We start from the raw sequence: 57,671 nt of genomic DNA on the forward strand, positions 1-57,671 counted from the left end.
AACGGCCTATCGTCACCCAGGCCTTGGTCAATCAACAGGTTATGACTATACACGTACGAAAAACCCTACACGCGATGTTTTAGAAAGTGGCATTGCTGATTTAGAAGGTGGGACAGCTGGATTTGCTTGTAGTAGCGGTATGGCTGCTGTAGGACTTGTCTTCTCTTTATTTAAAGCGGGAGATGAAATAATCTATCCCGATGACTTATATGGAGGTACATATCGTTTAGCTAAGCAATATGAACAACAATACGATATAAAAGCGCATTTTAATCCATTCAAAGATATCAATGAAGTCACAGCACTAATCAATGATAAAACAAAAGCAATTTTTATTGAAACACCTACAAACCCATTAATGCAAGAAATTTCAATTGAAGATTATGCAGTGCTTGCACATGAACATAATCTATTGTTGATTGTCGATAATACATTTTTAACACCCTACTATCAACGTCCTATCGAGCTTGGTGCTGACATCGTTTTACATAGTGCCACGAAGTATATTGGCGGACACAATGATGTTCTAGCGGGCCTTGTTGTTGCAAAAGGTGAAGAATTAAGTGAACAACTATTTTTACAACATAATGCAAGTGGCGCAACACTTGGTGCCTTTGACTGTTGGTTATTAATTCGCGGTTTAAAAACACTTCATTTACGTATGAAACAGCATACGAAAAATGCCACTGCACTCGTAGAATTTTTAACTGCACAGCCAGAAGTGAAAGATGTCCTTTATGCTGGTCTTGGTGGCATGATTTCATTCCGCCTACAAAAAGCTGAGTGGGTACCAACATTTTTAGAAGGAATTGACCTCATTGCGTTCGCTGAGAGCCTTGGTGGCGTTGAAAGTTTTATCACCTACCCAACAACACAAACACACGCAGATATCCCTGAAGAAGAGCGTAATGCGCGAGGTGTAGATGCTTCACTCTTACGCTTCTCTGTTGGCTTAGAAGATGTCGACGATTTAACAGCAGACCTACAACGCGTTTTCGCAACATTAGAAGGAGTGACAACACATGACTAATCATAATGAAAACTTTGAAACAACTTTAATTACCGCTTCTACACGTGGTGATTACGAGACTAAGACAGGTGCAGTCAACATACCGATTTATGTATCTTCTACATTCGACCAAGAGCACTTTGATAGCTTTGGGCCATTTGACTATAGCCGTTCAGGCAACCCTACTCGTCAAGCACTTGAAAATACAATTGCTGAATTAGAACATGGTACACGTGGCTTCGCGTTTTCATCCGGCATCGCCGCAATCGCTTCTGCCCTGTTAACACTAAATGCAGGCGATCATATTGTTATTACTTCAGAGGTATATGGTGGTACATATCGCTTCGTCACGGAAGTATTACCAAAATACAATATTACACACACATTTGCAGACTTCTCTAACTTAAATGAAGTGGAAGCAGCCATTCAAGACAACACAAAAGTATTATACGCAGAAACACCTGCTAATCCTTTATTAGGCATTACAGATTTATCAGGGGTTATCGCCCTTGCTAAAAAACATCAGTTAAAAACATTTGTTGATAATACATTTATGACACCACTTTATCAAAAGCCGCTTGATTTAGGTGCAGATGTTATTCTTCATAGCGCCACAAAATTCCTTGGTGGACATAGTGATATCATCGCAGGTCTTGCTGTGACAAAAGATGAAGAAATCGGCAATGATATTTATTTCATGCAAAATTCAATGGGTGCCATTTTAGGTGCACAGGATTCCTTTTCACTTATTCAAGGCATCAAGACATTGAATGCTCGCCTAACGCTAGAAAGCGCCTCTGCTGAGAAAATCGCGCATTTCCTTGAGAAAAGTGACTATGTTACAGCGGTTCACTACCCTGGTCTTACGTCACATCCAGGGCATACTACACACTTCAAGCAAGCCACAAGTGCAGGTGCAGTTCTTTCTTTTGAATTACCCTCAAAAGAATTTACAAAAGTATTTGTTGAAAATGTACAAATCCCTATTTTCGCCGTAAGTTTAGGTGGCGTAGAATCCATTCTTTCTTATCCTGTCACAATGAGTCATGCAGCAATACCAAAAGAAGAGCGCGATAAGCGTGGTATTACAGAAGGCTTATTACGCCTCTCTGTCGGCTTAGAAAATGTGGATGATTTAATCCAAGACTTTGAACAAGCATTTGCAAAAGCAGTAGAAGCAACAGCCGTAAAATAAAAATTCATACAAAAAACAGGAACCGCCAAAGCGATTCCTGTTTTTTTATGGAGACAATAGTTATTCAAAATGAGACAAATATTCGCCATATCCTTGTTGTTCTAATTCTGCTTTCGGCACAAAACGTAGTGCTGCTGAATTAATACAATAACGTAAGCCGCCTGATTCTACAGGACCATCCGGAAACACATGTCCTAAATGTGAATCGGCTTCTTTACTACGTACTTCCGTGCGCAGCATACCAAAGCGTGTATCTGTATTTTCAGTTAATGCATCGATTGGTTTTGTAAATGCCGGCCAACCACAACCCGAGTTGAATTTCTCTTTTGATGTAAATAAAGGTTCTCCTGATACAATATCAACATACAAACCTTCCTCAAAATGCTCATCAAATTCATTGCTGTACGGTGGCTCTGTACCTTCTTCTTGTGTTACATGATATTGCATATCTGTCAGCTCTTTTAAACGTTGTTCTTTATTTTTCATAAATATTCCCCCAATGTTGTTGTTGAAATGCGACACGTCCTGAGCCATGTGAATAACGCTCGTAATGCATCGGATTTTTTTTATAATACTGTTGATGATACGCTTCTGCCACATAAAAAGGCTTTGCAGGTAAAATCTTTACAACAATTGGCTGCTGAAATTTTCCAGAAGCTTGTAATGCATCTCTTGAGGCTTCTGCAATTTCTTTTTGTTTATCATCGTGGTAAAAAATAGCCGTTTGATAACTGCCGCCGCGGTCATAAAACTGTCCTCCTGCATCCGTTGGGTCTATTAGCTTCCAATAAAGTTCTACTAATTTTTCATATGGATAAATAGCATCATCAAAAATTATTTGAACTGCTTCATAATGCCCTGTTGTCTCCGAACAAACTTGTTCATACGTTGGATTTTCAACTGTGCCACCTGTATACCCTGAAATAACAGCTTCAATTCCTGGTTGTTCATCAAATGGCTTCACCATACACCAAAAACAACCGCCAGCAAATGTTGCAACTTGTTTTGTCATCGCTCTCTACTCCTTCGATGGAATAATTACTTTCAACTCAATCTCATCATTATTTAAATCAAATTTTGTGGCACGAACATGGGCATCCGTCCCTTTTGAAACAGGCACTTCAATAGCATTCAAATTAATATATGCTTGATTCTCGCTCGGTTGAATCGTAATAAAATCCGGTAGTTTCCCTGAGTCTTTTACTAGTTTCAATGCCGTCTGTGTAGGAATATCTAGACGCCCGATAGCAATACTTGTCTGCTTTAAAATTAAATTACCTTTGTCATCAATTGACGGGTCAAAATCCATTGTCACTGGTAAGGTTGCCCCAAGAACACTCACCTTGCTCGTCAATGTAATATCTTTGTCTACAAACATTTTCATCGGCATTTGTGTATCTGCCGTTGCATCACTAATAAAATGATTCGCTAAGGTTTCAAAATCATCTGCTGTCGCTTTGACTGTCACTTCACTACCATTAATTTGGTTTAAATTCGTTGGAATAGCTTGGTCTTCACTTGAAGATGTCACCATGACAAATAATACAACAAGCGCAATGATAATAAGTGCTAGTAGTGTAAAGAAAGCCAATTTCCATTTATTTTTTATCATCGCTATTTCCCCCCATGTCTAAGTTTCCACTTGATAAAGTATATAAATCTTGCTGTTCGAGTGTCGTTAAAATACGATGTTCCATTAAACGATATCCTTTTGCATTCGGATGGAAGTAATCATTATGATAAACACTATCATCATCCGAGACAAATAAATCATTAATTGGTACAAAAATCGCATAATGATTTTCCTGTTCGATAATCGTACGCATGACATCGTTATATTCCTTCATAATGATATCTGTTTGCCCTACATCATTTGTGTAAACCGTAAATGGATTATACACACCTATTGCAATAATGGGCACTTTCTTATTTTGTTCACGAATTGCTTGGAATATTTTCTCATAGCGCTTTTCGTACGAAGGTAACTCACGGTCAAAGTCTCCTTTATCAAGACTACTCATATGAGACTTTACAATTTTCATAATATCATTGCCGCCAATTGTAAATGTAATAATATCAGCATTCTTTAATGTATCATCTAATTCGCCACTCTCAAGTTGCGCTAATAATTGATCGCTACGACGCCCTTTCTTTGCAGCATTCGTTACAGTAACACTTTTTACTCCATCCCATGTTTGCATTTCTTTTGCAAGACGCCCTACATACCCACCTTGATTTTTCTCATCGCCAATACCCTCAGTCAAGGAATCTCCTAAGGACACATAATGAATTGGCTTATCTTTGATATTCTTTTTATCGCTAAACGGCACCCAGCCACTGTCTTCTAATTGTGATGTAATATCACATGCACTAAGCACGCTAATTGATAGCACCATCACACATATTGCCCAAACCTTTCTCATACCCATCTCCCACTAAAAAAAGTTGCCCCTATGGACAACTTTAATGTTACTACTAATTGCAGCGTTTTTAAACTAATGTGATGTGATTATTCTGCATAATAGCTTAAACCAATCGCACCGACACCTGTATGCGTACTAATGATTGGAGACGTCACATTAAATCGAACATCCTCAAACCCAATTTCATTTTTAAAGAACTCTAATAAGGGCTCTGTTAACGCTAGACTATCTGCGTGTTCTAAACCAATTCCTTTAATTGTTTTACCCGCTGTATCTTCTAAAAATTGCTTTTTCAACAACTTTAATACTTGTTTATGGCTGCGCACTTTTGCGAAGTTTTTTAATGCACCATCTTCTACTATTGCAACCGGCTTAATGTTTAGCAACGCACCAACCATACCCATTCCCTTACCGATACGGCCACCTTTAATTAAATTTTCGAGCGTATCAACGACAAGGTAGAGTTTCGTATTGTCACGAACCGTTTCAACACGAGCAACAATTTCATCTAATGATTTACCTTGTTGAGCCATTTTAGCAGCTTCTAACACTTGGAAACCTAAACCCCAGGATGTAAATTGCGAATCGATTACTTTCACATTAGCGATAGACGATTCACCAGCTGATTCAGCTGAACGTACGGTACCGCTTAATGTATGTGTAAGCGTTAATACCAGAACGTCATCTCCATCTTTTCCTAGTTCATTAAATAATTCTTCAAACACACCCATTGGCGGCTGTGAGCTTTTTGGTAATGCTTTTGCTTGCGACATTTTATCTAAAAATTGTGTAGGTGTTAAGTTTTCACCGTCTTGAAATGATTCTCCATCGATAAAAACTGTTAAAGGTACGACATGAATATCGTATTTTGCAATGTCTTGTTGTGTGATTCCACTTGTGGAATCCGTTACGACATGTACACGTTTCATAATTATTGACACATCCATTTCTACTGCTTGTGAAGCATTTCTGCTCGTCTTCTTTCTGTTATATCGTATTTTACTCGTTTTTGTCATGTGATACATGTGACAAACGTCAATATTTGGATAACAAAATTAGCGTCATAATAGATTTATAAAGAAAAAACAAAAGTAAATTTAACTTTTATAGATAGGAGTGTCATTTAATGGCAACAATTACAACGTTAGATAACCGCAAGAACAATGAGGAAACATGGAATGTCATCACCCACGGTTTAGGATTTATTCTTGCAATACCTGCGCTTATCTTCTTAATTATGCGCTCCGCTTCTACCGGTTCTGCATTATATGTCACAAGCTTCACTATTTTTGGTATTTCAACAATGATCCTCTTTTTAGCTTCAACCGTTTATCATGCATCACCATTGTCGAAAAGACGTCAATTCCGCATCATCGACCACTGCTCTATTTACATTCTAATCGCTGGCACGTACACACCGTTCGCATTAATTGCGATTGGCGGTGGACTAGGCTGGACAATTTTCGGTATTGAATGGGGCCTTGCACTATGTGGTATCGTCTTTAAATTCTTCTTTATCGAACGTTTTAAAGCCGTATCACTTATTTGTTACTTAGGAATGGGCTGGCTTATCATTCTCGCCTTTAAAACCGTTGTTACGCATATTACAATGACCGGATTTTCATACTTATTAGCAGGTGGTTTAATGTATACCATCGGTGCTTTCTTCTTCGCCAATCATAAAATCCCTTATAATCATGCAATCTGGCATGTATTCGTATTAGCAGGCAGTGCCTTTATGCTTGTGACGGTTTTATTTTATGTCTAATCATTAACCGAGCTTGAAATTTCAAGCTCGGTTTTTCTATTTAAGACAATTTTAGTAGCTAGTGCCTTCTATTTCCGTTATCATTAAACACAGAATTTCAGGAGGGATGTTGAGATGAAACAATATTTAGATCTTTGCCGTCATATTTTAGCGGAAGGTCATGATAAAGGTGACCGAACAGGCACAGGTACATACAGTGTTTTCGGTTATCAAATGCGCTTTAACTTACAGGAGGGCTTTCCTCTATTAACAACTAAAAAAACAGCATTTCGTCTGATCGCAACCGAGCTTTTATGGTTTTTAAAAGGCGATACAAATGTCCGTACCTTAATCGCGCAAAACAATCATATTTGGGATGAATGGGCTTTTGAAAAGTGGGTCACTTCTACCGAATATACGGGTCCTGATATGACAGATTTTGGCCATCGTTCTTTAACAGATAACGAATTTAAAGCAGCTTATGATGAACAAATGGCTTTGTTCCAACAACGTATCTTAAACGATGATGCCTTCGCAAAAGCCTATGGAGATTTAGGTCCCGTTTACGGAAAACAATGGCGCTCATGGCCTGATGCAACGGGTGGAACAATTGACCAGTTGCATAATGTCATCGAATCGATTAAACATAATCCAAATTCACGCCGCCATATTGTTAGTGCTTGGAATCCTGCAGAAGTGGAAGATATGGCTCTACCACCTTGTCACACGCTATTCCAATTTTATGTAGCGGACGGCAAGTTATCTTGTCAGCTCTATCAGCGCTCAGCAGATGTGTTTTTAGGTGTCCCATTTAATATCGCAAGCTATGCCCTATTAACTCATTTAATCGCGAAAGAATGTGGCCTTGAAGTAGGCGATTTTGTACACACACTGGGCGATGCTCACTTATATAAAAACCATTTAAATCAAGTAAATGAACAGTTAATTCGTGAACCTCGTACATTACCACAGCTACGAATCATTACAGATAAACAATCGATTTTTGATTATGAGATGAGTGATTTAGTCATCGATGGCTATGATCCTTATCCACGAATAAAAGCACCTATTTCTGTTTAAAAAGGAGCCCTAAAAATGATTTCATTAATTGTTGCACACGATGAAAATCGCGTCATCGGATACAAAAACGACATGCCTTGGCATTTACCTGGTGATTTAGCTTATTTCAAACGCACAACTATGGGAAAACCAATTATCATGGGCCGTAAAACATTTGAATCAATCGGTCGTGCACTTCCTGGTCGTCTTAATATTGTTATTACTAGAAATGAGCACTATACTGCAGATGGTATTACGACCGTTAGTAGCTTACAACAAGCATTAGAACTTGCAGCAACGCAGCATGAGGAAGTAATGGTCATTGGTGGCGGTAAAATTTTTGCTGATGCCTTACCACTTGCAGATCGCCTCTATATTACAGAAATCCACCATCAGTTCCCAGGTGATACGTACTTCCCTGCTTATCCAGGTTGGAATGAAGTTTCTACTTCTGAACCTCAACAAGCAGATGGCTATACTTTTGAATATAAAGTATTTGAAAAATAAACTTTGTTAGCTGACACTAAAAAAGACCTGTTCAAGATATAATCTTTGAACAGGTCTTTTTTTTAGTTAATCGTTATTGTAGTTCACTATTAGATTCATTCGCTGAAGATTTAGACTGCATATATTCTTTTTGTGTCATCACATCATCCACATGCATATTAACTTCTACAACTTCTAGTCCCGTCATATGATAAATTTGTGATTTCACACTCTCTGCTGCTTGTTTGAAAATAACAGGTGCACTTTGACTATATTCTAAAATAACCTTCAAATCAACGGCTGCTTGCTTTTCTCCTACTTCCACACTAACACCATTCGTAAGACCATCTTTTGCGCCTAGTCGATTTGTTAAGCCAGCAGCAAAGCCACCTTTCATATCTAAAATGCCTTGCACTTCACGAGCTGAAATAGCTGCAATTTTTTCAACAACACTGTTATCAAATGTAAGTGAGTGGTGAAATGTACGTTCATTTTCTGTAGCTTGACGATTAATTTCTACTTGCTTATTATATGAATTTGTCATCCGATTGTCCCCCTAACGTAATTTATCAAAAAATGTTAAAAACTGTGCCGTACGGTCTTTCGCGTATCCTATACCAACACCAATTGCACATAACAAAATAATTAATAATGTTTTCCAGAAACCAAGTGTTAAAAATAAAATACCTACTAGTAACATCGTGATAAATCCAATAATACGCCATTTATATTCTTTTAAAAATTGCGCAAAGGAATGCTCTTCGTTCATGACACGACCTCCTTACTAAATAACTCGTTTATTTAATAGCTTTTGATCTAATACATTCACCTTTACATCTCGTACTGGCAATTCTGAAAAATGTTCCGTTGTATCTTTCACATCTTGACGCATTGTTTTTACAAGCGTTTGGATGCTATTCGTTTGTGCGATAAAAACGTCTAATACAATGTCGATATAAGCTGCTTTTTTCTTTTCGTACAAATAAACAGCAATGCTTGGTTGACGAACATCTTGATATTTTCCAACTGTATGTTGAATGTTTTTCTCAATAGCTCGCTTATTAAACGACATATTCCCGTCTGCGTATTTTGATGTCAAATTACGTTTTTTATGCGAGGGTGACAAACCTAAAATAATCATTACAATCGCAACCACAAGTACAACTCCCACTAAACTATATAATGTGAGCTGAAACCAATTATACGAACGTAATTCTTGTTGATACAACATCCAAGAAGGTATATCAACATATAAAAATAGTAAAATGGCTGTTGTAACAAGCAACACAAGTGCAAATAAAAAACTTAAAAGTCGCTTCATACACAATCCCTCCTAATAATTGTCAACATTAAACTTTTCCCTCCTAATGCGTGTTATAATCATTTTTTAATAAAAATCAACTATCCTATGCGTAAAATATAAAAAAGCTAGTGTTGTGTAAATACACAGCACTAGCTTTTTACTAAAAAATACTCGATTTTATTTTCTTTGAAACAAATAAATTGGAGCAGAAGTTACGTCTATATCTGCTACAAATAGGCTTCCTGCATTTGGCTGTTCTGTACGTTGTTGCTCACTTAACCCTTCAGAAGCTGTTGTAATATACAATCGAGTACTTCCTGGTTCAAAGGCACAGCTCGTAACATTTGCAGCTGGCACATCAATTGCATCGATAATTTGTTGTGTTTCAGGATCAATACAAACGACACGCGAACCGCCCCATAAAGCTACCCACAATTGATTGGTTGCATCAATCGTCATACCGTCTGGACTCCCGATTTCATTACTAAAATCATAAATAACACGACCATTTGAAAGTGTTGTTGTTTGTTCATCAAATGGATACGCCATAATTTTTTGCGTCGGTGTATCGATTGCATACATCGTATCCCCCGTATTATTCCAAGCAAGTCCATTTGAAATCGTCAAGCCCGTTAGCGCAACATTTATATCGCCGCTCTTATCAACAACATATAATTTTGCATTAGGTGTCTCCTCATCTTCATTCATTGTTCCAATCCATAGTCGCCCATAAGGATCAATACCACCATCATTAAAACGCATCGTTTCACTTAAATCCTCAAACTGAACAAACATTTCTTTTTCACCTGTTTTTGTATCAACAAACCAAATCGTATCTCGGGTTGTAACAAGTAGTGACGATGTATCCGTATTCGCGACAAAGGTCACATCCTCTTTAAATGGCAATTTCGAACTTTCCTGTGTTGCAGGTGTATAACGGTACAAATAATTATTTTTAATATCAACAAAACGTAAACACATCTCTGACGCATCCCAAACAGGGCCTTCTAATAATCGTCCTTTATATGGTTCAACAAGTCGTGCATTCATCATATACAGTCCCTCCAACATCCATTTTTTGTTATTATAGCGGATTTCATACAGTAAAAGAAATTGTTATGTGCCACAATATGTTACATATGGGTTTTGCATAGTAGGAGGTGTACGGAAATGTTGATGCGTTTCTTTGACTTCATAGGGATTTTGCAATGCCTCAACTAGCATTTCAACGGCATCCATATTGCCAGCTTCAGCGTCTTGAATGGCCGCTTCCACATAATAATTACGTGCAATAATCGCTGGATTAACACGTCGCATGCATTGCTGCGCCGCTTCTACTGTTGTTCCTTCTATTTCTAATCGTTTCTCCCATTGCTTTTGCCACTCTGCTAATCCTGTAATGGCTTTTCCTTCCGATAAAGCGCGGAATGTCTCTGTAAAATCCGCTTGGTTCGCTTCCATCCAACTTAATAATTGTTCTGCTAAATTACGATCTTCCATGCGAGCAGTAGCCAAGCCCAACTTGTCACGCATACCTGCTAGCCAGGCATCTCCAAATACTTGTGGGTACGTCATTAATACTTCTTCTAACGCTGCAATTGCTACCTCTTCATTGTCATCAATCAACGGTAATAACGTCTCAGCAAAACGTGTTAAATTCCATCCACCAATTGCCGGTTGCTGACTGTAACGATAACGCCCCTGTTGATCAATTGAACTGAAAAATTGATCCGCATGAAACACATCTAAAAATGCACATGGTCCATAATCAATTGTCTCACCACTAATCGTCATATTATCTGTATTCATAACGCCATGTACAAATCCGACAAGTTGCCACTGCGCAATTAATTGTGCTTGTCGACGCATCACTGCACGAAAGAACCCAATATAGTCTCCTTTTTCAAGAGAAGCATAATGACGTGCCATCGCATAATCTGCTAACTCACGTACAGCATGCTCATCAACCATATGACGTGCATATTGAAAAGTCCCAACACGTAAATGGCTCGCAGCGATACGCGTTAACACCGCACCTTGCTGTACTTCTTCACGATAAACCGGTAACCCCGTCGTCGTCACAGCTAAACTACGCGTTGTAGGAATGCGCAATCCATTCATGGCTTCTGAAATAATATATTCTCGTACCATAGGACCAATACCGGCACGGCCATCACCGCCACGAGAATAGGGCGTACGACCGCTTCCTTTTAATTGCACATCAACACGTTTATTTTGATGAACATGCTCCCCTATTAACATAGCACGCCCATCACCAAGCATTGTAAAATTACCAAACTGATGCCCTGCATATGCTTGAGTAATATAATCACGTGGCTGTGCACCTGCAAATAGCGCTGTATTTGCATATTCATCTTCTACATCCAATTCCTCTGCTAAGCGTTTATTCCATAATATAATCTGTGACTCTTTTACTCGATTTTCACTTACCTCACGAAAAAAAGTCGGCGGTAATGCCGTATACGTTGTTTCAAAGTTGAATGACATCTCATCATTCCTTTCTACCTGATTACTCCTACCATAGCATAAAAAAGCAATATAACCTCTTAGAAGGCATTACAAAGATATTCACTATCCATTGAATTGATTGAATACACGCTACATTTGAATGTTAAATTATATTTATTGATAAAAATCCAATAAAGCATCAAATTTCTAGTTAGTATATAATTAAATAAATAATAAAAAGAGGTGATGAAATGTTCTATTTTTTCATTGGTATTGTCATTTTTATTATGCTACTTAGTATAATCGTCCATTCATCAAAAACGGCATCACAAAAACGGAAAAATGAGCGTTTTGAAAAAATTATCACAACGACACACTATACATCTGACCTCGATTTACTTACACATGCTACGGCTCAAAATACATTTTTCATCGAAAGAATGATGCAAGTCCAACACGCTTACGCTCAACAACTTCATCAGCCCTCCAAAGCTCGATTTATGAGCGAAGACAGCGCGCGTTTACCTAGCCAGAAACTTCTTAAATCAAATGATAAAAATCAAGAATTCTCACTATTAGAAGCTGAATTTCAGCGTTTCCTCTTTTTAAGTACTTTATTTAAAAATGTGCCTATGTTCAGTCAACACGTAGACGAACTATGGCATACAACAATTATGTTCACCAATCAATACCAAACATTTAGCGAAACATTATTAGGACCACATCAATTAATTCATCACGCACCTAATATAGAGCCAACAAGTAATCCAAAAGAGCGCGCTTTTTTTGACCTCATTTACAGTTCTTTTTTTGCCATTAATGATTACAGTCATCTAACATGGGGCAGTTTCTTCAGCTATACAATCGACAAACAAGTATTAATCGACTTTGGACAGCAGCGCGCATTTTCTACTGAAGAATTACTTCGTCTACAACAACAGTATTTACGTGATGAATTATCATTAGAACAAGTACGTTATGTAGCAGAACGTTTACAACAAATTATTTATCCTGCTTGGAATGAAGCTTCTTCTGACATAAAAAATCACCAAAAAATCGTTGATACAGCTTTTTCATATAATCCTCTAACTGCCAAAAATAGTAATAGTTACAATATGAATGGTGTGTTATTTTTCGTATTACTCGCATCATTGCTAACAGAAGAAGAGCTTGTGCAAACTGCCTTGCAATCACTTGGCTTAATGAAAGTAACTGCAACAGCTAGCGGAACCGATAGTTCTTATATTGCACCTACTGATTATTACGATAATGATACTAATCACCATGATACAATTCACCATTCAAATCACGACAGTAATCATCATTCATGTGGTTCTAGTTGTGGTAGTGACGGTGGCTCTAGCTGTGGGTCGGGCTGTAGCTCTTCATAATGTTTACGAAAAAACGCTTCCAAATAAAACATCTTATTTGGAGGCGTTTTTCTATACTATTCTAGTATTAATAAATATTAAAATATCCATAACCTCTTTTTCTTTGCATGAAGCCGATATACACGCTTGTATGTACGCATAAGCTCATCTTTTCGTTCATCTACTTTATAATAGCTACCTTTAAAATCTGCAAGCTTTTTTACGATTGAGTCCATCGCTGGTGCAAGGTCTGGATTACTTATGCAAATTGCTCGCACACCAGCATCCCAATTTGTAACATTTCGACCAACCATATTTTCAATTAATGCTAAACGTTGATCTTCTTGAAGATCAGAAGGTAATTGCTCCATTACTGCAACAAGTCGCTCCGCATTTTCTCTTTGTGGTGCTGTACTTTCTAACATTTTCCGAATAATATCTCGATGATTTTTCCAAATAAGCAAGTCATCATCAAAAAAATGATTAAATCGTTCTTCAATTAATTGTTGTCGCCATTCTTCAATAATTGTTGAACTAATTGCGAGACGTTGAAAAGCTGCGTAATCAAGAACTGCTTCTCGTCCCATTACTAATTCATCGCCACCATAAGCCATATAAAATTTTTTTGCTTCTTCTATTGTCATGAAAATACCTCCCCTTACAGTAACTATTTACAACAATTCCCCTTCTAAAACCTTTCTACTCGTAAATAGTTAACAAGTTAGCGTGACAAACTGAACTTTATACCTAGAAATAGAAAAAAATGCAACGCAAGTCCAAAAAGAGAGCGCTAATCAAGTTGATTAGCGCCTTCTTTTTTATTATGATAACCATTTTGGCGGTGTATTTTTACTCCAATAAATTTCTCCTAACTCATAATGCGATACAAAATTATCCTCGTATGTATGGTAGTGAAAATTGTAGTAAAACCCTTCAAATGGTCTATTTTCTGTTCTTACATGGAATCGAATCATATCCTCACGTGTCTCACGATTGTAAATATTGAAAATTTTCTCAGAATAATTACCACTTGGATTTTCAGTAATAGCTAAGTTTGATAGTTCTTGCTCACCAACGCGCGCGACTGTGAAATCAATTGCTTCTTGCATTTTCGGAAAAATTAATTCATCAAAATCCTGTTGAATTTTAGGACCAACCTTTGCACCAAATTTTGTATAGGCTTGCTCTTTTGCCTCTTTCATAAAATCAATTGGTTCATATATTTGTTCCACTATTGGCTGCTCATCTGCATAAGCAACGAGTGTCGTAGTCGTTTCATTTTGATGTTCTATTAATGTTTTGTGTTGCGAATTTCCATCAAATACATTTTCCCAGAATGCGTGCGATGGTGTAATTAAGCCCAGTGTAACGACTGCTACAGCCGAGACCATGGCTTTTTGAAACCATTTTTTCATACTTAATTCACCTGCTTTGAAAAGAGTCTTAATTATCTTACGTTTTATTCAACTAGAAAGTTTCACATAAAATAAAAAAAGTAATAGCTATTTTGAGCTACTACTTTTTTATTCACTAAAAATAATTTTTTAAAACGTTGTTCACTTAAAAATAAATTATTTTTCAAAGATACCATAATGAAATTTTGTATTAGGTCTCTTCAACTGCTTAAAATGATATTTTTCAAATAATGGTGAACGAAAATGCGCTTTTAATACAACGCGTTTCTTGGCTACACGTAGCGCCTCATACATCCATTCATCATCTAATGAAATATGAATACCCGCTTCACGCAGAGGTGTGAAATTTTTTGATTCTTCAATGGTTTTTTCAAACATAGGATCTAAATATACGACATCCATTGTGTTAGATGGCAATTGACGTAAATAATCTACAGCTATAGAAGATATGACTTCAATTTGCCGCATGCTTGCTAATTCTAATAGCTTTTCCTCTACATAATTATACTCCTGTAACCCTTGTTGCATCATAAATGCAATCACCGGATTTCCTTCACAGCCAATAATACGGCCTTGTTCCCCCACTTGGATACTCGCCAACATACTATCTGTTGCCATGCCTAATGTACAATCTAATAACGTATCGCCTTTTTCTAACTGTACCGCTTCTAAAAACGTATCTTTTTCTCCACGCGCGAGACGTTTTGCACGGAATGCAGCCGATGATGGATGAAAGAAAAAAGGCTCTTTTTGACCAAAAGCATAATATTCATAGCGCATTTTCCCTGCAACTAAAATATTCGCTTGTTCTTGCTCCATTATTTTTTGCATCGAGCGCTTACGACGATCTACAAATGGAATTGCCAATGTAGATGATGCAAAAAGAGCGCGCTGACGAGAAAGATCGTCAGGGCGCCCGCCAGTTGTTACAACTGTTTTCACTAATTATTCAACGATTTTCTCTAATACGTCCATTACATGGTCACGTACAGATTCCATCATTTGTCCTTCAATTTGTTCGCGTGGGATAAAGTATGCAAGATTCCCATCTTTCCAGAAAGCAATCGATGGTGATGAAGGGGGTACTTCTTCAAAGAATGAACGCATTTGTGCTGTTGCTTCTTTATCTTGTCCTGCAAAAACTGTCACTAAATGTTGTGGTTTCTTTTCTACAGTTTGTACCGCTTCAATAACTGCTGGACGAGCAAGACCTGCTGCACAGCCACATACTGAATTAATCACAATGACAGAAGTCCCTTTTGATTCCTGCATATGTTCTGCTACATCGCCTGCATTCATTAATTGTGTAAATCCTGCATTCACTAGTTCTTCGCGCATTGGTTGTACAATACCGCGCATATATTCATCATAAGCATTCATAATTCTAGCCTCTTTCATATTGGGTCGTAACCCTTGTATTTATTGACTTTCTACTTTCTCATTGTAGCGTTCATTGCGTGAGATTTCATCCTTTTTTACTCCGAATGTTAGATTTATGTTAGATAGATGTTAGATCGCTACACTTAGAAACATTGTTAAATCAATGTTTCTAAGTGTCGTTTGAAGTTTCTGTTTAAATATGTGAGATTTTTTGACTGAATATCGAGTTTTACAGAACAAAACACGTTAGAACTCTATATTTTTATAAGGTAAATGCAATCACGCATGATTTCCCTTATTAAAAGTATTAGCAGAAAGGCATCGTCCACACAGATATTAAAGAATATTCTGGGAGAAAAGACAACTTATAAAATTTCTATAATCATTAACATAACTGCATTTATTTGAATTAACCTATAAAAAGACATTCATACATTTATCTATATATGTAAAAATAGAATAATGTTTTTATATCTTTACAATCAATTAAACAACATAAACTGCTGCCATTGAGTAGTCTTTTTATTTCTACTTAAAAACCTTAAATATTTATAATGGTAAATTTGATATTTTCCTATTTCAAAATTTATAAAATATCAAATTATTCTTTTTTAACACATTATAATATACTGATATAGAAAGATTAAATTTATTGAAAACATTTAATGAAGTCCATGAGAAACCAACAGTTCCACAGCATTGGAAAATTGGATGGAGTTTAAAAGCTTTAAAAGTAGCTTACAACAGTTTTCCAAAATCGATTAAAAATAAATTTGGTTCTCAAGCTAAATTTTTAGCAGTGGTTGAAGCTTTTGAACATTTTACTGGAGATATTCAAGCTAAAATCATTAAAGAATTAACAGCACAAGGATTTAGTAAAACTCAAGCAACTATTGTGGCGAAAACTATCACATTTTTAGCTTTTTAATTAACTGTATACTAAATTATATAGGAGGAATAAAATGCTGGTAAATATCATAGGAATCAACTCAATTTTACTTTTATTAGTTATGATTATCTTAAATATGTCTCTAAGCAAGATTATCACTGTATTATTCGTTAGTTCGGTACTTTTATTTCTAGTACGAGTATTTGTAGAAGGCAGTAAATTATCAAGTGCTTTTACAGAATCTTTCGGGATTCTAAGTATTGTAGGATTCATTTGTGTAATTATTCATTTTTTAAAGCGAAAAAAACTTCAACTAATTAATAATCTGTATTAAAAAGCCCCTGTATCTTCTACATTATTATGAAAGATAAGGGGCTTTGTTTTATACTTTTTCTACATTTTCCTTCTTAGCTGTTACATATGTTTTAGATTTGGTTTTTAAACGGTATACGTTGCCTACTTTAATGATTTCTGTGACAGTAAATGCTGTACCCACTTTAAGCGTCTGAATACGCTTAGATTCATTGAATTTAACGCTATCGTATTCGCCACATTCTTTAATAACACGATACAATCCCTTAGGCGCATTTGATTTGTAATACTTCTCTGTATTTGTGTTGCCAGCCGGTGTGACGGTAGTTGAACCAATCACTTTCAGCCCTAAATATTCCGCAATGCCATCTGCAATAGCGTAGCCTTGCGATGCTAACCACGCTGAATTGCGCATATATTTAATATCAATTGTCGAATCCATAAAGCCACCTTCTGTTAAAATAGCCGGCATTGAAGTATCACGTAACACTTGGTAATTCGCATGTTTTGCACCACGATTTTGTAGTCCAGTAGCCTTTACTCAACGTTTATGCACGATGTTCGCAAGTTTGGTTGCTTTTGTTGCAGACGCTGAAAGACTAAATGTTTCTGTACCGTCCCATTTATTAGACCATATATTTGTGTCCGCATTGTGATGGCACGATAGACATTGGCACCCCAGTTGTTTGCTCGCTTTGCACGTGTTCATAAAGCAACATCTGTACGGCCTGTTGCATCATCTATGTGCAATGTTTGAATATCATATTGATGGAATGATGAAAGAAAGATACGCAAGCCTATCAATTAATGCGAGTAACTATTCAAAATATTTGATGGGTACGCGCCTGTCGTTGATTATTTAAAAACAGCGACACGTCGCATTCGTGAAAAAATTTCACTGACAAAACAGCTGCACACGTATATGCTACGTTACACACATATTAGTTTTTTGGATGAAGCTAGTGTAGATTTGCCTTATGAATCGTGTTGGCCATAAATTATCAAAGTTATACTATTTTTTTGATACTGCTTTTCAAAAATTTATTTATAAGAAAAACGACTTTTTTCGACATTTTTATTTTATATATTTTTGTTATTTCCCGAATTTTAAATGCTTTCTTAAAATTCTCCCAGGAATTTAATATACATAATTATGAACACTAAATTATCTTTATCCTTTAATATGCAGATAAAAAATACCATTTATTCCTTATAAATATAAATTTATTGAAAAAAGAGTACTATATTTCACTTTATAATAATTTTTATGTAACAGACGTTTAAAGCTTATTTTTAGGCGTTTTAAGCGTCTTTTCGACACTAATTCATACAAATTGTCGATTCTTGTCTTATGTACGGTAAAAAGGCTTAAAAAGCTCTTTTAAAAAAATAAAAATCCGCGAATGAAAATCATCCGCGAATTTTTATTTTTTACCATTGGAATAACTTCTTACGAACAAGTGAATCAAAGTGGCGATAAAGTAGCGATACACTTTCTACCAACTCTTCAATTTCTGCATTAGAATAATTCCATGCGTTTTCACCATCATCCATAATAACGAGCATTTGATTTATGTACAATTCATAAATTGCTATAGCATCTGCAAAACAATCAATTTCTGATTGTTGAGCGACTTCTTTATCTTTCATGCTATCAAATACGTTTAATGCTTTTTGAAGTTCCTCTGTCACAGCTTGGCGATCACCAATTTTAACTGTTGGTGTTGGAACTTCTCGTAAGCTAGAAAAACGTTTAATACGTTTATTTTTTCTATGTTTCTCTAATAATTCTTTTGTAGAATGCATCTCAATTCCCCCAACAAAAATGTGTTCAGTTGTCTAGTCTTTCATGTTTGTACCCTACAATATCATAGTTTTTTAGTATAATGCAACCAGTATCAAAAAAATTCAGTGTTCATCATTAGAATTCCAACTTTAGATATATCGTTCACAAATTTATACAAAATATTTTTTATATTTAAGTAAAATTAACTGTCTTTTATCCTTTTTATTCAAAAAAACACTCAAAAAAAAGAGTTAATTACTTTATTAACGTAATGTTTTTTTATAAACACTGAAATAAGCTCATTTCTAAATTAATCTATTTTACCTACAAAAATTTTATTAAATTAACGTTTTTTATTTTAAAAGTTACTTATTCTTTATAAAAAAACCCTACTAAATAAACATTTATACACGTTTTCATTCGATTTTATTCTATAATTCAACTTCTTTTGATATATAAATTTAACTAGTCATCCAATCTCATCTCTTATTCGAATTTACAAATTAAAAAAGCCATGCAAAATGCATGACAGTTAACCCGCAATACGGTAATGATTATACCAATTTAAAAAATCAAAACGTTTAATTACATTAAGCACGCATGGCGTTTGTTCTAAACGTTCTAATTTACGATGTTCACTTGCAAATTCTTCTTCCACCCTCATTGTCATATATGGTAATTTACTTTGTGATTTACGTGAGCGCAAATTTTCTGAACGAGCCCCTGCAAATACATATTGCAAATCGTATTGCGCAAAAGCTGTATACAATATTTGTTCTTTCGCTAAGAAATTATAACCTTTTCCCCAATAAGGTTCTCCAATCCATGTGCTCATATGACATGTCTTTGTCACTTCATCAATATTTTTTAATGTGATAACGCCTATTAATTGATGTTGTTCATCTCGAATCATACGTGAATAAAAATGACCTTCCATTTCTTCAAGTTGCATCGTACGTATGAACTGAATCATGGCTTGAGGTGTACAATCTTCAGATTTTAGTGCTAATGCACACCGTACAGATGGTGTAGCAATCATAGATGCTAGTTCTGCAGCATATGAAATATCATGCGGTTGTAAAAAAACTTTAATCATTGAAGTTCCCCCCTACTCTACATTGGAGAGCTTCCCGATGACCTGCTTCGCCAGCTTATGATCCTCCTCTAAATTTAGAATATCTTTCGCGAGACGTAGTGCTTCCTGTTGTGAAACGAGTGTAAGCGATTCTGTATATAAAAATAATAAATCTTCTAACGGACCTATTTCCTGATAGCTTGTAATTTCAATTGCTTTACGTGCATGGTACGCTGCCGAAACGTACGCACCTTCTATAAAACTAAGACTGCTTGTCAGTAATTTATAAGCAATTCCATGCAATTTCCAAGATTCCAATTCGATAAGTAGTAAGTTGATGAATGTATAATTGGCGATAGATTCATTTTCATACGCCAAATATAACATTTGCTTTTCTAATTCATCATATGAAATTGTTTGTGCTATATGAAATGCTTGTTCAAAATCGCCCTTTATCAAATAATCCTCTAAATCACTATTCATCGGTATACTCCTTTTTTGTAATTCTATGTCTATCATACAAAAAATGTGATGTTTCTTTCAATTCTTTCCCCTTACTATTTTCCCTATTCAAAAAAAATAAAACACACCCTATAATCATTTTATTTTTCGGTACTTCTTGTAATAATAGGCATTAAAACCTACTCACATTTATAATCGTTACTTTGATTTTAGTATTTTTTCTTAAGGAAGTTTAAAAAAGAGCATTTCTGTCTATAAATTACTATGATATTAGAAGGGGATGATTGTCATGAAGGATAAAAACACAGCATTTTTTTATATAGGAATTATGTTTTCTTTATTTTTAACGTTAGTGTTTGCACCGATTACAAGCTTGTTCATTCAAATTCTTTTATTTTTAGCCACTCTATTAATGGCTTATAATGCTTACTATATGTATAAACGCGCAGCTTATATAAAGTCCGATTCGCCATTTGAGGACTTTTTCACTTCTAAATAAAAGTAAATGTAGCAGCTTATACTACATATTCGTTTTACTTCATGTTGCATCATACTAAAATAGCGACAATCCAACTAAACGGATTGTCGCTATTTTAGTATGATGCACAAATTAGGATTTATAGTTCATTATAAGAAAGGTGTACAATACCTGTCACAGTATTATTTTTTTCATTAATATAGTCTTCAATCTCCATTTCTACAGAATATGATACATGGATACCGCATTCACAAAATGTCGCTGGAATATCGCCAACAAGTAGTTCTCCGTTCATTGTTAGATATATTTTTGAAGTTAGTATTTTTTCTTTTTTGCAGGCACATGTTCCGCAAATCATTTTTCCACCTCGTTGCATACTTCCAATATTACATTATTATAGACCTGAATTTATTCCTCTGTCAATCAAAGCCTAATTAACTATTCATTCAAAATATAAAATTATTTATATTCATTTTCCAAAAAATAAAAAAGGTATTATTTACTCATAAAAAAGAGTTATCATACTAAGATGATAACTCTACTCTTTACTAATAGATGCTGTTATTTTTTATTATTTTGACGCATTTCGGTCATTTGACGCCACATAGAGCCTTTTGCATCTTCGCCTTGCGTAATACGCTCGATTGCCATTTTAATTTGTAGTTTTACCTCAAATTCTTTGTCATTACTGGCTTCTTCTAACGCAGGTAGCGAAGCTTCTGTACCTGTTTCATATAAGAACATCGCTGCACGCCAACGAACTAATTTATTTTTATCTGTTAATGCTTCTTGCATCGCTGGTTCGAACTCTACAAAACTTAAATCACTCATGCAATCACCAGCTGTACGACGAACTGAGGCGGATTTGTCTTTCAATGCTTCAATTAAATAAGGTACAACAATTGTATTTTCAATCATACCAAAATAAACGGTTGCAAGACGGCGAATCGACATTTTTTCATCTCTTAAAGCAGCTTCTAATAACGGAATATCATCTAGTTCTGGATCAGGAATCTGATCAAGTAATTGAAAACGTTTTTCCCAATCATCTACTTGGAATTCCTCTAATGAGATTTTACGTTTTCTCGTTGGAACTGTACGATTTTCTCGGCTCGCTGTAACAAGTTCCTCGATGCGATTATCTGGAAATGCAGCTTCTAGCTCTTGTACTAACGAAATACCTACCTCTTCTTTGTCGCCATAACGAACACCGTAATCAACCCATTTACGTTGCATAATATAGTTTTCGTCATCTTTCATCGCTTCTGAAAAGGCATCAACAAAACGTTTAGATAAGCCAAAACGTTTTTCTTCCATATTATCAAAGACTTTTACTTGTAATGGGATACCATTAAACATTTGAACATGTACGTAGGCTTCACCAAAATGATCTACTGAGCCATTTGTAGAGGTAGCTTCTGCTTCTTCACCAAAAACTTGGCGAACAGCTATTAAAATGGTTTCCCAATCAAATTTACCAATACGTTCTACAGCTAGAAAATCAGCTACATGATAAATGCCCTTTACGCCGTCGATTTTCATAATTTCCTGAATAATCTCAGGTGCTGTTTCAACAGTGGTCTTATTGTAATTATGCGCTGTGCCAAATGGTAACTCTTGGTCTAAAATAACTTTCATTGTATTTGGACTTGGTGTCGGTTCAATTGATTTGATATGCATTCAAAAATCCCCCTTTTATCCATTTACTATATCATTTAGATAATCATAACGTTCACTTAAATGCTCATACTGCTCGTTTAGTTCTTCTAATTCAATCGTTAAACGTTGTAATAAAGTGAAATCTGAACCTGCTTTTGAAATTTGCTCTTCGTGTTCCATAATATCATTTTCAACGTTTTCAATATTTTTTTCAATGTCTTTCCATTCTTTTTGTTCTTTAAAGCTAAGTTTTTTCTTTTCTGTTTTAAGTTGTTTTTCTTTTACTTTTTCAACTTTTTCTTCTTTTGGGGCGTGTTGTTTTTCAGCATGTTTTTTTGCTAAAAAATCGGTATAAACATCTAATGATTCTTCTAATCCGCCTTGACCATCTAACACCCATAATTTTTTAGCAATACGGTCTAGGAAAAATCGGTCATGCGAAATCGTCACAACAACGCCTGCAAAATGCTCAATAAAATCTTCAAGAACCGATAATGTCTCGATATCTAAGTCATTTGTAGGTTCATCTAGTAAAAGTACATTCGGCTGTTCCATTAATAATTTTAATAAGTGGAGTCGTTTTTTCTCGCCACCAGATAATTTCCCAATTTGTGCGCCATGTGAGTGCATTGGGAATAAAAATCGTTCAAGCATTGCTGCTGCTGAAAAATGCTCGCCATTTGCATCTTTAATATCATTGGCCGTTTCACGAATGTATTCAATCATACGTTGATTGGAATCCATCTCTGGTAAATGCTGCGTAAAGTGTGCGACCTTAACCGTCGAACCAACTTCAATTTCACCACTGTCAGGAAGGATTTCTCCAGCTAACATTTTTAATAATGTCGATTTCCCCGCACCATTTGGTCCAATAATCCCAATATGATCACCTTGTTGTAATAAGAAATCAAATGATTGAATTAAATGCTTCTCACCAAAGCCTTTTGTCACTTGTTGTCCTTCAATTACTTTTTTACCAAGACGTGTTGTCGCAAGGTTCATTTCTAAATCCGTTTTTGAATTATCTTTTTGTAGTGTGTCTGATAATTGTTCAAAGCGTTGAATACGTGCCTTTTGTTTTGTAGAACGTGCCTGTGCGCCACGTCGAATCCATTTTAATTCCGAACGATAACGATTTCGATTTTTTGCATCTGTCGCAGCGTCCATTTCTTCACGAATCGCTTTTGCTTCTAAATATGCACCATAATTACCACTATGTTTATATAATGTTTGATTCGCTAATTCAAAAATTTGTGTTGATGTACTATCCAAGAAGTAACGATCATGCGTAATAATAATTGCAGCACCTTTCAAACGATTAATCATATCCGTTAGCCATTCTGTTGATTCTACATCTAAATGGTTTGTTGGTTCATCAAATAAATATAAATCTGCTGGTTCAATTAATGTTTTCGCCAGTGCAACACGTTTTTGTTGTCCACCTGATAATGTGCCTACTAATGCTTCGTAATCGCTAATACCGAGTTTCGTTAAGGCTGTTTTTGCAAGCGCATTAATATCCCAGCCATTTTCTGCATCCATACGTTGCTGAAGTTTAAATAATTGTTGTTGTATACGCTCATTCATCGGGTCAGCATTTAACGCTACTAGTGCTTCTTCATAGGCTTTATTTAATGTAATAACCGGTGAATCTCCTGTAAATACCGCTTGTAGCACGGTTAACTTTGTATCAAATACTGGATTTTGTGGGAGGTATGCAATACGATAATTTTTAGGATGGTCAATATCAATAGCGTCTGTTTCTAATTCCCCTGCTAAGATAGCCATCAATGTCGATTTCCCTGTGCCGTTAATACCAATTAACCCTGCACGTTCTCCTTCGACCAATGTTAAATCAATATTATTAAACAGCGTTTTATCCCCTACTGTTTTTGTGAAATTTGATACGATTAAGTGACTCATATTTTACCTTCTCTTTCTGCGCTCAATTGTTGTAAAAACTGTACCATAAATTTATGGCGTTGTGACGCTAATTTTTTACCATATGCTGTCGTCATTAAATCTTTTAACTTTAATAGTTTCTCGTGAAAATGCGTCACAACAGCGCTATCTTTTGCACGATATGCTTCCTCAGATTCATATGTATGCGTCTCTTCATCATCATCATTATAAATCAAACTTCCATGCGCACCACCGAATATAAAAGCACGTGCAATACCAATTGCCCCTAATGCATCTAATCGGTCAGCATCGCGAACAATTTTCATTTCAATAGTCGTTGCTTCTAGCTCATATCCACCACGATAAGAAACCGCCGCAATTGTTTCTTTAACTTGTTGCTGTTCATCATCTGATAATAATAGTTGCGCCAAAATAGTTGCTTCTATGTCTTTAGATGTTGCATATTTTGCATCACTGACATCATGTAATAAAACCGCTAATTCAATAATTTTTTCATTAGCAGTTGGTTCTGTTTCTGCAATTGCACGAGCAGTCGCTAACACCCGCTGTATATGTTCAAAATCATGACTCGCATCAAATGAAGCATACACTTCTTTTACAAGTTTGCTACATTGTTCAGTAGTTGTCATCTTCTCACCTCATCTCTACCATTATACATGGAAACTGTTTAAAATAGAGTATGATTACATATAGCTAAAGTATCTTTGCTTTATATATATATTCATTCATAAAAAAAGCAATCGTCTCATAATAAGACGATTGCTTCTATTTGTTATTTAGAATAAACCGACAGCATTGCCGTCTTCATCAATGTCCATACGAAGAGCAGCTGGTTCTTTTGGTAATCCAGGCATTGTCATAATGTCACCGGTTAAACAAACGAGGAATTTAGCGCCAAGTTTTGGAATAACTTCACGTACTGTAATCGTAAATCCTTCTGGGCGACCTAATAATTTAGGTTGATCTGTTAACGAATATTGTGTTTTTGCCATACAAATCGGCAAGTTACTCCATCCAAAACGTTCAATGTCCGCTAATTGTTTTTTAGCTGTTTCTGCAAATGTAACATTGGCACCACCATAGACTTTTTGAACGATAGCACGCACTTTATTTTCAACACTGTCTTCTAAATCATAAATTGGTTTGAAGTGATTATCTGTTGCAAGAACATCTAATACAGCTTGTGCTAAGTCAAGACCACCTTCACCACCTTGTTCCCAAACATTTGTTAACGCGATTTTCACACCGTTTTCTGTACCCCAGTTTAAAATAACATCTAGCTCTTCTTGTGTATCTGTAATAAAACGATTTAACGCTACAATCGGTTCAACGCCAAATGCACGAACAGTTTCCACATGTTTCGCTAAATTTTGCATACCCGCTGTAATGGCTTCAGGGTTCGCTACTTTTAATTCTTTTTTATCGACACCACCATGCATTTTCAGCGCACGTGCCGTCGCAACAATAACCACAGCATTTGGTTTAAATCCAGCTTGTACTGCCTTAATATCCATGAATTTTTCAGCGCCTAAATCGGCACCAAAGCCCGCTTCTGTTACAACAACATCCGCCAATTTACGTGCTGTTTGTGTTGCTTGTACCGAGTTACAGCCGTGCGCAATATTAGCAAATGGACCACCATGAATAATAGCAGGTGTGCCTTCTAATGTTTGAACTAAATTTGGTTTAAAAGCATCTTTTAATAATAAAGTTAATGCTCCTTCTACTTTCAAATCGCGAACAAAAACAGGTTCTCTTTCATATGTGTAACCAATAACAATCTCACCTAAACGTTTTTTCAAATCTACATAGTCTGTAGCTAGACAGAAAATCGCCATAATCTCTGAAGCAACCGTAATATCAAAACCATCTTCACGTGGAACACCCTGTGCAGGACCACCCAAACCAACAATCACATTTCGTAATGAACGATCATTCATATCTAATACACGTTTCCAAAGAATGCGACGAGGATCAATATTCAATTCATTTCCACGATGGATATGATTATCAATTAATGCTGCAAGCGCATTATTTGCTGTTGTAATGGCATGTAAATCTCCTGTGAAATGCAAGTTAATTTCATCCATTGGTACAACTTGTGCGTAACCGCCACCTGTTGCGCCACCTTTAATTCCCATAACCGGCCCTAAAGATGGTTCACGCAAAGCAACTACTACTTTTTGGTTTAGTTGATGCAATGCATCTGCAAGTCCTACAGTTACTGTAGATTTTCCTTCGCCAGCTGGTGTTGGATTGATTGCTGTAACTAATACAACTTTTGCATCTGCAGTTTGATTTTTTAATTGTGTCACATCGATTTTCGCTTTATATTTCCCATATAACTCAAGCGCATCTTCTGGAATTCCAGCCGCCTTAGCGATATCACCGATGGGTTGCATTGTTGCTTTATTAGCAATCTCTAAATCAGATAGTGGTGTAGTAACATTTGACATGTATAATCCCTCTTTCTTTCATCTGAATGTTTCGAAACTTTCTAGCCTTACATTACTACAAAATACCTTTCACTTCAATGGAATCGCCGTATGACGCTATTAATTGACAAAAAAAAGAAATTCATGCTATAGTCGTTTCATTAGAGGAATGTCCTTTAATCGAAATTTGGCGACATATGGAGGGAACGCTCATGCACCAAGGTACGGTAAAATGGTTCGATACAGTGAAGGGTTACGGCTTTATTGAGTGTGATCAAGGAGATGACATCTTTGTTCATTTCACAGGAATTGTAGCGGAAGGCTTTCGTACATTAGAAGATGGGCAACGTGTTCAATTCGATGTTGTTGAAGGAAACCGTGGCAGTCAAGCGGCTAATGTAATTGTCATTTAATTTCATACAATATAAAAAGGACGAATCTGATTGATTCGTCCTTTTGTTATGCTATTTCTCTTCAGCTAATTCTATTTTCTTTTGTGCTTCTGGTAATCTTTTAATATCAATGCGAACAATTTGATGATTGTTTACTTCAAGCGCAGTGAAACGGAAACCTTGTTCTTCAATTAAATCCCCTTGTTTCACATCACCTAGGTGCGCCATAAACCAACCACCAATTGTATCAATATCTTCAGCTTCAATTTGCATACCAGTTAAATCATTCACTTCATCTAATAATAATTTACCACTTACATTAAAATGATTTTTATTGAATTCATGCTTTTCAGGAAGTTCATCTGCATCAAATTCGTCACGAATTTCGCCAACAATTTCTTCAATAATGTCTTCAATTGTCACTAAACCAGATGTACCACCATATTCATCAAGTAAAATAGCAATATGAATTCGCTTCGTCTGGAATTTAATTAATAAATCACCAATTGGAATGGTCTCAATTACTTGAACAATTGGTTGTACAAATTCACCGACCGTTTTTTGACCACTTTCCTCATGACGAATCATTTCGGTTAGTAATTGTTTCATATTCACAAAACCAATCACATGATCCTTATCACCATCGATAACTGGATAACGTGTATATTGTTCAACATCCATTAAGCTAAATACTTCTGTCAATGTCATCTCTTTATCGAAACTAACAATTTCAGTACGTGGTACCATCACTTCTTTGGCAACCCGATCATCAAATTCAAAAATCCGATTCACATAGTTAAATTCAGAAGGATTGATTTCGCCGCCTTTAAAACTATCTGCAACAATCATACGTAATTCTTCTTCGCTATGTACCTCATCATTTTCAGACATCATTTTCAGGCCAAACAAACTTGTTAATAACCGGGCAGATCCATTTAATAGCTTAATTGGTAAATACATAATTTTATAGAATATCATTAATGGACCTGAAAAAGCTAAAGTTACAGCCTCTGCTTTTTGAATAGCTAATGTTTTGGGCGCCAATTCACCAACTACCACATGCAAGTATGTCACAATTGAAAAAGCAACAATAAAGGATATAACAGATGCTAGATTTCCTTCTATTCCTGTCATTTCAAATAGTGGATGTAGTAATTCTTCGACTGTTGGTTCTCCAATCCATCCTAAACCAAGTGCAGTAATTGTAATACCAAGCTGACATGCCGATAAATATTCATCTAAATGCGTAATGACTTGCTTTGCTTTTAATGCACGTTTATTGCCTTCTGCAACTAATTGATCAATTCGCGTTGAACGTACCTTTACAATTGCAAATTCTGTTGATACGAAAAAGGCTGTTGCAGCAATCAATACTACAAACAATACTAAATTCCAAACTATCTCTCCGTCCAAATAAGTTCTTTACCACCTCAATGATGATAAAGAATTCACCTCCTGTAATATGTAATACTATTAATGTAATCAAAAATAGTCTTAAAATGCAATTTATATGTATAGGAAAGTGAAATATTTTCACTGTCATATCTTATTGTTTAATAAAAAAAGCTCCTACATATAGGAGGAGCTTTTTAGCACATAATTAAACATTTACTGGTTGGAAAAACTCTTCATACAATGCTTTTAAAATGGCATCTTCAAATTGTTGTTTCACACCAAATGATAAAGATACTTCCGAAGAACCTTGGTTAATCATTTCAATATTTGCACCCGTACGAGAAATCGCTGTTGCAGCACGAGCAGCTAGCCCCGTATTATTATTCATTCCTTCACCTACCACAACAATCATTGAGAAGCCGTGACGGAAATGCACATCATCTGCATGTAATTCATCATATACACGTTTCACAATACGCTGTTCTTTTTCCGGATCTACTTGATGGCTGCGAATAATAACGGAGATATCATCCAATCCAGATGGTGTATGTTCATATGAAATATTTTCTTCTTCTAAAATTTGTAATAATTTACGACCAAAGCCGATTTCTCTGTTCATTAAGTATTTACTTACATATAAAATTGAGAAACCTGCGTCAGCAGAAATTCCTGTTACAGGACGACGATTTATTGTACTTTCTGAAACGATACGTGTTCCTGGTGATGCTGGGTTATTCGTATTTTTGATGTTTACAGGGATTTTTAATTTAAATACAGGCATTAACGCTTCATCATGAAACACTGAGAAACCCGCGTACGATAATTCACGCATTTCACGATAAGTAATTTCGGTAATTTCGGCTGGGTTATTTACTACTTTCGGGTTTGCACTGAATACGCAATCTACATCCGTAAAGTTTTCATAGATATCTGCTCCTACTGCAGCGGCTAAAATAGCACCGGTAATATCTGAACCTCCACGGTCAAATGTACGCAATACGCCTTGTGCTGTGTACCCAAAAAATCCTGGGAAAACAATAATTTCATTTGAATCTTTTAACGAGCTTAAATTATTATATGCTTCTGACAGTGCCATTGTTCGTGCAGGTGGTTCATTAACAACTAAACCCTCTTTGGGACTTACATAACGCGCTTCAATGCCAATGCTATTGAAATACATAGCAATCATTTTTGCATTATTATCTTCCCCACTTGCTTTTAAACTATCTAACACATACTCAGGAGATACTTTAATTGCTTGTTCACAACGTGTACGTAAATCCGCTTCGATAATATCTGAAATTTCTCTATCTAACCCTAAACCTTGCGCATTTTCTTCGTAACGTTTTACAACCGCTTGTATTTTATCTTCTATCTCTTCCCCAGCAATCACAGCGTTTGCCAAATCGATTAATAGATCCGTCACTTTAATATCTGCCGAATCGCGTTTCCCAGGCGCTGATACGACAACAAAGCGACGTTGTTCATCACTTTGAACAATTGCTGCCACTTTTTTTACTTGTTCCGCACTTGCGACGGAAGTTCCACCGAATTTACATACTTTCATGTCATCAAATCCTTATCGTCTGTATTTTTAGAATAAACATATGTCTTCCATCAGTGTACATAACAGATGTTAGAATAGTCAATATATTTTCCTTATTATTCTTGCAAAAATATTCCGAATTTTCAACAAGGTGTAATAAAAGCGTCTAATTACCGACTAGACGCTCTAATTCTTATTCTTTTGAGTACATTTTTAATAATTCTTGTCCTAAGAATTGCAATTGCTCGCCTACTGTGCAAGATTCAATACAAAACTGATGAGCTCCCGGCTTGCCACGATCTTTACGTAATTGCTGTTTTACAAAGCAATCATCACAATATTTCTCCATCGTTTCATCAATTTCACTAATAATATTTTGTTGATTCAACAATGAGATCACCTCAATTTCAAGTATTGTAATATTCTACTCTCTCCTATGATATGATGCAAGTATCATTTCTTCACAGAAAGTAGGGTTTATATGTTAGAAATTTATATTGATGCAGCAAGCGCCGGAAACCCAGGGCCATCTGGCATTGGTATTTTTATAAAAGGAGAGGGGCATCTTTTAAAAATAAGCGAGCCAATTGGTGTTACGGACAATCACCATGCTGAGTTTCAAGCATTTGTCCGTGCAATGAAAGAAGCCGAAAAATTAACACCTTCTATAGTATCTCTACGCTCCGATTCAAAAATTGTCGTGGCATCTATCGAAAAGCGGTATGCTAAAAAAGAATCCTATAAAGAATTATTAGCAACGGGTCTAGCTATTAGCGATACCTTTCCTTTATTTTTCGTGCAGTGGATCCCTGATGAACAAAATAAAGCCGCTGATGCACTCGCACGCGAAGCAATTCATAAAAACTAAACATGCTAACTAGATAAAAAAGCAGGAATCACACATAAGCGTGATTCCTGCTTTTTTATACACAACTTACTTGTTCTTTAGCATATAACAATGCCCCAATTGCGCCGCTAAATCCTTCGTCCCCTAAAAACACAGCTGTTTTCTTTTTCAATTTCGTATAACTTGTAATAACATCTCGTAGTTTCGTATTATGATCTAGTGTTGTACCAATATACACAATATGCTCAACTTGGTATTGTTCAGCTAATTGAATACTCAATGTCGAGACAACTTCCCCAACAAGCCCCATCGTCGTCGCTAAAATATCTGCCTTTACATAATCTTGTGGTGGTTTCAACCCTACTTTACCAAAATTACTTGCTGTTAAATCTGGATCAAGCGGTGCAGGTACCTCCATTCCTTCAAAAATATCAGCTACCATCAAATCAATATTTTTTCGCTGCCCGGTAGCAGCTAAACTTGAAATTTCATGATAATCGTATTCTCCAGTCATTAAGGCACTCAATCCAACAAGTGTCCCTCCACCAATACCGGTACCACTAACACGTGTATACGCCTCACCATTTTTATAATGGATGGATGTCCCTGAACCAATATTTGCGACAATACAACGTTCTAATCCGCCTTCTTGACGCTTTAATTGATAATTCACTCCGCGAAATGTTGCTTCAAACTCCACTAATGAATGACGTGTAAGAGAATCATTTAATAATAGATTCAATTGCTCTGCTCGCCCACCTGTCATACCAAGTATTTGAATTTCTGGGTGTGCATTAATAAAAGCTGCTACTTGAGCTAAATCATTTGACGGATAATGACGAACTTGTAATTCATTATTTCCATCTGTGTAGGCGATTTTTGTTAATGTACCGCCTGCATCTATACCAATTGTATTCATATATAAACTCCTTTTTCGCTTCCATTACACTTTAATTCGAAAATAAGGCATTTGCAAATATTTCATACGCATTTTTATGATTTTTGTTCATATACAATTTTACCTGCTACAACTGTTTTCATAACTGCCGTCGATAAAATTTCTTCTTCTGTACAATGCAATAAATCACGATCTAAAATTGTAAAATCTGCATCATAATTTGGGGCAATATGACCGCGATATGTTTCTTGGTTGCCTGTATACGCACTACCTACTGTATACATATGAAGCATTTCATATCGCGACAAACATTGTGAAGGCTGATAAACTTCGCCACCTACTTTCTTACGTGTTACACCTGCCCAAATCGTTTCAAATGGACTAATACGTTCTATAGGTGCATCTGTTCCTGCGCCTAGAACAATTCCTGCACGCAAAAACTCTTTCCATGGATATAAATAGTGACTACGTTCTTCCCCTAAACGTTCGGCAACCCATGGCATATCCGATAATAAGAACAATGGCTGTGCATCTACAATAATGTTTAACGCTGCTAATCGTTGAATTTGTACGGGCGTACATAAGCTCCCATGAATATAACGATCCCGCATTTCAACAGCAGGAACTTGTTCTAATGCTGTAATCACTTGCTCAATCGCTCCATCACCAATCGCATGAACGGCTACCGCTGTATTATGAGAACGTGCTAATGCAATCCAAGAAGCCATCTCCTCATCACTATGAATCTGAATACCCGTTGTTTTTGTCCCTTCATAAGGTGCATTTAAATAAGCTGTATTTCCTCCAAACGAACCATCTGCAAAAATTTTCATTGCACCCGGTTCAAGGAATGGATTATCAAATGTTACACCATCCGTTATCATTTCTTCAAAAACACGATGATTTCTTAACATATGTGCACGGAAATAGCGTTCCTTACCAATCACTCGATTATACGCACCAAAAGATTTTGTATAATGTCCAAAGTATCCCAAGTCTTCTGAGTGAACACCGGTGATACCATGTGCTACTAAATCATCAATTGCTAAGCGAATCATTTCATCTAATTGTTCTTCAGGAATATTAGCAGAAGCTAAATCAAGTAAGGCATCATTGGCATTTTCATAAAGTAATCCATTTAAATTTCCATGTTCATCACGACCATAAGCACCACCAACAGGATCCTCACTTTGTTTGGTAACTTTTAATTTTTCTAAACCTGCATGATTCGTTAAGCAAACATGTCGACAAACTCGACGTAATAACATTGGTCCCGAATAAAGCGCATCTAACTCGTCAATAGAAGGAATACGATCCATTCTATTTTCATCCCACATATCAATATACATCCATTCAGTACCATCTAATTTACTCGCTTCATCTCGCACTTCTTCTAAAAATTGAGCAGCTGTTGTCACATGATGAACTCTTCTCTTTAATAGAAGTTCACCGTATCCAATTAAATGGATATGACTGTCAATAAACCCTGGATACATTACTGCACCATTTAAAAATTGTTGTTGTTCTGCAAATGGTGCTAGTTGTTCATATGTACCCGTTTGAATAATTTTATCCCCATCTGTCAAAACAGCTTCGGTTGTATCACCTTCACCAATCATTGTATAAATTGTGCCACCATACCATAATGTTTTCACAACATTTCCCCCTTGTGCGAATCAAATTGGCATTATTATATCAGAAAATGGAAATTATTTCGAAAATCTGTTTTTTCATTGTCTATTTATGACTTTTTGCAGTACCATAAATAAGGAAACACTATAGAAGTTTGAACGGAGGTATCTTTGTGGTACAACAAAAACAATTATATAAAGAAGCGATGAATGTACTAAAAGCAACAAGTCGTACATTTTTCATTCCCATTACGTTTTTAGAAAAGGATATGAAAACAACAGTTGCAACTGCGTATTTATGTATGCGCGCAATTGATGAAATTGAAGACCACGAAGACATTACAGTAGAAGAAAAAGCACGTATGCTAACAAAAACTGCTGAGCTTCTAAGCACCCAACCATTTGATAATGCAGCGTATCTAGCAGAAATCGATGCATATAAATCGATTTTACCTGAAGTAACATTGCGCTTAAATGACTGGATAACATTATGTCCAGATGCAATTCGTCAACGTGTAGCAGCCTCTACAAGTGAAATGGCTGGCGGCATGGCAAAATGGGCATTAAAAGGTTGGGTTTGTCATACAAAAGAAGATTTAGATGATTACACATATTATGTTGCTGGCTTAGTTGGCGTTATGTTATCTGATATTTGGAAAACATTTGCGAATATTGATACAGACCGTGATTTAGCTATCGGTTATGGTCGTGGTTTACAAGTAGTCAATATTTTACGTAACCAAGACGAAGATGCTGAGCGTGGCGTAAGTTTTGTACCGGATGGCTGGACACGCGACGAATTATTCGCCTATGCAAATAACAACTTAGAAAAAGCAGAGGCTTACAATAAACAAATTACAAAACGTAGTATTTTAATGTTTTGTAAAATTCCACTCGCACTTGCACATAAAACATTAAAAACCATGCACAGTGGTAACGAAAAATTAACGCGCGCTGAAGTTGAAGCAACTGTTGCAGAACTAGATGAACATACAAAATAATGATGAAAAGAGGCTAGGATTTTGTCCCAGCCTCTTTTTATGCATTTTCCGCTACTATTTCTTAAAAAAATAGGCACGCGTTGCCTGACGTTGTTCTTCTAATAAGATGTTTTCTAATTCTTCATGCATCCATTGTAAAGTCTTTCCGTTTAAAAATTGTTTCATTTGTTGTTCTGCTTCTAACATTGTTTGATTAAACAAAAAGAATTAGATTCACAACCACTACAAGCTGTATTTTCATCTTTAAACATCGTACCAGCCACTAGATTCTTACATTGGAACATTGGTTTAAGTCCTTAAATTGCACGAATAACATGCCAAAATGTAATATCTGATGCTTCTTTTGCTAAACGATACCCACCGTTAACGCCTGGTATCGACAATACAATACCTGCTTTTGCTAATTTGCTAAAAACTTTTGATAGATATGTTTCAGATAATCCTTGAAATTCAGCAAGTTCTTTTATCCCTATTGTTTTCTGATCCGGAAGACTAATTAACTAAACGAGCCTATGCAAGGCATATTCTACTGTCACACTATATTTCATTTTGTTTCACCCACTTCTTTCAATACTCGCATCGTATCATATTTGACTTTTATTTAAAAAAAGAATTTCTTAATTATAGACAATTTTTATCCACGATTTTTTATCTATTATTAATTGAAAAGGAATGATTTATTATGAAAAGTCGCATTAACTATTATAAAGTAAGCGAAGCGGGGCTCAAAAACATGTTATCAATGGAAAAATATATTTCATTGGACATGAATTTAACTAAGAAGTTAATAGAATTAGTGAAAATCCGCGTATCACAAATTAATGGCTGCGCTTTTTGTTTGAATATGCATACACAAGATGCACGTAAATTAGGTGAAACAGAACAACGTATTTATTTATTAAATGCCTGGAAAGAAACCTCTTTATACACTGAGCAAGAACGTATGGCACTAGAATTTGCAGAAATATTAACGTTAATTAGCGCACATGATATTCCAGATACGCTATATGAAGAAGTCCGCACACTTTTCGATGAACGCCAATATACAGGCTTAGTTTTACTGATTAATCAAATTAATTCATGGAATCGCATTGCAATTTCTATGGCTAATAAATTTGCTTAACTAAAAAAGTGCACTCTTTGTATAAAAGAACGAGCGCACTTTTTTCATATTGGAATACTTTTTATATACTTTAAAATTAATAACTTTCAATTCATCTTATTTGCGTATTATTACTATCTCTTTTCGGAATATATCCTACAACTAATATAATTTTTTTCTATTTCATTCTGAATTTTAAACGGTATACAAAACTTGACATTTTTAAAAAATACGTTAAATGACATAATTTTTCATATAAAAAAAGACTTACCCACTTTAATCAATCTCATATCGATATGTAATCAATCTGATTTATCTATAAATAATATTCGTTCACAAAATTGTCGAAATTTCATTTCATACATCTTATTTGCATCTTTTGCTCTTTTTTTGGGCCCTTTAAGACGCCCTCCATTCTGTCGAATCTTTTTACTTACATGGCGGATATTTAATAAACTATCAATATTTTGATGGGTATATTCTCTCCCATTTTGATCTATACAGAAACCATTTTTAGCTAACACCATTGTGGCAAGTCCATAATCCTGTGTCACAACAATATCACCTTTTTGAATTTTATTTACTAACGCGAAATCTGCTGAATCATTGCCTTTGGAAACGGTTACGGTCGTGGCACCTTCTCTTACAATTTCATGTGAAGTATCACAAAAAATAACGACATCCATTTCCAAATCTTGTGCGACAGCAATTGTCTCACTGACAACTGGGCATCCATCTGCATCGATACATATTTTTGGCATTTTTATTCACATCCTTTCTAAGCATTCATTGTACAATTGCCTTTTACGACAATGAATTTATCTACCCTTTAATTTTATCATGTATTTAAAATTATCTGATTATTTAAGTTTTTTGACGATTGAAAATTTTAAAAATTCCCTTTACGATAGAAACATCAAAAAACTTAAACACACACATGGGGGTTTTCTTAAATGGTAACAGCATTAACAACAAACTCAGAAGCAACAGCATACATCGATAGCGTCTACAATAAATTAGTAGAACAAAATGCACACGAAACGGAATTCTTACAAGCTGCAAAAGAAATCATCTATTCTTTAGCACCTGTTTTTGAACAACATCCTGAATATGTAGATGCAGCAATTTTAGAACGCATCGTAGAACCAGAACGAATCATCAAATTCCGCATATCTTGGACAGATGATAATGGCAAAGTACAAGTAAACCGTGGTTACCGTGTACAATATAACTCAGCAATTGGACCGTACAAAGGTGGCCTTCGCTTCCATCCTTCAGTAAACGAATCAATTATTAAATTCTTAGGTTTCGAACAAATCTTCAAAAACTCACTTACTGGTCAACCAATCGGCGGCGGTAAAGGTGGTTCTGATTTCGATCCAAAAGGTAAATCAAACAATGAAATCATGCGTTTCTGTCAAGCATTCATGACCGAATTATATCGTCATATTGGCCAAGACACAGATGTTCCTGCTGGTGATATCGGTGTTGGTGGTCGTGAAGTTGGCTATTTATACGGTCAATACAAACGTATTCGTGGCGGTTATGAACCAGGCGTCTTAACAGGTAAAGGATTAGCATTCGGTGGTTCATTAACTCGTACAGAAGCCACTGGTTATGGTTGTGTATACTTCGTAGAAGAAATGTTACGTGAAATCGGCGAATCATTCGCAAATCAAACAGTCGTTGTATCTGGTTCTGGTAACGTTGCTATTTACGCTATCCAAAAAGCACAACAATTAGGTGCAAAAGTAGTTGGTGCAAGTGATTCTAGCGGTTATATTTACGATCCAAACGGTATCGATGTAGAAGCATTAAAAGATATTAAAGAAGTACGTAAAGCTCGTATCTCTGAATATGTAGAAACACATCCTGAAGCAACATTTACAGAAGGTTGCACAGGGATTTGGACAATTCCATGTGACATTGCCCTTCCATGTGCTACTCAAAATGAAATTAACGAAGATGCTGCAAAAACATTAGTAGCAAATGGTGTAAAAGCTATTGGTGAAGGTGCTAACATGCCATCTACACTTGAAGCTATCGACGTTTATTATGCGAATGATGTATTATTTGGCCCAGCAAAAGCAGCTAACGCTGGTGGCGTAGCTGTATCTGCTCTTGAAATGGCACAAGATAGCGCACGTCAATTCTGGACATTTGAAGAAGTTGACCAAAAATTACACAATATCATGACAAATATCTATAACGAATCAAGTGCAGCTGCTAAACGCTATGGTCATGAAGGCAACCTACTTGTAGGCGCAAATATTGCTGGTTTCATTAAAGTTGCCGACGCGATGTTAGCTCAAGGTGTATTCTAATTAAAGCATTAAATTCATCCGTTTTACATTAAATATTCTGCTTAAAGAAGAAAGTGCGTTTTAAAACGCGCTTTCTTTTTTCTTTTTCTCGTCGTTTTTACATAAAATTCCTTCTTTTATTCTTTTTAAAACATTCTACTCTAATTTCGATTACAATACGAATAGATGGGAGGAGTGATTTCGATGGAATTAATCTATAAAGGAAAAAATAAAAACATTTACCGTCTACCAACTGGTGCTTTGCAAATACAATTCACTGATGCCGTTACTGGGGAAAATGGCGTCTTTGAGCCGGCTGCAAAATCCATTTTAAAAACCGTACCAGGTGCTGCTTTATCAAGCACACAACTATCCGCTTACTTTTTCAAAAAATTAAATGCGATAGATGTGCCAACGCATTTTATATCTGTAGATGCTGATCACACATCGATTAGCGTTAAAGATACCACACCATTTGGGGGACATGGTATTGATGTTATCTGTCGTTTTCGCGCGATTGGGGCCTTTGAGGCGCGCTATAATGAATTTGTTGAGCATGGTGAAGAACTCGACACATTAGTTGAAATGGTTCTAAAAGATGAGCATGAAGAGCTACCACCAATTTTACCTGACACACTTGAAGCATTAGGTATTATGACATTACCCGAATATAATTTTATGAAAAATTTAGCGCGTGATGTATCTGAATTTATTCGTATGGACTTAGCAAAAAAGGGACTAGAATTATATGATATGAAATTGGAGTTTGGGCGCGACTCACAAAACAATGAAATTTTATTAATAAATGAAATGTCCGCTAATAATATGCATGTCTATAAAGGCGAGCGTCTTATTAATCCAATTGAATTAGAAGAAATTATGCTAAAAAAATAATCCGTTGAGTTGCAACAATTTTCTATTCATTGTTGCAACTCTTTTTTATTTATTTAAAAAGTAAGAATATTCATATATAATAAAAATAATTCGGTCATCGAATCATAAAGGAGAGATGAACAATGGTACAAAGTGCACCAAAACGTCAAGATATTCCGGAAAATGAACAATGGGATTTAACGCAACTTATCGCTTCTGAACAACAATTTAATGAAGTCTTACCTAGTTTTTTAACACAGGCTCAAGCTTTAGAAGCGAAATGGCACGGACAACTGCAAACAGCTGCAGATGTCATTGCATTAATTAAGGAATACGAAGATTTTCATACTACATTAACACCTTATGTTGAATTTGCATTTTTAGATCCTGAAACAGATGCAACAAATGTAGTTGCAGAAGAACGCTACGCAAAAATGGCTCAAACATTAGCAAAAGTTAATGCTACCCTATCTTTTGTTGATAATGATATTTTAGCGCTTTCTACTGAAACATTGCAGCAAGCGCAAAACCTAGATGCTACGTATCAGCATTATGTGCAGCGTTTATTAGACCGCAAAGCACATTTATTACATCCAGCTGCCGAAAAAACGTTGGCTTCATTACAGGAAACAATTAATTCCCCTTATAGCCTTTATAACACAACAAAGTTAATGGATATTCAATTCCCTGACTTTGAAGTAAATGGTAAGCGCTATCCAAACAGCTATAACCTCTTTGAAGGTGATTGGGAAGTCGAAGACAATACAGCACTTCGTCGCGCTGCATTTGATGCTTTTTCAGCAGAATTAAAGAAATTTGAAAATACTACGGCCAAAACATACAATACACATGTTACAACGGAAAAAACAATCGCCACATTACGTGGATATGATTCTGTAATAGACTATTTATTAGCAGATCAAGAAGTTGATCGTGAATTGTATAATCGTCAAATTGATTTAATCATGAAAGAATTAGCTCCTCATATGCGTCGTTATGCAAAACTATTACAACAAACGCATGGTTTAGAAACAATAACAGTTGCTGATTTAAAAACATCATTAGATCCGGAATATGAACCTGCTATTACAGTTGAAGAATCACGTGATTATTTAAAAAAAGCATTAGCTATTCTTGGAGATGATTATTTAGAGATGATTGACGAAGCGTTTGACCATCGCTGGATTGATTTTGCACAAAATGAAGGGAAATCGACAGGGGCCTTCTGTGCAAGCCCGTATGGTAATCATTCTTATATTCTAATTTCATGGACAAGCCGTATGAATGAGGTTTTCGTACTTGCTCATGAATTAGGTCATGCAGGGCATTTCCGCAACGCACAACGCGAGCAGACACTGTTCAACAGTGAGTCTTCAACTTATTTCGTAGAAGCTCCATCAACAATGAATGAAATGCTCATGGCGAATTACTTATTAAAAACATCGACAGATGCCCGCTTCAAACGCTGGGTCATTTCAACAATTATTGCACGCACCTATTTCCACAACTTCGTTACACACTTATTAGAAGCTGCCTATCAGCGTAAAGTGTATGCCTTAATTGATGAAGGACAATCTGTAAATGCGTCGACATTAAATCAATTATTCCGTTCTGTACTAGAAGAATTTTGGGGTGAGGATGTTGTTATTAATGAAGGTGCAGACTTAACTTGGATGCGTCAACCTCACTATTATATGGGACTGTACTCTTACACATATAGCGCTGGCTTGACCATTTCAACACAGGTCTCTCAGCGTATTTTACGTGAGGGAGAGCCTGCTGTTAAAGAATGGCTAGAAACATTGAAATTAGGTGGCTCTGTATCGCCTGTTGAGCTTGCAAAAACAGCTGGTGTTGATATTACAACGGACCAACCGCTAAAAGATACAATTGCCTTTATTGGTGGCCTTGTTGACCAATTAGAACAATTAACGAATGAAATCAACGATTAATTCATTTTAATAAAACATAAAAAAAGACCTTCAACGATATAATATCGTTGAAGGTCTTTACTATGATTAAGAATTAGATGTCATACGACGTGTTTGACGTGCTTTTGCCCATAAACCTAATGCGATTAAAATAACCATCATTAAAATTGGAATAATCCAATCCATTTGTGGGAATAATGCATCGACTAAATATTTATGACCATATTTGTCGCTAACCATCATTTCACCTGCTGTATACGCGATTAATAACGCCCCAATCCATACGAGAATCGGTAATTTTTCCATCAATTTCATAATGATTTGACTACCGAAAATAATGATCGGAATACTAATTACTAAGCCAAGTGCTGCAAGACCTACATGGCCATTTGCAACGCCAGCAATTGCTAACACATTGTCCAAACTCATAACAAAGTCTGCGACGATAATTGTTCGTATCGCAGGCATTAAACCTGTATTACCTTTAATATCGGGGTCTTCATCGCCTGATTTTAATAAATCCCAAGCGATATATAATAATAATAAACCGCCAATGAATTTTACAAATGGAATTCCTAAAATCCACACAGCAACTACTGTTAATACAATACGTAATACGACTGCACCCATTGTACCGAATAAAATGGCTTTTTTACGTTGCTCTGGCGCCAATTTACGACAGGCAAGCGCGATAACAACCGCATTATCCCCACTTAATACGATATCAAGCAAAATAATGGATAAGATTTTACTAATCATTTCACCATCCATTGTACTCCCACTTTCTTTTCTAAAATGTATACTTTATTTTACACCTTTGAATTGAAAAAGAAAGAAAAAAGTGTATGAAGCACTTATTTTTTTATGAAAAATACAGAAAAAAATCATTATTTTCATAATATAACAACTGGAATAATACCTAATTGTTGTAATGCTTTCATAATACCATCATCGTGGGCACTTGCTGTCACATATTGTGCATGTGCTTTAACAGCATCTGGCGCATTATTCATCGCAACACCGAATCCTACATACTCAAGCATATCTATATCATTGTAGCCATCGCCAAATGCCATAGCCTCGGTTGCATCATATTGAAAAATTTTTAATACTTCTTGAATAGCACGTGATTTTGAAACAGGCTCTGTTAATACATTCACGATTGTCGGATGCCAACGTTGGAATGTTATATGAGGAAATGCATGTTCATAAGGTAATAGTTGTTTACCCGTTGTAATTAAACACATTAAATGTGTACGATGTGCTGGATTTGGTAAATATTTCGGCACTTCCTCTAGCATAAATGCTTCATGTAGCGCCGTTTTCAATTGGTCTGTAATAATACCGTTAAAATAAAAATCTTCACAATAAAAGGTCATAGCATGTTGCTGTTGATTGGCCATCTCAAGCATTTGCTGTTGGAATGCCGTCTCTACAGAGGCACCGTATACGACACTGCCGTTATGCCTCACATAAGCACCATTGGCTGTAATTAATGTTTTGAAGCCCAACTCCTCCAAATCATGACACATCGAATATGGTCTTCCTGTCGCTGCAACGATATCAATCCCTTGCTGCTGAACATAGCATATCGCTTCGATGGCGCTTTGTGGAATTTCTCCCGTTATGCTACTCGTTAATGTACCATCGATATCGAAAAAGATAATTTTTGGTTGTTTCACATTAAATACTCCCTTGTACCGTTACTTTTGATGAAAAAGAGGAATCGTGCTACTCGCACGATTCCTCTTTATTATTCTTCACTTTGTTCAATTGGCTCGTGATTGATCCAATCACTGAAGCTGCCCGTATACACTTGAACATTTGGATAATCTAGTTGCTTTAACATTGCATAAAGTGATGATGCAGTTACCCCGCTTCCACAATACACAATAATTTGTTCATCTTTCGACACCGTATGAGTAAGCGTTTCATTCACCGACAATTGTCCGTCTTGTACAAGTTGCTCCCAATCGTAGTTACGAGCAGTAGGTATATGACCTGCGACATGATCAATTGGCTCTTCGTCGCCGCGATAACGACTTGCTGAACGTGCGTCTAACAATACCTTATTAACTTTACGACGCGCTACTTCTTTCACCTGCTCACGATTTACATAAACATTTTCATTCCATTGAATAGGCATTGTGGACGTCAAATAGTCAACATCTGTCGTCACCTCAAAGCCTGCTGCAACAAGTCCCTTATAGCCTTCTTGTACAATATACGCATTGGTAAAACCAGCATATTGCAACATGAAGTAGGCGCGTGCTGCAAATGGCTGTCCACCCTCATCATAAATATAAATCGGTTGTTCATAGGTTAAGCCTAAACGATGCACAACGGCAGCTAATTGATCTTTTGTTGGCATCGGATGACGACCCTCGCTAGAAGTCATATCTGATAGATCTTTTTCAATATCAATATGGCGTGCGCCTTTTATATGACCATCCATAAATTGCTTTTTTCCTGCTTGTGAATCGTTTAAATTAAAGCGCGCATCTAGAAAATATGCGGGTTGTTGAATTGCATTCGCTGATACTAATACTGCTGTCATATTAATGCACCTCTGCTACTAAATTGTTGTAAATCCCTTTCCATTCAGCCAGCTTACTTTCTTCTTGCAATAAATTACGTTCCGTTTCAATTTGACGCAATGCTTGTTTTTCTAAGTTTGTACGTAGTGCATCCGCTTGCTTGGTAATGATTGCTTGAGCCCAAGCTGTCATACGTACGCCTTGTTCATCTAAATAGATTTTCGCATCTGGTTTTGAAATCTCTTCTAATTTATCACGTAATAAGAAACGTTCATTTTTCTCAAAGAATGCTTTAGAGTTTTTAAATAACTTATTCACTTCTTTGTATTTATTATAGTCATTAAATGGGCCTGTAAATTCAAGAATTTCAGGGTCTTCTAATTCAAACGGCATAAATGAGAAGCTGTCATTCATATCTTTCATTTTACGCACATCTGTCGTATAACGCTCTTTAAAACGCGCAACTAAGAATTTTGATAAACGGAAATTCGTCACACGCATTTCTTGTTCAAAATCAAAGCTTAATGAACCAACTAATTCTTTTAATGCAAAATCAAGAGCTGCTGACGTTGAATTTGTATTAAATACTGCCGGATTGTATGATTCTTTAAAGAAGTCTGTATAACGTAAATACACACGTTGTAATACATAGTATAGTAAATCTTTTTGTTCATTTGCTTCGTCTTTTTCAATAACTGCTGCTGCAGATTGGCCGAAGTATTTTTTAATGAATGTTTCTAACGTTGCAAGCTCTTCTAAACGCTCATCTTTACGCGCTAAATTTTGCTCTGTTTGCTCGATTAATGATGATAAACGGCCTTCTGTTTTTTCCGTTTCTTCTGCTAATGCTTGAACAGCAATTGCTGTCAGTTCATTTTCTAAGAAATGATGGAAATTTTCCTCAAATGGTTTCATACCTGATTCAAGTTCTATTTGCTCTACTTTTTCTTTTAGAGCAAGTAAGCTTGAAATACCGAATAAACGTGGTTTACGAATACCAAAACGCAATAATTCACTACGTACATAGTCAATAACTGCATCACGCTCTTCATCATCTGCTGCCAAATCAATGGCATTTACGACGAAGAACATTTTATCAAGTTCAAAGGCATCTTTCACACGACCTAATTGAATTAAGAATTCACGGTCCGCACGTGCAAAGGCATGATTGTAATACGTAATAAATAAAATCGCATCTGCATTACGAATATATTCAAATGCTACACCTGTATGACGCGCATTGATTGAATCTGCTCCTGGTGTATCAACTAACGTGACACCCATACGAGTTAATGCACAATCAAAGTAGAAATCGATATTATCCACGAAGCAAGAACGATTTTCTTGTGCAACAAATTTTTCAAAATCTTCGTAGTTTGCACGCACAACTGTACCTAATTTATCTTTAAATAGTGGGTAGCCTTCACGGAATGCACGAACGAATGATTTATGGACATGTAAACGCTCATCTACTAATTCTACATCTAATGCTTGTTGCGCCTTATTAAAGGCATCGTCAAGAGATGTAACCGTTATGCCAATTTCACCATATGATGAAATGATATCTTCGGTCATTTGCTCAACTGTTTTTAATACAACATCGGCTGTTTCGTGTGGGTGCTCTGGTGACACTGGACGAATTTTATTAATCGCTGCTGTTGTTGGGTTTGGCGAAACGGGTAATACTCTTTGACCCATTAATGCATTCGAGAATGATGATTTACCCGCACTAAATGCACCAAATAAAGCAATAGTGAAATCTTTTTCTTCTAAACGAGACACTTTATTTTTCAAGTAGGCTGATACTTCTTCAAAACCATCGATTGGTTCAACTGCATTTGCTGTGCGCAAGGCATGCTCAATTGTTGCTGATAATTGGACATTGTACTCACCTTGTGTCAATTCTTCAATATGCTCTACCGCTTGCGTTTCTTCTTCTTGCGCCAACATTGATGGATCGAAGTGGCGCATTTTATCATACGCTTCACGACGTTCTTTAATCCAATTATTCGTTAATTTATCTGCTTCTTGATTTAATGTATGAATATCAACTGTTTGTTGGATTGCAAAGTATTTTTCTTGGCCTTCTACTTTGTTATATTCACGAATAATTGCTACTTTTTCTTCTAATGTACGTTTTTTCTTTTTAAGAGGCTCAATATGGGTCATTGCCAGTTCTTCGATTAATGATTTCTTATGTTGTTTCCAATCATCTGTTTCACGTTTGAACCAAATTCGAGTTGCTGATACAACACGGTTTGCAAAGTTAATCAAAGCATCTCCTGCTACAGCATTTGTACGAACTTCCCCTTCAATGACACTAAATGGAATATCAAATGTAAAGTCATCGATTGCTAGCGACTCTGCATCACTTAGCGCACCAACATCTTTTAGTGACTGTTTCATGATGTTTAACATGTGACCAGAAATTTGTGAACCCACAACTTCTTTGTATTTTGCATACAATTCTTGCTGACGTTTTTCACGTTCTGCTTCGGTTTTCTTTTTCTTACCGAATAAGCCACCCACGCTAAAGTCCGTTTGCTTAGATTCTGCATATTTACCAAGTAAATCACGTAATTCAAATGGCATTAATACCGCATTCTCAAGTAATTCATCTACTTTTGTATTGTAGTTAATTTCCCATTCATCTACTGAATACAATTCTAATTGACGTAAGACAGTATCATACTCAGCTAAAATATCTTCTTTACGAATCCAGTCATCTTCTGTGACAACGTCCAAACTATTATCGTAAATTTCTTGTTTTTGTTGTGCTAAGTACGCTTCATGCTCTGCTAACAATTGTTTTAATGTATTTTCTCCATTCGTAACGATTGCATCTTGCCAGCCATCCATACTATCCATGACAATACTTTTTACTTGTTCGAAATCATTATTTGGATTGTTTACGTCGCGTAGAGACGTAAAGAACATTCCTTTTGGTACAACGCCCCAGTTTGCAAATGATTGTCGAGCTGATTCTTTAAAATCTTCAAATGATAATTCTGCATCTTTATGCTTATCAATCTGATTAACAATTAAAAAGACATTTGGATTGTATTTCATTAATGTTTTTGTAAATTGAAAATTCAATTCGGATTGCACATGATTGTAATCCATTACATAAAATACGATATCCGCTAAATGTAGCGCCGATTCTGTAGACATGCGGTGTGCATCATCTGTTGAATCGACTCCTGGCGTATCCATTACTGTTACACCATCCGGTAAAACCGATTGACTATGTCCAATTTCAATTTGCGATACTAATGCCCCGTTTTTTGCAAATTCCTTTACAGTCTTAATATCATAGTCTGCATCGAATTTAACTGGTTCATCATCGACTAAGTAAGCGATTGCATAATCCTCTGCTGCCTTACGTACTTTTACGACATTTGCACTTGTTGGTATTGGGCTTGATGGTAATAATTGATCCCCTGTTAATGCATTAATCATACTTGATTTCCCTGCAGAGAAGTGTCCTGCAAAAGCAATTGTAAATTCTTTTTTAATTAACTTGTCGGCAAAAAGTACTGTCTTTGCCATACGTTCATCATCTTCATTGCGCTTATATGTCATATAATTCAGCGCTGTTTGCTTTAACAGCAATTGAATTTTCTCCTCAAAAGTTGGCATACCCTACTCAAACTCCTTTGTTCCATTAGTTGACTGTTCACATTTTAGCCACGTTTCCTCTTCATTCTACACGACTATAAAAAAAAAATCCTCCTATTCTAGGAAGATTTTTTCTGTTAACGCAAATGTGCAGTAGATTTTGATAAAACTTGTTTCATTACGACCGCATAAATAATAACTGTACTGCCAATAAACGCTGCTACCATGATTGCACGCCCCTTTTATTGAAATTATGTATATAAATAACGTTGATAATTATTCTCATTGATTATCATTATCATAAGAAAAAAAATACGTTTCGTCAAGCAATTAATGGGGGATTTTGCTAGATAGCATGATATGATAGATTAAAAGTCATATGCAAAGAGGTGTTTTATGAGTAATTCAAACCACATACAAATTTTATTAAATGGGCTTATTCAATCAATACAAGAGGTAATTCCACAAACAGTCAAAATTAATGCGCCTTCACTTTATAAAGAGCCTTTCACACAAAGTGAAGCTGGGGTGTTAATTGGAATTACAGGCGATGTACGTGCCCGTATTATTTTGGAGTCTTCTTCAACTATTTTTGGCAATATCGGTCTTTCGATGTATGGCATGGAAATCAGTGGAGAAATGCTTGAATCTTTTATTGGTGAATTTGGGAATATGTCAGCCGGAAAATTGTGTACATATTGTGCAGATAATGGGCTTGATTTAGATATTACACCACCAACTGTCATGATTGGCCAAACAAAATTATTTGGTTTCCAGCATGCTTTTCGTTTACCAATCGATATCGAAGGTCTTGGTCAAATGAATGGATTATTAACAATCGATACAGAGGATTAATAAATTCTTCACCCGTAAGAAACTACACGCTGCTGTAGTTTCTTTTTTATGTCCTACACATACTTAACAAACCATAATTGTAAAATTAGGGAAAAATAGCTATTATAGTGTATTGAATTTTCGGATTTTTTCTTTTACGAAACGTTGATATATCAATGTTTGTCTTTTTTTTACATTTATAAGGCATTGCATTTTTAAATATAGGTCGTTACACTTATTTAACAAGGAGAAAGAAATAGCGGAAAAAATAGCGAATGCTCGTCTTATTTAGCAAAAATAAAATTATTTAATTTCATTAAAGCGATAGTAAAATTCCGCAATTTATTTAGTTGATAGCTTCTTTATACTTTTCCCACTCTAAAAAAAGCTTTAGAACTTAATCATATGACTGTTACTAACTACTAAGCATCTTTAAAGGGTAATAAGTGATGCGATTTAGATTGCTCAACTTACATATATCTATAAGAGCATCCATTTTATATACAACCGACATTCAGCCGAATAAAATTATTTTTTAATAGACAGACACTAGAACATGTAAGGGAGGATTTGCAATGCCTTTATCTCAAATGAGTACACTAATTGTCCAAAAACAGAAATATACACAGTTCGAACATTATTTAGCAGAGGCGTCAGTACTTGCTTCAATCATTGAACAAAACAAATCACCTTTTTTTATCCAACTATGCCGTGATATTTGGTTTTCATTGTGTGAACAGCGACATGAACCGATTTTAAATAGGGATTCGATGGAAAATAGCCCCATTCGCTATTCTGTTGTAAAGCAATTTGTTAACCATCCTACTTATCATTGTATCTATGATTTATCACAGCAAGAAGGCAGCAATACGTTAACAAATGCCGTTGTAGTAGCAGACTTTTTAACACATTGGTTACATTTCGAATTAGAAAAACGTGAATTTAATACAGATAAGCAGCGTGTACAATATGTGTTAGAGCTTGTCTCTATCTCACAAGCAATCGAAGGTGCAGCACAATTTTTAGCGCATATGCAAGCTCAGCTTCTCGAGCAACATAATTTGCAAGATTTTTTATTACTCGATTTCGAGGAACAAGCAAATGATACGGCTACAACCTTATTTGAAATTTCCACAGCAGGTGTGACACGCCATCTGTATAAAGCGAAATATGTTTATCAATCCATTGTTTAAGTGACAAAAAAAGTGGCTGGGACAAAACACGTCATTTTCCTTTTTTAGCGTTCGCAACGAAAAACCGGAACCGCGCTACAGCGCAGTTCCGGTTTTTCTTATGCTCATATGAACGGTTGTTTTTATAGGTATGTCCCAGCCTCTTTTTTAATATTAAAGTTCTGTTGGTTCTACAGCAAATACAGGTGTTACATGATTAATTACTTGCTGCTCTTCTTCATTTAGGAATACATTAATTGTTCCATGGTCATTTGATGTACGAATTAAACGTCCCATTCCTTGTTGAACGCGTAATAGCATATATGGTAATTCTACTTCATCAAAAGCATCGTCAGCAAAGCTACGTTTCGCATCAAATAATGGATCGTGTGGTGGGAATGGTAAGTCAAAAACGATAACACGTGTTAATGCCTCTTCTGGTAAATCTAAACCCTCCCATAAATGATATGAACAAATTGCCTGCATTTTTTTCGCTTGGAAGTCACGAATAATGGATGACAACTCGCGGTCTCCTTCAAAAGCCATATGCGCTAATGTATCTGCGTTTACTGTTGCCTTAAAATCAAGCATTGATTGTTTTGATTTAAATAAAATCAGTGTTTGATCACCTTGTTGTAATAGTTGTTCTACTTCGGCTGTTTTATCTGCTTGCGTGCATTTATGCAAGTTGATTTTCATTACTTCTTCATAATCAAATGGAGAAGCTACTGTAAATGATTCATACTTTTTAATTCCTAAACTATAAGCAATAAAGCTGAAGTCTTTATCAATTGATAATGTGGCAGAAGAGAAAATAAATGGAATTTTTTTAGAGAATACTTTTTTCGCTAAAATATCCGTAATTAAATGTGGCATAATGACAAGTGTCTCTTCACCGTCTGCCTCTTCTAACCAATCGACTGCATCACCGTTTCCGATAAAGATGCGCATTGCTTCGGCATATTGCTCTAAAAATTCCTCAGCCATACGAATCTCATATTCAGGAATTGTATACATTTCCGATTCAAACACAAACTCTTCAAATAATGATTCCACAAGTGTCATCACTTTTTTACCGATGGTAATTAGCATTTCACTTTTCTTAATACGCTTACGCTCTTCATCAGAATCAATCACATCTTCACGTAATTGATCAAAGAATAATTCATGACCATCTTGTAATTTTTCCATTAGATTCAATGTTTTTTCACGTACACCATCAACCATTAAGCGTTCTAACACTTTTACGATTGTATAGTCTTGGATTTTAATTGTCATTGCTTTTTGAGCAGCATATTCAAGTAAGTGACCTTCATCAAATACAACCATTGATGGTTCTGGTAATAACGGCGTTTGGCCTTCACGTTCACGTGATTCTTTTGTGGCAATGTGCTCCATATAGAAATCTTGTGAACAAATAATTAAGTCTGTTGATTCACGGTAATTTTGGCGATGTAATGTTTGACCACAGCGATTGCGTACATCACATACTTGGCATTGTTGAATGGCATTATAGTTTACATGTGACCATTCTTCATCTGAAATGGTTGGATAGTCACTGCGTTGACCATATAAACCGAGAGAACCATTACCATAAACGCCTTCTGGAATTGAGACAGCAATATCATCTAAATATTCGCCATCTAAAAATTGTTCTGCTTCTTCATAACGTTTTAGACATAAATATTGGTCCCGTGATTTTGCTAAACGAACATCAATTTTTAAATCTAATAATTGTTGTAATTTATAAATATCGCCGCCCTCTTTCACGAGTTGGTCGATTAATGTTTCATCCGCACAAGCAATTAATGCCGGTTTCCCTGTATAGCGTGCATAAGCAATTGATGGTAATAAATACGCGATTGTTTTCCCTGTCCCTACGCCTGCTTCAGCAAATAGTACAGATTTTTCGCGCAATGCACTTTCGATTTGATAAGCCATAAACACTTGCTCATCGCGAAGTTCTAGTCCTTTCTCAGGTAATTCATCATAAAGTACATCACCAATCCAGTCTCCTAACGAGTCAAAGAATGATTTGTCTTTTGATAGTTCGAATGGAATCGATTGTCGCATTCAATAATTGCCCCTTTCCTTATTGACAACGAAACGGAAGGGCTGCCCCTTCCGTTATCGAGTATTTATTTATATTTAGTAATTTATGCTTTTGGCTCTTGAGGTTTACGAGGTGAACGTTGGCCCCAGAATTGGAAGTAATCCGTTTTCATTGCACCGTTGAATAATTTACGTTTTTTCGTTGCTTTTTTACCGTAAATTTTATCAAAGTTTTCCATTGAAGAAAGCATGTATACAGACCAAGTAGGATATTTACGCATCACAGTACCCATCGTATTAATCATTTTTTCAATTTCCTCTTTTTCGCCAATACGTTCACCATATGGTGGATTTCCAATCATAACGCCATCTGTGTAGTATGTTGTGAAATCGGCCACTTGCATTTGTTTTACTTCAACAATACCTTCAAACCCGGCTTCTAAAACGTTATTTTTCGCAATCGCAACCATACGTTGGTCGATATCTGATGCAATAATGTTTAATGGTTGGTCGTAATTGGCTGCTTCGTCTGCTTCAGCGCGTACTTCATCCCACATTTCAGCTTTCATCATTGGCCAGTCTTCACAAATAAACTCACGATTATAACCCGGTGCAATATTTTGCCCGATCATGGCCGCTTCAAGTGCGATTGTACCTGACCCACAGAATGGATCAACAAATGGTCGTGCAGGTGTCCAACGTGATAAATAAACAAGGGCTGCTGCCATTGTTTCTTTTAATGGGGCTTCCCCTTGTTCTGTACGATAGCCACGTTTGTGTAATCCATTACCAGATGTATCAATTGTTAATGTGGCCACATCTTTTAAAATAGAAACTTCTACTTTAAATTTAGGGCCTGTTTCTTCTAAGAAACCTAAACGGCGATAATGACCTTTTAAACGCTCAACGATTGCTTTTTTCGTAATCGCTTGACAGTCAGGCACACTATATAATGTTGCTTTTACAGACTTACCTGTAACAGGAAATTCTGCATCTACTGGCATATATTTTTCCCATGGTAATGCTTTTACACCTTCGAATAATTGATCGAATGTCTTAACCGGAAATTTACCAACAACAATTTTAACACGGTCTGCTACGCGTAACCAAAGATTTGTTTTGGCGATATCGCGCTCCGTTCCTTCGAAATAGACACGTCCATTATCGATATGTGTTTCATACCCCATTTTTTTAAGTTCATCGGCAACTAACGATTCTAAACCCATCGCTGCTGTTGCAACTAGTTGATATGTTGTCATACTTATTTTAAGTCCTCTCTTGCTTCTAATTTCAAAAATTCTAAAAAGGCGACAAATTCATCAAGAGGCATCGGCTTTGCGTAATAATATCCTTGAATCATATCACAGCCTAATTTCTCAAGCAATTTCACTTGATCTTTCTGCTCTACCCCTTCTGCAATTACCTTCATATGCAGACGATGTGCCATTTGAATAATGGCATCTACTACCGCTTGTTTGTCGGCAATCGATGTAATGTATTGAATAAAACTACGATCAATTTTTAAATAATCGAGTGGGAATTGCACTAAATAACTCAATGATGAATATCCTGTACCAAAGTCATCAATAGATAATTTAAAGCCCATATTCTTTAATTGTACCAGTTTTCGAATCGAATCACGTTCATTATTCATTACGGTGCGCTCTGTCAGCTCTAATTCAAAATCTTGCGGACTGCAATTATAAGCTTCAAAAATCATTTTTACTGTATCAATAAAATCTGACTGGTGGAAATGAATGCTTGATATATTAATAGCAATTGGTAACACGTTATCCATTTCTTCACGTAAACGAAGATGTGCCTCACAAGCTAAGCGAAAAACACATTCACTCATTGGAATGATTAAGCCGGTTTCTTCAGCATAAGGAATGAATTCGGCAGGTGATACAAATCCGAGTTGATCATTCGTCCAGCGTATTAGCGCTTCCATACCAATGACTGTTTTATCCTCAAGTGATATTTTCGGTTGGAAATTCAACGTAAAATCATTTTGTTTAATCGCTTTTCGTAGTTCATTATCTAATAATAGTACGCGCTTTGAGTCGATTTTTAAATCATCAAAATAAAACGCAAATTGATTGCGACCATTTTGCTTTGCATAATACATGGCCTGGTCGGCTTTTTTCACAAGTGTTTCCAGCGTTGTCCCATCCTCTGGGTACAAACTGATGCCCATACTTGTTGATATATATATATTTTGTTCATCTATAGGAAGAGGTTCTGATAACAGATGAACAATTTTTTCCGCTACTTGTACCGCTTCTTGCATATGGTGGATATTTGTAATAGTGATGATAAATTCATCGCCACCATAACGCGCGACGATGTCTTTATTTTTTAGCACGCTTTGAATTCGCTGCGTAACGCTTATGAGCATTTCATCAGCAACCGAATGGCCTAATGTATCATTCACCTGTTTAAAGCGATCTAAATCTAAAAATAACACTGCGTGATGGTATTCTCGATTTGCAGATGATTGCAATAATGTTTCCATACGCTGCAAATAGGCATAACGGTTCGCTACACCTGTCAACGTATCGGTATATTTACGGCGCTCAATCTCATTTTCAGCATTTTTCTGCGCTGAAATATCTTCAAAAATACCGCAGTAATTCACGATGTCACCTTGTTCATTGTGAATGGCTACGATTGTTAACCATTCTGGATAAATATCTCCTGTTTTTCGGCGATTCCAAATTTCTCCTGACCATTTTCCATGTTCTCGAATCGTTGCCCACATTTTTGTATAAAATTCTTGATCGTGGATACCTGAATTCAGTAAGCTTGAGCGTTGTCCAACAGCTTCTTCATATGTGTATCCCGTTACAAATTCAAATGCAGGATTAACATGAATAATACGACTCTTTGTGTCGGCAATCATAATGCCTTCTTCAACGCTATTAAAAATGGTATCAATGATATGGTTTGGAAACGTAAATGTCGTCGCATTCGCGAGCTTTTGCGTGTATTCCATCTTTTTTATCACCGTATCCTCTTATAAAAGAAAAGCTCTCCACCAACGAGGAGAGCTCAACTAATTATTATCATAATAAAAGTACACCATATAGAATTATAAGCCATGTTTTGTGCCCTTGTACTCAAACGGCGTAAGCCTCGTACTCTGGGTAGTAATCATCTATCTATTGACTGTATAAAGACAGCCAATCCATACCTCTGTTCAATTCCGTCGGTACGGCGCCCCTACCATAATTTGGGTTGCACACTCGCAGGGTTTACCTCGTTCCACTCTAACAGTTTCCTGTTAGACTTCGTCACTGTGGCACTTTTCAGGAAGTGTCAACCCTATCCGAAGACTTAGGTTTTCCTTCCGCCGTTAGCATTTCAGCTACTTCCGCTTATTTATTCGCGAAATACGATCACTACGGTCATCTCAGAACCGTGCGTGCATGGACTTTCCTCAGCAACACGAATGTGTTCCAGCGATTACTCATTCATCTATGATGCTGTAGTTATTATAGTCCTTCAAAAGTGCTATGACAAGGTTTTTAGCCTTTTTTTATGACGCAATTAAAAAATAAGTATTTTCCGACAATTAAGCCTTAAAATTATTCATTGCTTTTCGATACAAAAAACCACCTCATCTCTAAGATTCCAGAGAAATAAGGTGGTTTCGATTATCCTTCGAAGTCATTATATAACTTGTCACCAAATACACGTTTTTCAAGATTCGCTAAGCGTTTTAAAATATCGTAATTTGTGACACCGTTCGCTACTTGTTGCGGCTCTTCTACTTCCTTTTTCTCAAGAACTGGTGCTGCAGCAACAGGTGCTGGCGCGACTTCTGCATTGCTTAGTTGTTCTTCAAGCTCCGCAATACGCGCCTCTTTTTGCTTTAATACTTGTTCAAAACTTTCATAATCTTGAATGATTTCATCTAAAAATTGGTCAACCTCGTCCTGGCTATAGCCACGAAGACCTGTTTTAAAATCTTTATCTAAAATGATTTTAGCAGATAGTTTGATATCCAAGTCCATCGTCCTTTCGCTTCTATATAGATTTTATTATAGCACATTTTTATTCTTTAAACGTACGTGTCGATGCGTAAGTGCATTAATCCGCTTTTCTTTCGCTGCTTCCTTATAGCAAATACTTTTTTTTGTTTCAACGATTGCCTTTTCTGTATAACGCAGTGCCGCTTCAATATCATGCAATTGATGCTCACACAGCTTTGCTAATTCCGTATAGGCTTCTAGGCGCTGACGTTCGTTTACATAAGGTGTACAAAGCAAAAAGCAATCATAGGCTTGCTGAAATTCACCACGTTTTTTTAACAAGTAGCCTTTATAGAAAGAGGCCTCTGCGGCTTCATCCACATCATATAGATGCGTTACATCACGTAAAAGTTCCAAACTCTCATCAGAAGCTTTTAAATCTTTATACCACTTGCCGATATTCGTATACGCTTTTGCACTTTCTTCGCGTACACCTTCCGTTAATAATTTCGTTTCTTGCACGTATAAGGTAACGAGAGATAATAAATCGTATTCATTATGAGTAAGTACTTTTAATAAAGCATCTGTCTCGCCCGTTCTAACGGCATCTAAATAAATAACGGGTGCTAAATAGCCTGGCACATCGCCGTCTCGCACAAAGCCTAATTTATGTCGTTCAATTTCACTTAATTTCATACGTGCAAGCTCCTGCTTCCAAATTCGTTTGGCACTATGCATTAAATCAATATGATGTGGCGTTTGAAGTGGTGGCAATACATCGCGATGAAAAGTCCAACGCATTTGTAATTGAGGCCAATCAAAGCTCTTCCCATTATATGTTAATACCGTTTTTTTACCTTGCCAAAACCTTGATTCAAATAAAAATGCCGCTTCATGACTTGGATCGGCCAAAACATATTGTTTTAAGACAAATTCATGCGCTTCAAATGTTAATAAGCCATTTAAAAAAATATGTGTCCCCGTGCCTTTTAAGCCCGTCGTTTCAGTGTCATAAAATACAATAGGTTGGTCATCTGTTAGCGCAATGGGATGCTCATGCTGCTGCCAAGTTTCAAGTGCTTCTGTAAACGCACCTAATGGATAGGCACCGTGCACATAATCAAACCCATAATGCACCTCACGGACAAATACGGTACCAAAGTCATTATCAATACGCTTTAATCCAACATTTTCCCAAGCATCACTGTATACGGGTGGCTGCGGTTTTTTATAAGCTGGTTTGGGCGCTGTTGTCGTTTTTTTCTTTACCATTTTTTTCATTGCCAATAATTTTTTCTCATAAGACATGTGCAATCATCCTCTCAATAACACCGTCTCTAAAAATTTCTTTACTTGCTTTTTGCCGCCTTCTTCTAAATCCTGTGCGCCAATGCAAGATGGACAACCATGCTGACATGAGCAGCCGTCAACGTGCTCATAGACACGATCTAGTAAAGGCTCCCATAAGTCGTATACGCGCTCACTTAACCCAATGCCACCAGGATAACGGTCGTAAACAAAAAATGTCGGTTTGCCATTATGCGTCGCCTTCACTTGTGGAATGACATGGACGTCGCTACGGTCGCTTTGAATATACAGTGGAATAAAGCTATTCATCGCATAGGCTACTCCGGTCATAGCACTACTTAAATCATCCTCACTCCAATTACTCGGTGCCTCAAAACTTAGCCATGTACTTGATGTATGAAGCTCCTCTGGTGGCAATGTAATCGGACCAGAACCAATATTATCATGTGTATTGAAGCGGATTTTTTTAAAGATTGTCGCCGTTGCAAGTGTCATCACATCCCCATAATCAATCGTTAGGCCATCGACAACACGCTCTTTGTCCTCAGACATTACTTTTAGCTCTACTGCTAAATTTGCATCGGTAAAATAATCGACATCCACTTCCGTAACATATGCTTTCTTTTCTTCCCAATCGAGTTTTTCAACTTGGAATTGCGTTCCTTGATGTAAATAAATAGCTTCTTCATGTAAGAGAGTCATGGCACTATAGCGGTCCATTTCACCAATAACATGCGTTTTTGTCGGGATAGTTTGATCAATAATGACCACATTTTCTTGTGACGCTGAACGTAGGCTAATGTCATGTGCAGGAAAACTATCTGCCATCCAATGCCAGGTATCACTTGTTTTTAATAGCACTTGTTCCTCAACGAAATAATCGAGAAAATCGGCTACATCAAATTCAGCGTACGCATCTCCTTCATGAAATGGTAATTCAAATGCAGCGCATTTTAAATGATCCATTAAAATAAGGACATTTTCCGGGAAAATGCGCGCTTCTTCAGGTGATCTATTAAATAGGTAATGAGGATGCTTCATTAAATACTGATCAAGTGCTGTTGATTGCCCAACATAAATGACGAGCGCATCATCTTGTCTGCGCCCTGCACGTCCCGCTTGTTGCCATGCACTCGCAATATTTCCTGGGTAACCTGTCATAATACAAGCCTGTAGTTGGCCAATATCTACACCAAGCTCAAGGGCATTCGTCGATACGACCGTTTGAATCGTGCCATCACGTAACCCTTTTTCAATCGCACGTCGCTCACTCGGTAAATAGCCGCCACGATAGCCACGAATCGATTGATCATTAATTTTTTTCGCTGTTAAGCTTTTCAAATAGGTCACGAGCATTTCGACACGTACACGACTTTTGGCAA

Annotated in this window: 56 protein-coding genes, 1 other RNA gene and 2 pseudogenes (2 of these 59 running past the window's edge); 17 read left to right on the forward strand and 42 right to left on the reverse strand. The window is 36.3% G+C overall.

What is annotated here, in order from left to right; genetic code table 11:
• Positions 1 to 1,030, forward strand: the 3' portion of a protein-coding gene (locus QI30_RS09190; RefSeq protein WP_126990617.1) for a methionine biosynthesis PLP-dependent protein. It extends 86 nt beyond the left edge of the window; 1,030 of the gene's 1,116 nt are visible here — the last part of the coding sequence; its start codon lies beyond the left edge, outside the window; it ends in the stop codon at positions 1,028 to 1,030.
• Complete coding sequence (locus QI30_RS09195; RefSeq protein ID WP_126990618.1) at positions 1,023 to 2,204, forward strand: PLP-dependent transferase; 1,182 nt, start codon at positions 1,023 to 1,025, stop codon at positions 2,202 to 2,204. Before QI30_RS09190 ends, QI30_RS09195 begins: the two co-directional genes overlap by 8 nt.
• 60 nt (positions 2,205 to 2,264) lie before the next feature.
• On the opposite strand, the gene msrB is transcribed toward QI30_RS09195, so the two are convergent.
• From msrB to QI30_RS09220, 5 genes are all read right to left on the reverse strand, one after another.
• On the reverse strand, positions 2,265 to 2,690 hold the full coding sequence (gene msrB, locus QI30_RS09200) for a peptide-methionine (R)-S-oxide reductase MsrB (protein ID WP_020189745.1): 426 nt from the start codon (positions 2,688 to 2,690) through the stop codon (positions 2,265 to 2,267).
• On the reverse strand, positions 2,680 to 3,216 hold the full coding sequence (gene msrA, locus QI30_RS09205) for a peptide-methionine (S)-S-oxide reductase MsrA (RefSeq protein WP_020189744.1): 537 nt from the start codon (positions 3,214 to 3,216) through the stop codon (positions 2,680 to 2,682). Before msrA ends, msrB begins: the two co-directional genes overlap by 11 nt.
• A 6-nt stretch (positions 3,217 to 3,222) precedes the next feature.
• The gene (locus tag QI30_RS09210; RefSeq protein WP_126990619.1) at positions 3,223 to 3,816 is read right to left on the reverse strand and encodes a YpmS family protein; all 594 of its coding nucleotides are present in this window, start codon (positions 3,814 to 3,816) and stop codon (positions 3,223 to 3,225) included.
• Positions 3,803 to 4,627: an SGNH/GDSL hydrolase family protein gene (locus tag QI30_RS09215; protein ID WP_126990620.1), complete on the reverse strand. Its 825-nt coding sequence runs from the start codon at positions 4,625 to 4,627 to the stop codon at positions 3,803 to 3,805. Before QI30_RS09215 ends, QI30_RS09210 begins: the two co-directional genes overlap by 14 nt.
• Positions 4,628 to 4,713: 86 nt before the next feature.
• Positions 4,714 to 5,556 carry a DegV family protein gene (locus QI30_RS09220; protein WP_126990621.1) on the reverse strand — a complete coding sequence of 281 codons (843 nt, stop codon included), beginning with the start codon at positions 5,554 to 5,556 and terminating at the stop codon, positions 4,714 to 4,716.
• A gap of 197 nt (positions 5,557 to 5,753) precedes the next feature.
• On the opposite strand from QI30_RS09220, the gene trhA reads away from it, so the two are divergent.
• The 3 genes from trhA to QI30_RS09235 all read left to right on the forward strand — a co-directional run bounded on the left by trhA (position 5,754) and on the right by QI30_RS09235 (position 7,940).
• Entirely contained in the window at positions 5,754 to 6,395 is a 642-nt protein-coding gene (gene trhA / locus QI30_RS09225; RefSeq protein ID WP_126990622.1) for a PAQR family membrane homeostasis protein TrhA, read from the forward strand.
• 114 nt (positions 6,396 to 6,509) lie between these two features.
• Positions 6,510 to 7,454 (forward strand): thymidylate synthase, encoded by a 945-nt coding sequence (locus QI30_RS09230; protein ID WP_020189739.1) that lies wholly within the window; start codon positions 6,510 to 6,512, stop codon positions 7,452 to 7,454.
• 15 nt (positions 7,455 to 7,469) lie between these two features.
• Positions 7,470 to 7,940: a dihydrofolate reductase gene (locus QI30_RS09235; protein WP_020189738.1), complete on the forward strand. Its 471-nt coding sequence runs from the start codon at positions 7,470 to 7,472 to the stop codon at positions 7,938 to 7,940.
• Positions 7,941 to 8,013: 73 nt separating this feature from the next.
• Here QI30_RS09235 and QI30_RS09240 read toward each other — a convergent pair whose 3' ends face one another.
• The 5 genes from QI30_RS09240 to QI30_RS09260 form a co-directional block, all read right to left on the reverse strand.
• Positions 8,014 to 8,463, reverse strand: a complete 450-nt coding sequence (locus QI30_RS09240; RefSeq protein ID WP_126990623.1) for an Asp23/Gls24 family envelope stress response protein — start codon at positions 8,461 to 8,463, stop codon at positions 8,014 to 8,016.
• 12 nt (positions 8,464 to 8,475) lie between these two features.
• Positions 8,476 to 8,688, reverse strand: coding sequence for a DUF2273 domain-containing protein (locus QI30_RS09245; protein WP_126990624.1), 213 nt, complete (start codon positions 8,686 to 8,688; stop codon positions 8,476 to 8,478).
• 15 nt (positions 8,689 to 8,703) lie between these two features.
• Positions 8,704 to 9,240, reverse strand: coding sequence for an alkaline shock response membrane anchor protein AmaP (gene amaP, locus QI30_RS09250; RefSeq protein ID WP_126990625.1), 537 nt, complete (start codon positions 9,238 to 9,240; stop codon positions 8,704 to 8,706).
• Positions 9,241 to 9,399: 159 nt separating this feature from the next.
• Positions 9,400 to 10,275, reverse strand: coding sequence for an SMP-30/gluconolactonase/LRE family protein (locus QI30_RS09255; protein WP_158621021.1), 876 nt, complete (start codon positions 10,273 to 10,275; stop codon positions 9,400 to 9,402).
• Positions 10,276 to 10,338: 63 nt separating this feature from the next.
• Positions 10,339 to 11,730, reverse strand: a complete 1,392-nt coding sequence (locus tag QI30_RS09260; protein WP_126990627.1) for a protein adenylyltransferase SelO — start codon at positions 11,728 to 11,730, stop codon at positions 10,339 to 10,341.
• 212 nt (positions 11,731 to 11,942) lie between these two features.
• Here QI30_RS09260 and QI30_RS09265 point away from each other — a divergent pair, with 212 nt between their 5' ends.
• Positions 11,943 to 13,082, forward strand: coding sequence for a hypothetical protein (locus QI30_RS09265; RefSeq protein ID WP_126990628.1), 1,140 nt, complete (start codon positions 11,943 to 11,945; stop codon positions 13,080 to 13,082).
• Between the two features lie 77 nt (positions 13,083 to 13,159).
• On the opposite strand, the gene QI30_RS09270 is transcribed toward QI30_RS09265, so the two are convergent.
• The 4 genes from QI30_RS09270 to QI30_RS09285 form a co-directional block, all read right to left on the reverse strand.
• Positions 13,160 to 13,705: a hypothetical protein gene (locus QI30_RS09270; protein WP_126990629.1), complete on the reverse strand. Its 546-nt coding sequence runs from the start codon at positions 13,703 to 13,705 to the stop codon at positions 13,160 to 13,162.
• A gap of 177 nt (positions 13,706 to 13,882) precedes the next feature.
• Positions 13,883 to 14,476 carry a YpjP family protein gene (locus QI30_RS09275; RefSeq protein WP_020189730.1) on the reverse strand — a complete coding sequence of 198 codons (594 nt, stop codon included), beginning with the start codon at positions 14,474 to 14,476 and terminating at the stop codon, positions 13,883 to 13,885.
• A 156-nt stretch (positions 14,477 to 14,632) separates the two neighbouring features.
• Entirely contained in the window at positions 14,633 to 15,418 is a 786-nt protein-coding gene (locus QI30_RS09280; protein WP_020189729.1) for a class I SAM-dependent methyltransferase, read from the reverse strand.
• Between the two features lie 3 nt (positions 15,419 to 15,421).
• Complete coding sequence (locus QI30_RS09285; protein WP_020189728.1) at positions 15,422 to 15,856, reverse strand: BrxA/BrxB family bacilliredoxin; 435 nt, start codon at positions 15,854 to 15,856, stop codon at positions 15,422 to 15,424.
• 652 nt (positions 15,857 to 16,508) lie between these two features.
• Between QI30_RS09285 and QI30_RS09290 the strand changes: the two genes are divergently transcribed.
• A complete protein-coding gene (locus tag QI30_RS09290; RefSeq protein ID WP_126990630.1) occupies positions 16,509 to 16,784 on the forward strand; it encodes a hypothetical protein in 276 nt (91 codons plus the stop codon).
• 343 nt (positions 16,785 to 17,127) lie between these two features.
• Here the strand turns inward: QI30_RS09290 and QI30_RS21100 are convergent, their stop codons facing one another.
• From QI30_RS21100 to QI30_RS09310, 5 genes and pseudogenes are all read right to left on the reverse strand, one after another.
• Positions 17,128 to 17,397: a DUF5776 domain-containing protein gene (locus tag QI30_RS21100; RefSeq protein ID WP_255411571.1), complete on the reverse strand. Its 270-nt coding sequence runs from the start codon at positions 17,395 to 17,397 to the stop codon at positions 17,128 to 17,130.
• 30 nt (positions 17,398 to 17,427) lie between these two features.
• Positions 17,428 to 17,583, reverse strand: a pseudogene (locus QI30_RS21105) (N-acetylmuramoyl-L-alanine amidase); the annotation flags it as partial.
• 905 nt (positions 17,584 to 18,488) lie between these two features.
• The gene (locus QI30_RS09300) at positions 18,489 to 18,863 is read right to left on the reverse strand and encodes a hypothetical protein (RefSeq protein ID WP_020189672.1); all 375 of its coding nucleotides are present in this window, start codon (positions 18,861 to 18,863) and stop codon (positions 18,489 to 18,491) included.
• 512 nt (positions 18,864 to 19,375) lie between these two features.
• Entirely contained in the window at positions 19,376 to 19,939 is a 564-nt protein-coding gene (locus QI30_RS09305; RefSeq protein WP_126990632.1) for a GNAT family N-acetyltransferase, read from the reverse strand.
• 12 nt (positions 19,940 to 19,951) lie between these two features.
• Positions 19,952 to 20,401, reverse strand: a complete 450-nt coding sequence (locus QI30_RS09310) for a hypothetical protein (RefSeq protein WP_126990633.1) — start codon at positions 20,399 to 20,401, stop codon at positions 19,952 to 19,954.
• A 268-nt stretch (positions 20,402 to 20,669) separates the two neighbouring features.
• Between QI30_RS09310 and QI30_RS09315 the strand changes: the two genes are divergently transcribed.
• Entirely contained in the window at positions 20,670 to 20,879 is a 210-nt protein-coding gene (locus QI30_RS09315) for a hypothetical protein (RefSeq protein WP_126990634.1), read from the forward strand.
• Between the two features lie 118 nt (positions 20,880 to 20,997).
• On the opposite strand, the gene QI30_RS09320 is transcribed toward QI30_RS09315, so the two are convergent.
• The 5 genes from QI30_RS09320 to QI30_RS09340 form a co-directional block, all read right to left on the reverse strand.
• The gene (locus tag QI30_RS09320) at positions 20,998 to 21,216 is read right to left on the reverse strand and encodes a hypothetical protein (RefSeq protein WP_126990635.1); all 219 of its coding nucleotides are present in this window, start codon (positions 21,214 to 21,216) and stop codon (positions 20,998 to 21,000) included.
• A gap of 203 nt (positions 21,217 to 21,419) precedes the next feature.
• Positions 21,420 to 22,538 (reverse strand): conserved virulence factor C family protein, encoded by a 1,119-nt coding sequence (locus tag QI30_RS09325; RefSeq protein ID WP_020189667.1) that lies wholly within the window; start codon positions 22,536 to 22,538, stop codon positions 21,420 to 21,422.
• A 15-nt stretch (positions 22,539 to 22,553) separates the two neighbouring features.
• Positions 22,554 to 24,440, reverse strand: a complete 1,887-nt coding sequence (locus QI30_RS09330) for an ABC-F family ATP-binding cassette domain-containing protein (protein ID WP_020189666.1) — start codon at positions 24,438 to 24,440, stop codon at positions 22,554 to 22,556.
• Entirely contained in the window at positions 24,437 to 25,069 is a 633-nt protein-coding gene (locus QI30_RS09335; protein WP_126990636.1) for an HD domain-containing protein, read from the reverse strand. Before QI30_RS09335 ends, QI30_RS09330 begins: the two co-directional genes overlap by 4 nt.
• 147 nt (positions 25,070 to 25,216) lie before the next feature.
• Positions 25,217 to 26,896 carry a formate--tetrahydrofolate ligase gene (locus QI30_RS09340; protein WP_020189664.1) on the reverse strand — a complete coding sequence of 560 codons (1,680 nt, stop codon included), beginning with the start codon at positions 26,894 to 26,896 and terminating at the stop codon, positions 25,217 to 25,219.
• 191 nt (positions 26,897 to 27,087) lie between these two features.
• Here QI30_RS09340 and QI30_RS09345 point away from each other — a divergent pair, with 191 nt between their 5' ends.
• Entirely contained in the window at positions 27,088 to 27,288 is a 201-nt protein-coding gene (locus QI30_RS09345; protein WP_020189663.1) for a cold-shock protein, read from the forward strand.
• 51 nt (positions 27,289 to 27,339) lie between these two features.
• On the opposite strand, the gene QI30_RS09350 is transcribed toward QI30_RS09345, so the two are convergent.
• The 3 genes from QI30_RS09350 to QI30_RS09360 form a co-directional block, all read right to left on the reverse strand.
• Positions 27,340 to 28,680 carry a hemolysin family protein gene (locus QI30_RS09350; RefSeq protein WP_020189662.1) on the reverse strand — a complete coding sequence of 447 codons (1,341 nt, stop codon included), beginning with the start codon at positions 28,678 to 28,680 and terminating at the stop codon, positions 27,340 to 27,342.
• Between the two features lie 187 nt (positions 28,681 to 28,867).
• Complete coding sequence (locus QI30_RS09355) at positions 28,868 to 30,229, reverse strand: aspartate kinase (RefSeq protein ID WP_020189661.1); 1,362 nt, start codon at positions 30,227 to 30,229, stop codon at positions 28,868 to 28,870.
• A gap of 172 nt (positions 30,230 to 30,401) precedes the next feature.
• The gene (locus QI30_RS09360; RefSeq protein WP_370323607.1) at positions 30,402 to 30,599 is read right to left on the reverse strand and encodes a zinc-finger domain-containing protein; all 198 of its coding nucleotides are present in this window, start codon (positions 30,597 to 30,599) and stop codon (positions 30,402 to 30,404) included.
• A 90-nt stretch (positions 30,600 to 30,689) separates the two neighbouring features.
• Here QI30_RS09360 and QI30_RS09365 point away from each other — a divergent pair, with 90 nt between their 5' ends.
• Complete coding sequence (locus QI30_RS09365; protein WP_020189659.1) at positions 30,690 to 31,076, forward strand: reverse transcriptase-like protein; 387 nt, start codon at positions 30,690 to 30,692, stop codon at positions 31,074 to 31,076.
• Between the two features lie 55 nt (positions 31,077 to 31,131).
• On the opposite strand, the gene coaW is transcribed toward QI30_RS09365, so the two are convergent.
• Together coaW and QI30_RS09375 are read right to left on the reverse strand one after the other, a co-directional pair.
• Positions 31,132 to 31,974 (reverse strand): type II pantothenate kinase, encoded by an 843-nt coding sequence (gene coaW, locus QI30_RS09370; RefSeq protein WP_020189658.1) that lies wholly within the window; start codon positions 31,972 to 31,974, stop codon positions 31,132 to 31,134.
• A gap of 74 nt (positions 31,975 to 32,048) precedes the next feature.
• Positions 32,049 to 33,608, reverse strand: a complete 1,560-nt coding sequence (locus QI30_RS09375) for an amidohydrolase (RefSeq protein ID WP_020189657.1) — start codon at positions 33,606 to 33,608, stop codon at positions 32,049 to 32,051.
• A gap of 149 nt (positions 33,609 to 33,757) precedes the next feature.
• Here QI30_RS09375 and QI30_RS09380 point away from each other — a divergent pair, with 149 nt between their 5' ends.
• Positions 33,758 to 34,585, forward strand: coding sequence for a squalene/phytoene synthase family protein (locus QI30_RS09380; RefSeq protein WP_199754665.1), 828 nt, complete (start codon positions 33,758 to 33,760; stop codon positions 34,583 to 34,585).
• A gap of 54 nt (positions 34,586 to 34,639) precedes the next feature.
• Here QI30_RS09380 and QI30_RS09385 read toward each other — a convergent pair.
• Positions 34,640 to 35,082, reverse strand: a pseudogene (locus QI30_RS09385) (RrF2 family transcriptional regulator).
• A 185-nt stretch (positions 35,083 to 35,267) separates the two neighbouring features.
• Between QI30_RS09385 and QI30_RS09390 the strand changes: the two are divergent.
• Positions 35,268 to 35,708, forward strand: a complete 441-nt coding sequence (locus QI30_RS09390) for a carboxymuconolactone decarboxylase family protein (protein ID WP_126990637.1) — start codon at positions 35,268 to 35,270, stop codon at positions 35,706 to 35,708.
• A 281-nt stretch (positions 35,709 to 35,989) separates the two neighbouring features.
• Here the strand turns inward: QI30_RS09390 and QI30_RS09395 are convergent, their stop codons facing one another.
• The gene (locus tag QI30_RS09395) at positions 35,990 to 36,448 is read right to left on the reverse strand and encodes a YaiI/YqxD family protein (protein WP_020189653.1); all 459 of its coding nucleotides are present in this window, start codon (positions 36,446 to 36,448) and stop codon (positions 35,990 to 35,992) included.
• Positions 36,449 to 36,640: 192 nt separating this feature from the next.
• Here QI30_RS09395 and gdhA point away from each other — a divergent pair, with 192 nt between their 5' ends.
• From gdhA to pepF, 3 genes are all read left to right on the forward strand, one after another.
• Positions 36,641 to 38,011, forward strand: coding sequence for an NADP-specific glutamate dehydrogenase (gene gdhA / locus QI30_RS09400; RefSeq protein WP_126990638.1), 1,371 nt, complete (start codon positions 36,641 to 36,643; stop codon positions 38,009 to 38,011).
• A 183-nt stretch (positions 38,012 to 38,194) separates the two neighbouring features.
• Entirely contained in the window at positions 38,195 to 38,884 is a 690-nt protein-coding gene (locus tag QI30_RS09405; RefSeq protein WP_020189651.1) for a phosphoribosylaminoimidazolesuccinocarboxamide synthase, read from the forward strand.
• A gap of 122 nt (positions 38,885 to 39,006) precedes the next feature.
• Positions 39,007 to 40,815: an oligoendopeptidase F gene (gene pepF / locus QI30_RS09410; protein ID WP_126990639.1), complete on the forward strand. Its 1,809-nt coding sequence runs from the start codon at positions 39,007 to 39,009 to the stop codon at positions 40,813 to 40,815.
• Between the two features lie 66 nt (positions 40,816 to 40,881).
• Here pepF and QI30_RS09415 read toward each other — a convergent pair whose 3' ends face one another.
• From QI30_RS09415 to QI30_RS09430, 4 genes are all read right to left on the reverse strand, one after another.
• Positions 40,882 to 41,565, reverse strand: coding sequence for a TerC family protein (locus QI30_RS09415; RefSeq protein ID WP_126990640.1), 684 nt, complete (start codon positions 41,563 to 41,565; stop codon positions 40,882 to 40,884).
• Positions 41,566 to 41,687: 122 nt separating this feature from the next.
• Complete coding sequence (locus QI30_RS09420) at positions 41,688 to 42,476, reverse strand: Cof-type HAD-IIB family hydrolase (RefSeq protein WP_126990641.1); 789 nt, start codon at positions 42,474 to 42,476, stop codon at positions 41,688 to 41,690.
• A gap of 71 nt (positions 42,477 to 42,547) precedes the next feature.
• On the reverse strand, positions 42,548 to 43,351 hold the full coding sequence (locus QI30_RS09425) for a sulfurtransferase (RefSeq protein ID WP_126990642.1): 804 nt from the start codon (positions 43,349 to 43,351) through the stop codon (positions 42,548 to 42,550).
• Between the two features lies 1 nt (position 43,352).
• Complete coding sequence (locus tag QI30_RS09430; protein WP_126990643.1) at positions 43,353 to 46,970, reverse strand: dynamin family protein; 3,618 nt, start codon at positions 46,968 to 46,970, stop codon at positions 43,353 to 43,355.
• A gap of 375 nt (positions 46,971 to 47,345) precedes the next feature.
• Between QI30_RS09430 and QI30_RS09435 the strand changes: the two genes are divergently transcribed.
• The gene (locus tag QI30_RS09435; RefSeq protein WP_126990644.1) at positions 47,346 to 47,804 is read left to right on the forward strand and encodes a chemotaxis protein CheX; all 459 of its coding nucleotides are present in this window, start codon (positions 47,346 to 47,348) and stop codon (positions 47,802 to 47,804) included.
• Between the two features lie 554 nt (positions 47,805 to 48,358).
• Entirely contained in the window at positions 48,359 to 48,976 is a 618-nt protein-coding gene (locus tag QI30_RS09440; RefSeq protein WP_020189643.1) for a hypothetical protein, read from the forward strand.
• Positions 48,977 to 49,129: 153 nt separating this feature from the next.
• Here the strand turns inward: QI30_RS09440 and QI30_RS09445 are convergent, their stop codons facing one another.
• From QI30_RS09445 to QI30_RS09475, 7 genes are all read right to left on the reverse strand, one after another.
• Positions 49,130 to 51,028, reverse strand: coding sequence for an ATP-dependent DNA helicase (locus QI30_RS09445; protein WP_126990645.1), 1,899 nt, complete (start codon positions 51,026 to 51,028; stop codon positions 49,130 to 49,132).
• Positions 51,029 to 51,111: 83 nt separating this feature from the next.
• Positions 51,112 to 52,266, reverse strand: coding sequence for a THUMP domain-containing class I SAM-dependent RNA methyltransferase (locus QI30_RS09450; RefSeq protein WP_126990646.1), 1,155 nt, complete (start codon positions 52,264 to 52,266; stop codon positions 51,112 to 51,114).
• A 2-nt stretch (positions 52,267 to 52,268) separates the two neighbouring features.
• Entirely contained in the window at positions 52,269 to 54,014 is a 1,746-nt protein-coding gene (locus tag QI30_RS09455; RefSeq protein WP_233600562.1) for a putative bifunctional diguanylate cyclase/phosphodiesterase, read from the reverse strand.
• Positions 54,015 to 54,096: 82 nt separating this feature from the next.
• An RNA gene (gene rnpB, locus QI30_RS09460) (RNase P RNA component class B) lies at positions 54,097 to 54,484 on the reverse strand.
• Between the two features lie 179 nt (positions 54,485 to 54,663).
• Entirely contained in the window at positions 54,664 to 55,023 is a 360-nt protein-coding gene (gene gpsB / locus QI30_RS09465; RefSeq protein ID WP_126990647.1) for a cell division regulator GpsB, read from the reverse strand.
• Between the two features lie 27 nt (positions 55,024 to 55,050).
• On the reverse strand, positions 55,051 to 56,289 hold the full coding sequence (locus QI30_RS09470; RefSeq protein ID WP_126990648.1) for a ribonuclease H-like domain-containing protein: 1,239 nt from the start codon (positions 56,287 to 56,289) through the stop codon (positions 55,051 to 55,053).
• Between the two features lie 6 nt (positions 56,290 to 56,295).
• Positions 56,296 to 57,671 carry the 3' portion of a DEAD/DEAH box helicase gene (locus QI30_RS09475; RefSeq protein WP_126990649.1) on the reverse strand. It continues 892 nt past the right edge of the window, so only the last 1,376 of its 2,268 coding nucleotides appear in the window; its start codon lies beyond the right edge, outside the window; its stop codon occupies positions 56,296 to 56,298.

This window comes from Candidatus Kurthia intestinigallinarum (assembly GCF_003991225.1).
Taxonomy (GTDB): domain Bacteria; phylum Bacillota; class Bacilli; order Bacillales_A; family Planococcaceae; genus Kurthia; species Kurthia populi.

Excerpts from the sequence above, each read along its gene's own strand:
- QI30_RS09195 (WP_126990618.1), top strand. The coding sequence starts at position 1,023 with ATGACTAATCATAATGAAAACTTTGAAACAACTTTAATTACCGCTTCT.
- msrB (WP_020189745.1), bottom strand. The coding sequence starts at position 2,690 with ATGAAAAATAAAGAACAACGTTTAAAAGAGCTGACAGATATGCAATAT.
- msrA (WP_020189744.1), bottom strand. The coding sequence starts at position 3,216 with ATGACAAAACAAGTTGCAACATTTGCTGGCGGTTGTTTTTGGTGTATG.
- QI30_RS09210 (WP_126990619.1), bottom strand. The coding sequence starts at position 3,816 with ATGATAAAAAATAAATGGAAATTGGCTTTCTTTACACTACTAGCACTT.
- QI30_RS09215 (WP_126990620.1), bottom strand. The coding sequence starts at position 4,627 with ATGAGAAAGGTTTGGGCAATATGTGTGATGGTGCTATCAATTAGCGTG.
- QI30_RS09220 (WP_126990621.1), bottom strand. The coding sequence starts at position 5,556 with ATGAAACGTGTACATGTCGTAACGGATTCCACAAGTGGAATCACACAA.
- trhA (WP_126990622.1), top strand. The coding sequence starts at position 5,754 with ATGGCAACAATTACAACGTTAGATAACCGCAAGAACAATGAGGAAACA.
- QI30_RS09230 (WP_020189739.1), top strand. The coding sequence starts at position 6,510 with ATGAAACAATATTTAGATCTTTGCCGTCATATTTTAGCGGAAGGTCAT.
- QI30_RS09235 (WP_020189738.1), top strand. The coding sequence starts at position 7,470 with ATGATTTCATTAATTGTTGCACACGATGAAAATCGCGTCATCGGATAC.
- QI30_RS09240 (WP_126990623.1), bottom strand. The coding sequence starts at position 8,463 with ATGACAAATTCATATAATAAGCAAGTAGAAATTAATCGTCAAGCTACA.
- QI30_RS09245 (WP_126990624.1), bottom strand. The coding sequence starts at position 8,688 with ATGAACGAAGAGCATTCCTTTGCGCAATTTTTAAAAGAATATAAATGG.
- amaP (WP_126990625.1), bottom strand. The coding sequence starts at position 9,240 with ATGAAGCGACTTTTAAGTTTTTTATTTGCACTTGTGTTGCTTGTTACA.
- QI30_RS09255 (WP_158621021.1), bottom strand. The coding sequence starts at position 10,275 with ATGATGAATGCACGACTTGTTGAACCATATAAAGGACGATTATTAGAA.
- QI30_RS09260 (WP_126990627.1), bottom strand. The coding sequence starts at position 11,730 with ATGTCATTCAACTTTGAAACAACGTATACGGCATTACCGCCGACTTTT.
- QI30_RS09265 (WP_126990628.1), top strand. The coding sequence starts at position 11,943 with ATGTTCTATTTTTTCATTGGTATTGTCATTTTTATTATGCTACTTAGT.
- QI30_RS09270 (WP_126990629.1), bottom strand. The coding sequence starts at position 13,705 with ATGACAATAGAAGAAGCAAAAAAATTTTATATGGCTTATGGTGGCGAT.
- QI30_RS09275 (WP_020189730.1), bottom strand. The coding sequence starts at position 14,476 with ATGAAAAAATGGTTTCAAAAAGCCATGGTCTCGGCTGTAGCAGTCGTT.
- QI30_RS09285 (WP_020189728.1), bottom strand. The coding sequence starts at position 15,856 with ATGAATGCTTATGATGAATATATGCGCGGTATTGTACAACCAATGCGC.
- QI30_RS09300 (WP_020189672.1), bottom strand. The coding sequence starts at position 18,863 with ATGCATTCTACAAAAGAATTATTAGAGAAACATAGAAAAAATAAACGT.
- QI30_RS09305 (WP_126990632.1), bottom strand. The coding sequence starts at position 19,939 with ATGATTAAAGTTTTTTTACAACCGCATGATATTTCATATGCTGCAGAA.
- QI30_RS09310 (WP_126990633.1), bottom strand. The coding sequence starts at position 20,401 with ATGAATAGTGATTTAGAGGATTATTTGATAAAGGGCGATTTTGAACAA.
- QI30_RS09315 (WP_126990634.1), top strand. The coding sequence starts at position 20,670 with ATGAAGGATAAAAACACAGCATTTTTTTATATAGGAATTATGTTTTCT.
- QI30_RS09320 (WP_126990635.1), bottom strand. The coding sequence starts at position 21,216 with ATGATTTGCGGAACATGTGCCTGCAAAAAAGAAAAAATACTAACTTCA.
- QI30_RS09325 (WP_020189667.1), bottom strand. The coding sequence starts at position 22,538 with ATGCATATCAAATCAATTGAACCGACACCAAGTCCAAATACAATGAAA.
- QI30_RS09330 (WP_020189666.1), bottom strand. The coding sequence starts at position 24,440 with ATGAGTCACTTAATCGTATCAAATTTCACAAAAACAGTAGGGGATAAA.
- QI30_RS09335 (WP_126990636.1), bottom strand. The coding sequence starts at position 25,069 with ATGACAACTACTGAACAATGTAGCAAACTTGTAAAAGAAGTGTATGCT.
- QI30_RS09340 (WP_020189664.1), bottom strand. The coding sequence starts at position 26,896 with ATGTCAAATGTTACTACACCACTATCTGATTTAGAGATTGCTAATAAA.
- QI30_RS09345 (WP_020189663.1), top strand. The coding sequence starts at position 27,088 with ATGCACCAAGGTACGGTAAAATGGTTCGATACAGTGAAGGGTTACGGC.
- QI30_RS09355 (WP_020189661.1), bottom strand. The coding sequence starts at position 30,229 with ATGAAAGTATGTAAATTCGGTGGAACTTCCGTCGCAAGTGCGGAACAA.
- QI30_RS09365 (WP_020189659.1), top strand. The coding sequence starts at position 30,690 with ATGTTAGAAATTTATATTGATGCAGCAAGCGCCGGAAACCCAGGGCCA.
- coaW (WP_020189658.1), bottom strand. The coding sequence starts at position 31,974 with ATGAATACAATTGGTATAGATGCAGGCGGTACATTAACAAAAATCGCC.
- QI30_RS09390 (WP_126990637.1), top strand. The coding sequence starts at position 35,268 with ATGAAAAGTCGCATTAACTATTATAAAGTAAGCGAAGCGGGGCTCAAA.
- QI30_RS09395 (WP_020189653.1), bottom strand. The coding sequence starts at position 36,448 with ATGCCAAAAATATGTATCGATGCAGATGGATGCCCAGTTGTCAGTGAG.
- gdhA (WP_126990638.1), top strand. The coding sequence starts at position 36,641 with ATGGTAACAGCATTAACAACAAACTCAGAAGCAACAGCATACATCGAT.
- QI30_RS09405 (WP_020189651.1), top strand. The coding sequence starts at position 38,195 with ATGGAATTAATCTATAAAGGAAAAAATAAAAACATTTACCGTCTACCA.
- pepF (WP_126990639.1), top strand. The coding sequence starts at position 39,007 with ATGGTACAAAGTGCACCAAAACGTCAAGATATTCCGGAAAATGAACAA.
- QI30_RS09415 (WP_126990640.1), bottom strand. The coding sequence starts at position 41,565 with ATGGATGGTGAAATGATTAGTAAAATCTTATCCATTATTTTGCTTGAT.
- QI30_RS09425 (WP_126990642.1), bottom strand. The coding sequence starts at position 43,351 with ATGACAGCAGTATTAGTATCAGCGAATGCAATTCAACAACCCGCATAT.
- QI30_RS09430 (WP_126990643.1), bottom strand. The coding sequence starts at position 46,970 with ATGCCAACTTTTGAGGAGAAAATTCAATTGCTGTTAAAGCAAACAGCG.
- QI30_RS09435 (WP_126990644.1), top strand. The coding sequence starts at position 47,346 with ATGAGTAATTCAAACCACATACAAATTTTATTAAATGGGCTTATTCAA.
- QI30_RS09440 (WP_020189643.1), top strand. The coding sequence starts at position 48,359 with ATGCCTTTATCTCAAATGAGTACACTAATTGTCCAAAAACAGAAATAT.
- QI30_RS09445 (WP_126990645.1), bottom strand. The coding sequence starts at position 51,028 with ATGCGACAATCGATTCCATTCGAACTATCAAAAGACAAATCATTCTTT.
- QI30_RS09450 (WP_126990646.1), bottom strand. The coding sequence starts at position 52,266 with ATGACAACATATCAACTAGTTGCAACAGCAGCGATGGGTTTAGAATCG.
- gpsB (WP_126990647.1), bottom strand. The coding sequence starts at position 55,023 with ATGGACTTGGATATCAAACTATCTGCTAAAATCATTTTAGATAAAGAT.
- QI30_RS09470 (WP_126990648.1), bottom strand. The coding sequence starts at position 56,289 with ATGTCTTATGAGAAAAAATTATTGGCAATGAAAAAAATGGTAAAGAAA.